The organism is Saccharopolyspora antibiotica (genome assembly GCF_047200635.1).
In the GTDB taxonomy this organism is placed as follows: domain Bacteria; phylum Actinomycetota; class Actinomycetes; order Mycobacteriales; family Pseudonocardiaceae; genus Saccharopolyspora_C.
In genome coordinates, this window is record NZ_JBJZOI010000013.1 from 1 (window position 1) to 56,387 (window position 56,387).

A 56,387-nucleotide genomic window follows, 5' to 3' on the forward strand; every position below is an offset into this window, starting at 1 on the left:
CCCCCCCCCCCCCCCCCCCCCCCCCCCCCCCCCCCTCTTCCCCCCCCCCCCCCCCCCCCCCCCCCCGCGCGCCTCCGCGTTCACCCCAGGTCCACCTCGAGCTCGAGCTGCCCGGGAGCCGCTGGCCGCCCGTGCGGGTGCCGCAGGCCCCGGACGAACCCCTCCTGGTTCTCGAAATCGATCAGCTTCTCCAACCGTCCACGCATCCCGGCGGGGACGTCGTTGTCGACGACGATGAGCTGGACGTTCTCGAAGCGCCCGGGCGCCCGTCGGCGGCCCTCCTCGAAGTAGTCGCTGATCTGCTCGTACATCCGCGTCGCCAGCTCCTCATCGGTGTCGTTGCGCCCCAGGTTCTTCTGCGGCGAATCGATGATCAGCAGCGGGGGCAGGAGGAATCGCGGATCTTCGAGCGCGTGCTTCAGCAGGGTCAGGCTGTACGCCACGGACACCGCGGCGCGCGACCCACCGCCGCGCTCGTCGAAGTCCTGCTCGTCGACCAGCGGCAGCAACGTCGTCCGGCTCAGCCGCGCGCGCTTGGTGGCCCAGGGCAGGTCGAACGCGTCCACGATCCCCCGGAACAGTTTGTCGAGGTGCTCGAAGACGTCCTCGGGCCTGGTCAGCTCGGCCTCGGCTCGGACCAGGTCCGCGTCGACCTCTTCTTGTTTCTCCCGCAGTTCCCCGATCTTCTCGCGCTGCGCCGCGAGGTGCCGGTGCGGTTCCCGGAGCCGTTGCAGTGCGGTGATCGCGCTGCGCAGCGACTGCCTCTCCTCGGCCGCCGCCGCGATGTCGTCGACGTGCGGGGCGACCGCGGTGTCGGCGGCCTCAGCCAGGGCCTGCCGAGCCGAACCGTGCTCCTCCGCTGCGACGCCGGCCGCGGCGCGGGTCCGCTCCAGTTCCCGATCGCACTCCGCGAGGCGGGCCGCGGCGTGCTTCCGGCGGTGCAGCAGCAGATCGCGCTCCTGATCGCGCGCCGCACCGGGAAGCCGCTCGGTGCACAGGCTGCACCGCCCTGGCGGCACTTCGCGCGAGCCGAGGTCAGCTCCGCACGCCGGGCACGGTGTGTAGAGCAGTGACAGCGCCTCGCCGGCCCGGGGCGGAGCGGGGTCGTGCTGGCCCAGCTCCGCCAGCGCGGCGTCGAGGTGATCGAGCTCGCCGGTCGCCTCGGCGACCTGCCGCAGCGCTCGATCAACGACGTCCTCCGCGCGCACGAGCTGTTGCCGGGCGTTGTCGAGCCGCCGCCGGAGGTGATCGGTGGACCGGGTCGCCGTCCTGGTCCGCTCTCGCAGGTCCTCGAGCCGTCGGTTTGATCGAGCCTCCTCCTCCCGCAAGCGCGCCAAGTCGTCCTCGATCGCGGTGGCGGTGGTCCGCAACGATTCGTCGAGGAAACCCTCGATCTTGGCGACTTCCCGCGCGCGACTTTTGATCACCGCTTTCAGCTGGTCGTTGCGGGCGCGCAGGCGTTCGGTCGTCTCGCTGGTCAGTCCCAGCAACAGCTTCGCCACCACGAGGCGAGCCACGTCCTCCGACGGCGGGCGGACCACGAACCGCTCGATGTCGTCCTGCCGGAGGTGCAGGTAGGGGAGCAGATCGTGCGCGAACGAGAGCTGCTTGCCGCGTGCCAGCCGGACGGAAGCGAAGACCTCGTCGAGGCCGAGGCGGGCGAGCAGCCAGTCCGAGAAGCCCTGCTCACCGCGGCGCGGCCGGACCGGCAACTCCGTGATCGGGTTCTTAAGCATGTCCAGGACCTCGACGGAGCCGGACCGCTTGCGTTTCCGGCGCAGGAAGACCTCCTCCTCGCCGATCCGCACCCCGGCCTCGACCGCGACCACGTGCTCGGCCACCGCGCCTCGAAACTTCACCTCGCGTCCGAGCGCGAAGTCGATGCAGTCGACCATCGAGGTCTTCCCGCGATCGATCGGGCCGACGATCGCGACCAGCCGCCCGGACAAGTCGTAGGGCTCCTGCCAACCCCGGTGGTCTTCGATCGCGAGCGAGTCGATCCGCAGCGCGGTGCCCATCCGATCCCTCCCGCCGAGTGCCCCGGTCCGCCTCGGGCACCTTCGCGCGGACACCTGCCCCGAGGGGAGCCACCGGCGTGGCGCTCACCCCGAAGCGCCAGCGAGATCACTCGAGAAGATCATCGTTCGGTGACGGCGCGTGGCGCCCCGGGAACCCCCGACTCCGCCGATCGGCCCGAAGAACCGGACGACGTCCGTCCGCCGGGCCTGGCACGTTCGGCAGCAGTGGCGCCCGAAGCGCGAGAAGGCGCGCCGATACCCGCCCTGGCCCCGGTGAGTCGGGTGTCAGCGGCGAGCGAGTCTCCGCAGGCGAGTGCAACCCGACGATCTGGACGAGGCGGTCTGCCGGGCGGCCCGCGAGCGAACCGCTGCCCAGGTGCGGGCCACCCGCCCGCACCTGGTGATCACCGATCCCGTAAGCTCGAAGCCGCTCGGCCCCCGTAGCCCAATCGGCAGAGGCGGCGGACTCAAAATCCGTACAGTGTCAGTTCGACTCTGACCGGGGGCACCACCGCTCACCAGCGGAAACAACCGAAGATCTGGATCATGGTTTGATCCGCTGGGTGCGGCCTTGGGTGCGAGTATGCTCAAGGCCACGACTGCTGCGCGCTCAGAGTCCCGCGAGCGCGGCCGGATCGAGGAGCGCGCTACTGGCTTCCGGGTGGTCGTGTACGCGGGCGTCGATCCGGTCACCGGCAAGCGGGTCTACCTACGCGAGACGATCAAGGGCACGAACGACGCCGCGCGCAAGCGCGCCGAGAAGGCCCTGACAAAGTTGCTCAACCAGGTCAACGAGCAGAACTCAGCGCCGTCGACCGTCGCGCTCACCGTCACCCAGAGATTTCGCCATACTATCCGAATCCCTAAAGATATCGACCTCAGTTTCACTCGGGCACGTTGCGTGATTTCACGTAAACCCAACTGGCATTCTAAGCCACACAGGCGCCCATGACGGCTTCATTGAAGAGACAACGAAGGCGTCCGAACTAGCATGAAACCTCGGATCGGCACGACAATTGCGCAGGGTGAATCGATCCGATGGGGCACTGGAATCGAAACAGTGTTCAATCTACTCGACGGGGGAAGACTCTCCCGCTCTATAGTGCCGGACATTTACTTTGATGCAGAAAACAACAAGCTCAAGAAGCAATAGATCGATGAAGATAACAAATCCGAACTTGCTGAGTCCGGATTGGTCTTGATTGCTCGTCGAATTCGAGGAAGCAGTGGTCAGCGACTCTGGATCCATAACAGTGGGGATGCTAGAAAATACCAGCAAGACCGAAAGCAGGATAACCATAGCGGCCAGCGCCCGTCTGCGGAGAAAATTTACAATACTAGGGTGAACCTCACGCATTGATCTCCACTTCTCCGAGCCATTTCGTCGAGCAATATATCGCCAAGCGACGAGCATCGCGAGAAGTGCAGAAAAGACGGCTCCAGCTTGCGCCGTTTCCAAATCGGTCGACGGCGACTCGCCTGGACTTTGAGCCCCGGCGAAGTATTCGGTTATGCCAACAATGGTCACGTTAACGGGAGCCATAAGCGCGGACCAAACCAAGATGGGCGAGCGGTTCTTGATGACATGGTCGAAGTACTTGGCTACTAAACCTGGCTCGCGCGTCTCTGGCTCCGGTGCTTCTTCTTGCTTGTGTCCGCCGCCAGTGGCTGATTCTGTCTGCGATACATAAATCGGCGTGGGGTTCACTCCATAGAAGTGAACCCCGCCGCTGATTGCGTTTGCCTGGACGGAGTTCGCAATACTAGATCCATCGATACTATTGCGAGCAAGAGAACTATCGCCGCTTCCGGTTCGCCTTTGGCATTTCTCTACCGCCGAATCACTATGCTCAGCATCCTCATCGGTGGCCACTTCATCCTCCCAGATCTACAACCGTTGTATCTCACCGCAGTCTACTGGGTATGCCAACACTGTGTAGGCACAGCTTTACTTTCAGTACGGCAGCCCGGTTAGATGCCTGCACAGCAGGGCTTCCCTTGCTCCGGGTGCGAGTCTGGGCGCGAACCTCGGCCCGCGATGCCCACAGAGCGACGTGACGCCACCGATCCGCGCCTGTTGCCGCAGGACAGCACCGGAGCGACACCGCTCGGCCGACTCAAATCCGTACAGTTCGACTCTGACCGGGGGCACCCTTTCCGGCCAGGCTCGCGCGGCTCTCACCAGGCAGTTCACGTGAGAAGCCGCGCGGGGCCGGTCTGCGGTTGTTCCCAGCTTCTACGGCTGTCTGCGGGTTGCTACGTACCATCCACGTACACGGTTCAACCGCCACCCCGAAGCGCTTCCTCGATCCTGCGGCGCTGTCCTCCTGCCCAGCGAGCACCTTCGCGTACACCTGGTGCAGCAGCCCACCGAGTGCCCGGCCCACTCGGCTACCTGAGTCGACGACTCGCCGCCACCGAGCCAGGTCGACACGCACGGGTGCCGCAGGTCGTACGGGCACGGAGCCGTGCTCCTCAGCTGTGAACACTTCACCGCCTTGCCTTGTCCCACACCCGCGCAGCGGTCGACTCGGCGAGATCCCCGCCGGTGAGGCTGCGGAACAACCGCCCGTTCGCCGTCGTGCCGATACAGAGCTGACTGCCAGGGAGCCCCCGTCGCGGGAGGGGTTGCCGGGCTGTTCTGGCCTGTATTCGGGGGCGGTGTGGGATTGACCCAGCAGGGCCTTGCGGAGGCCATGAACGTGTCGCTGGCGGCGGTGCAGGGATAGGAGTCCCGAAGACAGCCGCTGCTACGAGGCTTCCTGCACGTGCCGATGGCTGGCCTCGGCTCACCGTTCGGCTGCGCCGCTGGTGGTGCACGACTTCTTCGCGGGGGTGGTGCGGACTTCGGAGATCTTCCCTGGACCCGCGGGCTCGCTCCGCCCTCACCGGGCGATGACGACGGGGCAGGACGCGTGGTGCACGAGTTGCTGGCTGGTGGAGCCGAGGAGCAGGCCGGTGAAGCCTCCGCGTCCTCGGGCGCCCACCACGACCAGTTGCGCGTGTTCGGAGTGCTCGACGAGCGTGCTGGCCGGTTCGCCGACGGCCGCGGACCGCTGCACCTGCACCTCGGGGAAGCGTTCGCTCAGATCGGCGATGGCCTCGCTCAGCGACTCCTCCTCGGCTCGCGCGGTCGGTCGTCGGCCGTCGACCAGGTGTCGGGCCGGAGCCTCGTCGGTGACCGGGGTCGGGTCGGCGTGCACCGCCCGCAGCGGTACGCCTCGGTGCGCGGCCGACTCGAAGGCGAAGCGGAGCACGGCGGTGGAGTCGGCGGGGCCGTCGACGCCGACCACGACCGGTGCGTCGGGGCGGATCTCCTCCCGGCCGCGGATCACCGCCACGGGACATGCGGCGTGCGCGGAGACGGAGATGGTCACGGAACCCACCAGCAGGCCGGTGAAGCCGCCCAGCCCGCGGTGCCCCAGGCTGATCAACGAGGTGCGGCGGGACTCCTCGATCAGCACGGGGGCCGGTGCGGCGAACGATCGGAACTCGGTCTCGACCCGCACGCCCGGCGCCGCCTCCCGTGCGACGTCACCCGCTCGGCGGAGCCAGCGTTCGCCCTGCTCCCGGACCGCGTCGAAGAAGGACTGCGGCAGCACCACCCCCGGGGACCCCGCCGCGAGCACGATCGAGGCGTCGTCGCAGCAGCACAGGCGCAGCCGCGCCGAGCGGTGCACCGCCTCCGTCGCCGCCCAGCGGGCCGCGCGCAGGGCGGAGTCCGACCCGTCGATGCCCACCACGATCGTGCTGTTCGCCATCAGCGCACCCTCGTTTCAGCGGCAGCTCAGGACCGGTGACCGAAGCGCATCAGCGCATGGGGCTTCCCGGGCAGCTCCAGCTCCTCGGCGATGGCCGCGCGCACCTCGCCCAACCGGAGCGGTTGGGTCATCACCGATGCCGCCATCCCGCGCGAGGTCGCCTCCAGCCACACCAGTTGCAGCGCGCGGCCGATCCGCACGTGGTCTCCCGCGGCATCGCCTTCGCCGCAGAGGACCAGGACGGAGTCGTGCTCGATGCGCGAAGCCAGCAGGGCCTCGTCGGGCAGCTTGGTGCGGTCGGTCACCAGGCCGACCGCGGGGAGCCCGCGCCAGCCCAGGGCGCTCTCCGGGATGCCGGACTCCGGGTTCGGGCCGCCCACCGCGTCCTCGTACACGATCCAGTGCGCCAGCTCCCGCTGGTAGGCGGCATCGGCGTGCATCACCCGCGCCGCGTAGCTCAGCGAGCGCGCCACCGCCAGCGCTTCGGACGCTCCCGTGATCCAGCGGGTCTCGCCGGGAGCGAGCCCGGCCGCCGCCCGCAGCGAGGCGCGTTCGGCGTCCGTCAGTCGGCCCCCCGGGAAGGCCCCGCGGTGGCTGCGGCGGTGCGTGAGGGCGGCGAAGCGGCGCTCGGCCGCCTCGGACGGCTCCGTCCGGTGGGTCGCGGTGACCGTCGTGATGGCCCGTTCGCACCCCGGCTCGGCGACCTCGTCCACGCGCGGGACCAGGCCGAGGTGCTCCACCGCCAGCAGGAGGTTGGTCAGGGCCGCGCCGAGCGAGAGGTCCCGGTCGCGGCCCAGCGGATCGTGCTCGTCGAGCAGGTCGACCGGGTGCGGTCGCAGTTCGGCCACGTGCTCGCGCACCACGAACGTCCAGGGCCGCGCGTTGTGCACCGAAGGAGCCGCCGCGACCGCGCTGGCCAGCACCTCCCGCTCCGGGACGCTCCACACGTGCGGGTGAGCGCTGCGCCCCTCACTCACCCGGACCGCTCCCCGGCCCGGGCGGTGCGGCGGGCGCGCTCGACCCGGTGTCGCGCTGCGCTTCGCCTCCTCCGGTGAGCGCGTTGGCCGCGGCGCGGCGCAGCGTGGCGCGCATGATCAAGCGGATGAAGGGGCGGGCGGTCCACCAGTACCACCCGAAGGTCCGCAGCGACAGCGCGTCGTCGAGGGAGACGCGCACGTCGTAGCTGAGCAGGCTGCCCCGGCCGTAGGGGAGGGCGGACAACGACATCGCGATCCGCCCGTGCCGGGGCCGGTCGTAGCGCTCGAACTCGCCGGGCCCGAGCGCTTCGAGGCTCGGCACCGGGGTCCAGAACCTGCCCGCGGCACCCAGGACCAGCTCGTGCCCCGGGTCCTCGGCGAGCCGGACCCAGTTCCCCTCGGCGACGACGTCGTCGAAGGTCAACCGCGTCCGGGCCCGGGCCGGCACGTGCCGGCGCAACCGGGCGGGCCAGCCGCGCACCAGCATCGCGGCGTCGATCGCCGGTGAGCGCACGGTGAGCAGGTCCAGGTGCCGCAGCGCCGCGTAGGCGGCACTCGGGGAGCAGCGCACCGGGAGGTGCTCGGTGATCACGAAATCAGGGCTGTCGAGGAAGTCGTCGATCCCGGCCGCGGCCTTCCCCGGCGCGCCGGAACCCGCCATCGACCACCCGGCCCGCTCGTCCTCGCGGACGTCGTGCCCCTGTCCCTCCATGCCGCACCACCTGCGTTCCGTCCTGCCGAGTGCCGCGCCCAGGATGGACCGGCACCGGCGAGCGCGGCAGGGTCGTTGGGCTCTCCGGTCGTCTCCGCGCACCGGCCCCCGGCGCCCGAGGTGGACCGGCCGGGGTCGCGGACCAGCCGGTTCCGGTTTCCCCGGCCACGCTGGGAACACCGCGCTCGGCACCGGTCGCGGCGATCGGTGCTCGGCAGGGGGAGGGGATCGCATGAACGAGGTCCGAGGATCGGTGGTGGTCGGGATCGATGGCTCCCGGCCCGCCGAGCTCGCCGCCGGGTGGGCGGCCGTGGACGGACGCGGCCGGAACCTGCCGGTGCACCTCGTGTTCGCGCTGGGCGGGGTCAGCCCGGTGCTGCCCGGGACTTATCCCATGCAGTGCTACTACGAGGGGATCGACAGCAACGCGCGCGAGCGCCTGGACGCGGCGGGCGACGTGGTGCGGGCGGCGGCGCCGGACGTCCGGATCACGACGGCGGTCACCAACCAGCCGCCGGTCCCGGCCCTGGTGGACCTGTCGCGGCAGGCGCACCAGGTCGTGCTGGGGCACCGGGGGAGCGGCGGGTTTCCCGGGCTGCTCCTGGGCTCGGTGGCCACCGGGGTGTCGGCCCGCGCGCACAGCCCCGTGGTGGTCGTGCGCGGTGACCCGGACGCGACCGGCCCGGTGGTGGTGGCGGTCGACGGCAGCCCGGCCGGAGACGCGGCGCTCGACGCGGCGTCCGAGCGCGCCTCGCGCGCGGGACTGCCGCTGGTGGCCGCGCACGCGGTGCCGGAGCACCACCGAGCGCCCGCTGGGTTCTTGGAGGAGCACGTCGCGGCGTGGCGGCGGCGCCATCCCGAGGTGGATCTCCGCTGGGTCGAGGAGCGCGGTGATCCGAGGGAGCTGCTGCTGGCGCAGGCGCGACGGGCCAGCCTGGTCGTGGTGGGCAGCCGAGGTCGCGGCGGTTTCCGGGGCCTCCTGCTCGGGTCGACCAGCCAGGCCCTGCTGCACCACGCCGCCTGCCCGGTGCTGGTCGTGCGCGCGCGGGCCTGACCTGGCCCGCGCCGCGCGGGCGGCCCGGGCACCACCAGGGACTCTCGGCTCTACCGGGTCCGGCGAGCCGGTGCGTGTAATCGGGATTCGCGCGGGGAGCGCTCGCGGGAACCGAGGATCGGCGCGTGGAGGTTCGGTGGAGCGGACGGTGGTGGCCGGGATCGACGGCTCGGCTTCGGCTCTCCGGGCCGCTCGCTGGGCGGCGCTGGAAGCCCGTCGGCGGTCGGCGCGCTTGCACCTGCTGCACTGCGACGTGAAGTCGCTCGTGGTCGTGCCGGACTACCCGGTCGTGCCCCCGCGGCAGGCGTTCCTGGACAGCATCCGCGAGGAAGCCGAGGAATCCCTGCGGCAGGCGGCGGACCAGGTGCGCGAGGTCGCGCCGGACGTCGGCGTGGACACCGAGTTCCGCATGGGGTCCCCGGCGAGCGGGCTCGTCGAGCAGTCCCCGCGGGCGGAGCTGGTGGTGCTGGGCAGCCGGGGGCTCGGCGGGTTCACCGGGCTGTTGATCGGTTCGGTGGCGATCGCGGTGGCCGCGCACGCCCGGTGCCCGGTCGCGGTGGTGCGCGGGGAGCGCCGACCGGACGAGACCGATCCGGTCGTCGTCGGGGTCAGCGGGTCCCGGCACGACGCGGCCGCCCTCGGCTACGCCTTCGAGCTCGCGGCCGCCCGGGAGGTGCCGCTGCGCGCGGTGCACGCCTGGCACTCCCTGGCGCAGGACGAGGCTCGGCTGCGGCACCGGGTCGACGAGGGGTGGGCCGTGGCCCAGGCCGATGAGGAACGCCTCCTGACCGAGGCGCTGGCGGGTTGGTCCGAGGACCATCCCGATGTCGTGGTGCAGCGCTTCGCACCGCTGAACAAGCCCGCGCGGGCCCTGCTCGCGCACGCGGAGCAGGCGCAGCTCGTCGTGGTCGGTGCCCGGGGGCGAGGAGGTTTCACCGGGCTGGTGCTGGGCTCCACCAGTCAGCACCTGGTGCAGCACTCGCCGTGCCCGGTGGTGATCGCGCGGTGAGCGCGACGCCCCGCGCGGAGCGCGGGAACGGAGCGGGTGAGGAGGGGAACATGGCCGAGGTCGACCGGATCCTGGTCGGGGTCGACGGTTCACCAGGTTCGCGGGCCGCTCTCCAGTGGGCCCTGCGCTACGCCGAGCAGGCCGGAGGGGAGGTCGCGGCGCTGATCGCGTCCGGGATCCCCGCGCTGATCGACGTCGCGATGCCGATGCCCGGTGAGGGCGTGACCGAGCACGCGGCCGCCGTGCTGCGCCGGGCCGTGGACGAGGCGCTCGCCTCGGCGGGAAGCGGTGTCCACGTGCGCCGGATCGTCGTCGAGGACCACGCGGCCCGCGCCCTGCTCGACGAAGCCGTCAACGCCGACCTGCTGGTCGTCGGCCACCGCGGGCGCGGCGGGTTCGCCGGCGCGCTGCTGGGGTCCGTCGCGCAGCACTGCGTCCGCCACGCCTCGTGCCCGGTGGTGGTCGTGCGCGAGGCGCCGAGCTCGTGAGCCCCGCCGACCGGGCGCGCTGGTGCGCCGGATCCCGTCCGCGCGGAGGTCACGCGCCGCGAGCGCTGCGGACGAGTCGCCGGAACGGAGGAGGAGCGGTGACGGGAGCTGACGAGACACCGGCCGGGGGGCGGGAGCCCGCGGCGGTCGCCGAGAGCCACACCGCCGTGCTGCTGTTCACCGGGGACCGCGCGTACAAGGTCAAGAAACCGGTCGACTTCGGCTTCCTGGACTTCAGCACGGCCGAGGCCAGGGAGCGGGCGTGCCGCCGGGAGGTGGAGCTGAACCGCAGGCTGGCACCGGACGTCTACCTCGACGTGGCGCGGGTGCTGGACGGGCGCGGCCGCACCTGCGACTGGATCGTGGTGATGCGGCGGATGCCCGCGGAACGCCGGTTGTCCACCGTGGTCCGGAGGCGCGGTGCGCCGCTCGCGGAGCTCGAGCGGATCGCCCGGGCGCTGGCGTCGTTCCACAGCACCGCGCGGACGGGGGCGGACATCGCGGCGGCGGGACGGGCGCCCGCGCTGCGCGGGCGGTGGAGCGACAACCTCGCGGGCGTGGAGCCGTTCGTGGGGGAGCTCCTGGACCCCGCGGAGTTCGAGGAGATCGGCCGGTCGGCGCTGGAGTACGTCGACGGCCGCGTCCCGCTGCTGGAGGAGCGCGCCCGCCGCGGGCGCGTGGTGGACGGCCACGGCGATCTGGTCGCCGACGACATCTTCTGCCTGGACGACGGCCCGCGGTTGCTCGACTGCCTGGAGTTCGACGACGAGCTGCGGCACGTCGACGGGCTCGACGACGCGGCCTTCCTGGCGATGGATCTCGAACGCCTCGGGGCCGCGGACCTCGGGAGGCGGTTCCTGCGCTGGTACCGGGAGTTCTCCGGAGCGGAGGCGGCGGACTCGTTGGCCCACCACTACCTCGCCTACCGGGCCTTCGTCCGCGCGAAGGTCGCCTGCCTGCGGCACGCGCAGGGGGCGAGCGGGTCGGCGGAGGAGGCTCGGCTGCTGGCGGGCATGACCCGCGCGCACCTGCGCGCCGGGCAGGTGCGCCTGGTGCTGGTGGGCGGGCTGCCGGGCACCGGCAAGTCGACGGTGTCGGGTTCGCTCGCGGACCGGTTGGGGGCGGTGCTGCTCAGCACCGATCGGGTGCGCCGCGAGCTCGCGGCCGGGTTGGGCGAACCCGCGCACGCCGGGTACGGGCGCGGGCTGTACGCGGCGGAGCACGTGCGCGAGACCTACTCGGAACTGCTCGCGAGGGCGCGGACGCTGCTGGAGCACGGCGAGAGCGTCGTGCTCGACGCCAGCTGGAGCGATGCGGACGAACGGGCCCGGGCCAGGCGCATCGCCCAGCTGACCCGCTCCGCGCCGGTCGAACTGCGCTGCGCGGCCCCCGGGTACGTGACCGCCGGGCGGATCGCGGACCGGGCGGGCGACCTCTCGGACGCGACCCCGGACGTCGCCGCGCGGATGGCCGCCGACTTCGCGGAGTGGCCGGAGGCCGTGCCCGTCGACACCGCGGGCTCGCCGCAGGAGGCGATCGCCGCCGCGCGCCGAGCCCTCGCCGAACCGGGCTGAGCGTGGGCCCGCGAACACCGGAGCCGGAAGGGGGAGATCGCGATGCGAGGCGCGGAGATCGTGGTGGGAGTCGACGGCGAACCCGCTTCGCGGCGCGCGTTGCGCTGGGCGGTGCGCGAGGCGCGCCGCCGGGGGAGTCCGCTGCGCGTGGTCATGGTGTGGTCCTCCCACGCGGTGCTGGCCGGTCCGGGCCCGCTGCTGATGAACCCGGAGCTCGCCCCGCACCACGCGGAGCGGGAGCACCGGGAATCGCTGCGCGAGGTGCTGGCCGAGTGCACCTCGGGCGTCCCCCTGGACGTGCGCTCCGAGCTCGTGGAGGGGCGGCCGGCCGAGGTGCTGGCCGAGCGCTCCCGGAGCGCCGAGCTGCTGGTGCTCGGCGACCACGGAAAGGCGACGATGGCGGAGTCCGTGCTCGGCAGCGTGGCGCTGCACGCGATCCGCCGCGCCGAGTGCCCGGTCGTCGTCGTCCCGCACGGGGTCGCGGAGGACGCGCTGCGCGCGGACCGGGGCGGTCCGGGCCTCGACCCGGTGCTGGGCTGACGCCGCGCGCGGCGTTCAGCGCCGCTCCCGGCCCGGGGGTGCGACGGGGCGGACGTCGACGGCGGTCACCTTGTACTCCGGGCACCCGGTGGCGGCGTCCGCGTGCGACGAGGTCACGGCGTTGATCTCCGCACCGGGGAAGTGGAACGCGGCGAAGACCTCCCCCGGGCGGACGTCGCGGGTGGTGCGCGCGGTGAGCACCGCCGCGCCCCACCGGCTCGTCACGCGGGCTGCCTCGCCGTCGGAGAGGCCGAGGCGCGCGGCGTCGTCGGGGTGCACGTCGAGCGTTTCCCCGGGCAGCAGCCGCAGATCCGGCGTGCGGCGGGTCATCGAACCGGTGTTGTAGTGCTCCAGGCGGCGGCCCGTGACGAGCGTCAGCGGGTGCTCGGCGTCGGGCGCGTCTCCGGGCGGGCGGTACGGCACCGCGGCGAGCTCCGCGCGCCCGGAGGGCGTGGCGAACCCGTCGAGGAACAGCGCGGGCTCGTCGGGCTCGCCGGGGGCGCGGCACGGCCAGTGCAACGGGCCCTCGCGGTCGAGCCGTTCGTGCGAGACGCCCGCGAACAGGGGCGCGATCGAGGCGCACTCGGCCAGCGCGTCCGACGGAGCGGGGCACCCGAGGTCGGCGCCGAGCGCGTCCGCCAGCCGGTGCAGGATCCGGAAGTCGTCGGCCGCCTCCCCCGGCGGGTCCAGCGCGGCCCGGACGCGCTGGAAGCGGCGGTCGAAGTTCACGAAGGTGCCCTCCTTCTCCAGGAAGGAGGCCGCGGGCAGCACGACGTCGGCGTGCTGCGCCGTCCGCGACAGGAACAGGTCGTGGCAGACGACGAATTCGCACGAGCGCAGCGCCTCGCGAACGTGAGCGGTGTCCGGGTCGCTCTGCAGGATGTCCTCGCCGATGACGTGCAGCGCCCGAACGCGCCCGGAGATCGCCGCGTCGAACATCTCGGGGATGCGCAGGCCGGGTTCGGCGGGGACCGGGTGCCGCCAGGCCCGCGCGGTGCGGTGCCGCACGGCCGGGTCGGCGACGGCCTGGTAGCCGGGCAGCAGGTCGGGCAGCGCGCCCATGTCGGACGCGCCCTGGACGTTGTTCTGTCCCCGCAGCGGCAGGATCCCGCAGCACCCCGGCTCGCCGACCGAGCCGCGCAGGATCGCCAGGTTCGCGAGGGCGCGGACGCCGTCGGTGCCGTGGGCGTGCTCGGTCACCCCCAGCCCGTAGATGATCGCCGGGTTCCGGGAGCGGCCGAACAGCCGCGCGGCGGCCAGCAGGTCGCGCGCCGGGACCTCGGCGATCGCGCCGACGGTTTCGGGCGCGTAGTCGCGCAGCAGCGCGGCCAGCTCCGCCCGGCCCGAGGCGCGCTCGCGCAGGAACTCCTCGTCGACGAGGTCCTCGCCCAGCAGCACGTGCGCGAGCGCGTGGAACACCGCGACGTTCGACCCCGGCTTGCAGCGCACGTGGACGTCCGCGAGACCGGCGAGCTCGGTGCGCCGGGGGTCGACGACCACCAGGCGCGCCCCGCTCAGCACCCGCTGCTTGATGCGGGCGCCGACGACCGGGTGCGCCTCGGTGGGGTTGGCCCCGGCGAGCAGGACGCAGTCGGCCCGGTCGAGGTCGTCGAGCGAGTTCGTGCCACCGGCGAGGCCGAACGCGGCGGTGAGCCCGGTCGCGGAGGGCGCGTGGCACAGCCGCGAGCAGTTGTCGACGCTGTTGGTCCCCAGCGCGGTGCGGGCGAACTTCTGCGCGAGGTAGTTCTCCTCGTTCGTGGCGCGCGCGGAGGAGATCAGGGCGAACGCCTCGGGACCGTGCCGCTCGCGGATCCGGGCGTACCGCTGGGAGATGAGGGCCAGCGCCTCCGCCCACGTCGCTCGTTCGAGCTGGCCGCGTCGGCGGACCAGCGGTCGCGTGAGCCGGTCGGCGGCGTCGGTGAAGCCGTGCGCGAAGCGCCCCTTGACGCAGGCGTGCCCGCGGTTCACCGGGGCCGCGCGGTGCGGCGTGATGGCGGCGATCCCCTCGTCGCGGACGTGCACGTCGAGGGCGCACCCCACCCCGCAGTAGCCGCACGTGGTCGTGGTGGTGCGGGAGATCGGCCGGAGGTCGAGCAGGCCGGGTTCGGACAGCGCCCCGGTCGGGCAGGTGTCCGCGCAACCACCGCAGGCCACGCACGGGGATTCCGCCCACGGTCCGCCGTCCCCGGCGGAGACCGCGGTGTCGAACCCGCGACCCGCGAGCTCCAGGGCGAAGGTGCCCTGGACCTCCGCGCACATCGCCACGCACCGCCCGCAGGCGATGCACAGATCGCGGTCGAGCTTCACGTAGGGATGCGAGTGGTCGAGCCCCCGATCGTGGGCGGCGGCGGGAAAGCTCGTTCCGGTGAGGCCGAAGTGCAGGCACGCCCGGACGAGTTCGCTGCGCTCGGGCGGCACCTCCAGCGCGCGCGGGGGCAGCTCGGAGAGGATCAGCTCCAGCGCGGCCCGGGCCGCGTCGCGGGACTCGGGCGCGCGGGTGTCGATGCGCATCCCCTCGGAGACCGGGGTGGTGCACGCGGCCACGACCCCGCCCGCCGCGCGCACCAGGCACACGCGGCACGAGCCCTGCGGGGTGAGCCGTTCGTCGTGGCACAGCGCGGGAATCTCGACGCCGGCGGCGCGCACCGCCGCCAGCGCGGTCGAACCGTCCGGCACTTCGACGGCCGCCGCACCGTCGACCCGCACCCGCGTCATCCGGACCGGCCCCCCAGCTCCTCGCGGTAGGTCCGCAGCAGGCTGCGCACCGCACCGGGGACGCCGCGGCCGAAGCCGCACAAGCTGGCCCGCGCCATCACGTCCAGCACGCGCCGCTGCGCGTCCACGTCGCCCGCGGCGGTCAGCTCGCTGCCCTGCCGGGTCCCGATCCGGCAGGGTGCGCAGGCTCCGCAGCTCTCCGAGGCGGCGAACGACCACACGTGCTGGAGCAGGTCCCGGGCTCGCACCGCGTCGTCGATCGCCACGAGACTGCCGTGGCCCAGCGCGACCCCCGCGTCGGCGAGGGCGTGCGCGGTGAGCGGCACGTCCAGCTCGTGCGGCGCGAGGAAGCCCCCCAGCGGCCCTCCCACTTGCACGGCCCGCAGCCGGTGACCGTCGCGCAGGCCCCCGCCGATGCCGTCGACGAGGTGGCGCAGCGGCGCGCCGAACTCGACCTCGCACACGCCGGGCGCGCGGAAGCGCTCGCTGAAGCAGACCAGCTTCGTGCCCGGTTCCCGCTCGGTGCCCAGGCGCGCGTAGGCCGAGGCCCCGTGCCGCAGGATCCAGGGCACCGCGGCCAGCGTCTCCACGTTGTTGACGGCGGTCGGCTGGTGCCGCACGCCGCGCTCGGTCGGGTAGGGCGGGCGGGGCAGCACCCCGCCGCGCAACCCCTGCAGCGCCCGCAGCAGCGCCGTCTCCTCACCGGCGACGTAGGACCCCGCGCCCCGGACGATCTCGACGTCGAAGTCCACCGCGGAGCCGTGCACGCGGAGGCCGAGGTGGCCGGCGGCGCGGGCTTCGGCGACCGCGTCCCGCAGGATCCGGGTGGCCTCCGGGTACTCCGAGCGCACGAAGGCGAAACCGCGCCGGGCCCCGACCGCCAGCCCGGCGAGCGCGAGTCCTTCGAGCACGCGGTGCGGATCGCCCTCCATGAGCAGCCGGTCGCAGAACGATCCCGGATCGCCCTCGTCGCCGTTCGCGACGACGTACCTCGGCGGCCGCCCGCGCCGGGCCGCCCGCCACTTCGCCGCCACCGGGAACTCCGCGCCACCCCTCCCGCGCAGGCCGGCGGCGCCGACCTCGCCGAGCACCGCGTCGGAGCCGTCGACGACGGCCTCCGGCCAGACCTGCCACGCCGGTTCGCCGCCGACCAGACCGGACAGCACCACCGGCTCGCACTCGCTGCGGAAGGGCAGGGCGGGCGCCGGATCGCGGGTGTCCGAGCCGAGTCCTTCGTAGACCCCGGGGCCCGCGAGGGGAGTGGCGCCGTCGAGGACGGCGGGGGCCGCGTAGCAGAAGCCCAGGCAGTGCGCGCACGCCGACGACGTCGCTCCCGCGCGCTGCCGTCCGGCGTCCGCGAGCGCGGACTCCGCCCGGGCGACCGGCCTGCCCCCGGTGGACACGAAGCACGAGGTGCCGGTGCACACCTGCACGTGCCGCGACCGGACCTCGCCGTGGAGATCCGCGTAGAACGACGTCGACCCGGTCGCGGCCGCCACCGGCCACCGGAGCTCGACGGCGATCTCCTGCCGCTCCCGCCGCCCGAGGGTCCCGCGACGGTCGTGCAGGGCGCGGATCCGGTCGAGCGCGCCGATCCCCGCGGCGCCGAAGCGCCGCTGCCAGGACACGAACGCGCCTGGTGTCATCCGGTCGACCCCCGTTCGATCATCCGAGCGTCCGCGCACCACCGGTGGTTCGTGGCGAACGCTCAACCCGCTTCGAAGCTCCAGTGCCGCAGCACGACGATCGCGGTCCCCGCCGCGGCCGCCACCAGCATCGCCCCCGCGTCTCCGATGATCAGGCACAGCGCGGCGAGCAGGAACAGCACCGCCGCCAGCCACATCCGGGCCGGCCACCGGTGCAGCAGGTTCCAGACCGGGCGCGGCCGGGTCAGCTTCCGGGCGAAGTCGGGGTCGTCCTCCGAGAGGTGCCGACCGATCTCGTCCAAGCGACGGCGTTCGTCCCTGCCCATCATCACGTGCTCCAGCGGCATGGCGTCGAACCGATCCTGCTTGCAGTGTCCCCAGCGGTCCGGTGGCCTGCCAGTGACCAAAGGCGCGTGCTGGTGCCGGGCGCGCCGCTCGTCGGAACACCGGCCGCGAACCGGGGCGGTGGCGGGCGCTCCGGCCGCGGAGGCACCGACGCGGGATCTCGGTGGATCGCGTCGCGGCGGGGCGGGCGCTCCCGCGACGAGCGGTGGCCGCACCGGGGGAGCGGACGGCGCGGCCGCCGCCGCGCTCCCGCCCCCTCCCGGACACCGGCGCACGGGGCGTTCCTAGCCGCGCACGATCGCGACCGGGCAGGGCGCGTCGCGCAGCACGCCCGCCGCGGTCGAGCCGAGCAGCAGGCCGGCGAAGCCTCCGGCGCCGCGGTGGCCGACCACGAGCAGCCGCGCCCGCGAGGCCAGGTGCAGCAGCACCGCGAGCGGGTGCCCGCAGCGCACCTCCTTGCGCACCGCGACTCCCGGGTACCGGCCTTCCACTCCCGCGAGGGCCTCGTCGAGCTCTCGCCGGGCGCGGTCCAGCTCGGCCTGGATCTCGAAGTCCAGCGGTGGCACCACCGGGAACCGCTCCACCGTCGCGAGGTCGCGGGCGCGCGCAGCGACCAGTTCGCTGCCGCGCGCCCGCGCCTCGGCGAAGGCGAACTCCAGCGCCCGCCGCCCGCGCTCCGATCCGTCGACCCCGACCACGACATCCCCGACCGGACGCGGCTCGCGCACCACGACGGCCGGGCAGGCGGCGTGGGTGGCGACGCGCGTGGCGACCGAACCCACGCTCGCCCACCGGCTCGCCGTCCGCCCGTGGGCGCCCAGCACGACGAGCCCCGCCCCGGCCGAGAGGCGGACGAGCTCGGCGATCGGATTGCCGTGCGCGACCAGCACCTCCGCGGGTGCCTCCGGGTGCAGCTGGCGGCACCGGTGGGCGACGTGGTCGAGCATCGCGCGCTCGTGCGCGTCGTCGGCCCCGTTCTCGGCGACCCCGACGAGCTGGAGCCCGGCCCCGTGCAACGCCGCGTCCTCGGCCGCCCACGAGGCCGCCTGCCGCGCGCGCTCCGAACCGTCCACGGCGGCGATCACCAGGTTCCGGGCCCCCATCGCGGTCGTCGCTCACCGCTCCCGGCGGGCCACCGGAATCTCCTTGCTGGAGCCGGATTCCCGCTGCGGGATGCGAATGGTGAGGATGCCCGATTCGTAGTCGGCCTCGATGTGCTCCGGATCGGCGCTGACCGGCATGGTCAGGCTGCGGACGAAGGAGCCGTACTGGAACTCGGTGTGCCGGTCGTCGCGCTCCTCGCGGGTGCGCTCGGCGCTGATCTTGAGCATCGTGCCCTCGACCGTGATGTGGATGTCCCGTTCGGGGTCCATCCCGGGGAGTTCGCAGCGCACGACGAGCTGGTCGCCCTCGTGGAAGGTCTCGACCTTGACCGGGTGGCGATCTCCGAACGGCCACTGGCCCTCGATCCAGTCGAGCAGGTCCGGGACGGGCGTTCCGCGAGTCGGCATGAGGTGCGTCATGGGTTTCCTCCGTCATCGAGTGCGGCTCTTCCCGCGCGCGGGCAGCGCTCCCCGCCGCCCCGGAGGGGGCGGTGCACCATCCCGCGGCTATGAACAGGCTGGCCGGGAACCCGGGTTCGCGTGGAGGGGCGAACGTCCTCCGATGCGCGCGGCGGGCCTCGGTTCGCGGTCCGGAACGCCTACCGGGCGGGGCTCCCGACCGGGCCGCGGCGGCGCGCGGGGGCGGCGAGCACCCGCAGCGAGTTCAGGATCACCGCCACGTCGATCACCTCCTGCAGCACCGCGCCCGGGGCGGGGGCCAGCGCTCCCGCCACGGCGGCCACCATCGCCAGCAGCGACAGGAACATGCCGGTGATGGCGGACTGCGCGGCGATGCGCCGGGCGCGCACCGCCACGTCCGCGCAGTCCGCCAGGGCCGCCAGCCGATCCGCGGTGAGCACGACGTCGGCGGCCTCGGAGGAGGCCGTGGCGCCGCGCGCGCCCATCGCCACGCCGACGTCGGCGGCGGCCAAGGCGGGAGCGTCGTTGATCCCGTCGCCGACCATCGCGGTGGTCGCGAGGCGGCTCTCGGCGCGGACGGCGGCAACCTTGCCGGTCGGGGTCCGCGAGGCGAGCACGTCGTCGAGCCCGACGGTCTCCGCGACGGAGCGGGCGACGTCCGGGCGGTCCCCGGTGAGCATGACGACCCGCCGCACCCCGGCGGCGCGGAGCCGCCGCACCGCCTGCGGCGCGTCGTCGCGCGGCCGGTCGCGCAGGACGAGGGCGCCGCTGAGGCTTCCCTCCCGGGAGACCCACGCGACGCCGGAGGCGTCCCGCTCGGCGGTGCTCTCCACCTCGGCGACCCAGTCCGGCCGGTGTTCCGGCAGCGCCAGCCCGCCGACCTCGATCCGCGCACCGCCCACGACGCCGCTGATCCCCCGGCCGGGTTGTTCCGCCGCGCGCTCCGGAGCGAGCAGGCGGAGCCCCCTGCGGCGCGCCTCGCCCAGGATCGGCTCGGCCACCAGGTGCGAGGAAGCCTGCTCCAAGGAGGCCGCCAGGCGCAGCACCTCGTCCTCCGAATCGGCCGGGGACGCCACGACCCGTGCCACGCGAGGCCTGCCCTCGGTCAGCGTGCCCGTCTTGTCCAGCAGCACCGTGCGGGCGCGGGCGAGGTGTTCGAGCGCGTCGCCGTCCCGCACGATCGCCCCGACCCGCGAGGCGCGCGAGAGCCCCGCGACCAGGGCGATCGGAACGGCCAGCAGCAGCGGGCACGGGGTCGCCACCACCAGCACCGCGACCGCGGCGACGGGCGACCCCTGGAGCTGCCAGGCCAGCGCCGCCAGCAGCAGCGCGAGCGGGAGGAACCAGGAGGCGTAGTGGTCCGCGGCCCGCACCGCGGGTGCCCGCTCGGCACCGGCTTCGCGGGCCAGGCGCGCGATCCCGGCGTAGGTGCTCTCGTCCGCGCGGGCGGACGCCGTCATCGCGAAGGCGTCGCCCGCGTTGACCGTCCCGCTGCGCACCGGCTCTCCCGCCGGGCGTTCGACCTGCCAGGACTCGCCGGTCACGAGGGATTCGTCCAGCACTGCGGTGGCGCCGTCGACGACCCCGTCCACCGGCACCAGCTCCCCGGTCGCCACGAGCAGCGGATCCCCCGGGGCGACCTCGTCGACCGGTACCCGCTCGGTTCCCGAGGGACCCCGGCGGCGGGCGAACCGGGGGGCCGCGCTGGCGAGCGCGCGGAGGTCGTGGGAGGCGCGGCGGCGCGCGAGCGCTTCCAGCGCGCGCCCGGAGGCGAGCATCAGGGTGATCAGCGCTCCGGCGAAGTGCTCACCGGTCACCCACGCACCCGCCAGCGACAGGACGGCGATGAGGTCCACCCCGGTGCGCCCGCGCCGCAGCGCGGCGATCGTCCACCCGAGCGACGGGAGCACCCCGGCCAGCGTGGTGACCTGCCACAGCGCACCGGCCGCGGCCGGAGCGCCCGACCACCAGCTGATCGCTCCCGCGCCGAGCAGCGCGGCGGCCAGCAGCAGCAACCCCGCCTCGTACCGCTCCCGCACCGCGGTGGCGGCCCGCCGCAACCAGGCCCGCCCGCCGCCGCTCATGCCGGACCGCCCTCGACGGGGCGCGCGGCGGTGGCGCGGCCACGAGCCCGGTACAGCTCGTCGATCCCCCACACCACCACCGGGAAGGGCAGCATCGAGGCGAACACCCACCACGGCGGCGGTTCCGTGCCGAAGACCGCGCGCAGCGCCGGGACGAACACGATGGCCGCGGTGACCGCGATCTCGAAGGCGATTCCCAGCAGCAGCAACCGGTTGCTGCTGACACCGACCTCGCGCAGCGGCGCTCGGTCGGTGCGCGCCGCGAACGCGGTGCCGAGCTGGCAGGCCACGATCGCGCAGAAGCTCGCCGTCGTCGCCTGCGCGGCGATGCTGGGGGGCAGCGGTACCCAGGGTTGCCACCCCGCGCTGAGCAGGACCGCGAAGAACGCCACCAGGACCAGCACGCCGGACGGGACGCCCAGGACGACCCAGGCCCGCAGCAGCAGCCGCCGGTTCACCACGTGCTCGCGGCGCGGGCGCGGGGGCCGGGACATCAGGCCGGGCTCGGCCGGTTCGCGCCCGAGCGCGAGCGCGGGCAGCGTCTCGGTGCCCAGGTCGATGGCCAGGATCTGCAGCACCGTCAGGGGCAGCGGCACCGCGCCGCCGGAGAGCGCGAACAGCAGGAACGGCAGCACCTCGGGGACCGCGTGCGCGAAGATGTAGAGGATGAACTTGCGCACGTTGTCGTAGGTCCGCCGCCCCTCCCGGATGCCCGCCACGATCGTGGCGAAGTTGTCGTCGGTGAGCACCACGGTCGCGGCCTCCCGGGCGACGTCGGTACCGCTGGCACCCATCGCCACGCCCAGATCGGCGCGGCGCAGCGCCGGGGCGTCGTTGACCCCGTCCCCGGTCATCGCCACGACGTGCCCGTGGTGGTGCAGGGCATCGGCGATGCGCAGCTTCGACTCGGGGGTGCTCCGGCTGAAGACGATCTCCGCGCCGGTGGACAGCAGCTCGTCGAGCGCGGGTTCGGGCATCGCTTCCAGCTCGGGCCCGTCAACGATCCGGTCCGCCCGGATCCCCACGCCGCGCGCCACCGCGGCGGCGGTGCGGCCGTTGTCCCCGGTGACCACGTGCACGAGGACACCGGCCTGGTGGCAGCGCCGCACCGCTTCGGGGACCTCGGGGCGCGGCGGGTCCAGCAGCCCGACCAGGCCGAGCAGCTCCAACTGGTCCTCGGCGTCGGCGCGCCGCGCCGGAGCGGTGACGCGGCGCCGCCCGACCGCGAGCACGCGCAGCCCGTCCCCCGCCATCTCGGCGAGCGTCCGCTCCACGGAGGCGCGTTCCGCCGGCCCCAGCGGGTGCGCGACACCCCGCCCGTCGACGAAGCGCACCGAGCGCCGCACCAGTTCCTCCGGCGCGCCCTTGGTGTGGGCGACGCTCCCCGAGTCCTCCCGGTCCACGGTGGTCATCCGGCGCAGGTGCGGATCGAAGCCGTACAGCCGGAGCCGTTCCGCGTCGCGCTGCCGGGCGGGCAGGTGGACCCCTCCCTCGGCCGCGAACTCCAGCAGCGCCAGCTCCATCGGGTCGCCGCCCTCGGCGTCGGGGTCCGCTGTCGAGCAGCGCGCGAGCGCCCGGAGGAGGTCGGGCGGGGGCGGGCCCGACCCATCACCGGCTCGGGAGCTGAGCACGCGCATCCGGTTGCGGGTGAGCGTGCCGGTCTTGTCGGTGCAGATCACCGTGGTCGAGCCGAGGGTCTCCACCGCGGACAACCGCTCCACGAGCGCCCCGGCGCGCGCCATGTCCCGCACGCCCGCCGCCAGGGCCAGGGTGATCGTCGGCAGCAGGCCCTCCGGCACGTTGGCCACCAGGAGGCCGATGGCGAACAGGAACGCCTGCGTCCAGGAGAGCCCGGCGAGCACCCCCAGCGGGAGGAAGGCCGCCGCCGCACCCACCGACACCGCGGCGATCAGCCAGGCCACGGCGCGGACCTGGCGCTCCAGGGGGCTCTCCGCCAGGCGGACCCGGCCCGACAGCGCGGCGATGCGCCCGAGCTCGGTGGTCCTGCCGGTGGAGTGCACCACCGCCTCCGCCGTTCCACCCGTGCACGTGGTGCCGCTGAAGACCAGCACCGCCGAGTCGAGCGGGCGCTCGGCGGTGTCGGGCAGGTCCGCCGCCCGTTCGACCGGCGAGGATTCGCCGGTCAGCATCGAGGCGTCGATGTGCACCCCGCCCGAGAGCAGGCGGGCGTCCGCGGGAACCCTGTCGCCCTCGGCCAGGACCACCACGTCGCCCGGCACGAGCTCGGACGCGGGCACCGCGCGCACCGACCCCTCGCGGCGCACGGCGGTGCGCAGCGGCACGTACTCGCCGAGGGCCTCCACGGCGTGCTCCGCGCGCTCCTCCTGCCAGAACGCGAGTCCCGCGTTGAGCAGCACCACGGCGACGATCGCCACCGCCAGCTCCACCGTCCCCGAGATCCACGCGAGCCCGGCCGCGGCCCACAGCAGCAGGGCCAGCGGGTGCGCCAGCTGGCGAAGCAGCGCCGTCGGCCACGTCCGAGCCGAGTGCCGGGGCAGCTGGTTCGGGCCGTGCACCTCCCACCGGCGTCGGGCCTCCCGCTCGGAGAGCCCGCTGCGGGCGGTCCGCAGGTCCCGGAGCAGCAGTTCGGTGGCTTCGCGGGGGTCGAGGTCCCCGGCCGGGGTCACCGGACGACGGCGACCGGGCAGCGCGCGTGGTGCAGCACTCCCGAGGCGACCGAGCCCAGGAACAGCCCGCTGAAGCCGCCGCTGCCGCGGTGCCCGACCACCAGCAGCGGGGAGGTCGCCGCGGCGTCGACGAGAGCCGGTACGGGATGCGCGAGCACGGCGACCGCGCGCGCGGGGAGCCCGGGGTACCGGTGGGTCCACTCCGAGAGCTGCCGGTGCGCGTGCTGCTCGATCCGCAGCTGCGCCTCCTCGCGCTCCGCCGGGAGCAGCGGCGGTGCGAGCAACCCCGCCTCGTGCCAGGCCTGCACGGCCAGCAGCTCGCAGCCGCGCGCCGCCGCCTCCTCGAAGGCGAAGCGCAGCGCGTTGTCGATGCCGGGGGACTCGTCCAGGCCGACGACGACCGGTCCTCCGGTGTGCTCGACGTCGCCGCGCACCACCACCACGGAGCCGGTCGCCCGGGTGGCGACCTCGGCGCTCACGGAACCCAGCAGGGCGTCGGCGAACCCGCCGAGCCCGCGGGAGCCCAGCACGAGCAGGCGGGCGACCTCCTCGGCGCGCAGCAGCCCCTCGATCGGATGCCCGGCGCGGACCTCCTCGCCGACCTCGACGTCCGGGACGACCTCGCGGCAGGCGGCCGCCGCCTCGTGCACGGCCTTCGCCGCGAAGTCCGACCTCGCCGGGTCGTCGTTGACCAGCAGCACGTGCAGCGGTGCGCGGTGGTGCCGGGCTTCCTCGGCCGCCCACAGCGCCGCCTCGGTGGCGCGGCCGGAGCCGTCGACGCCTGCCACGATCGCGTTCTCGGGTTGGGACACGGCGGGTACCCCCATTCCTCGCGCCGCGGTGAACTCATCGGCGGCGGCCCCGGCAGGGGCGTTCGCGCGCGACCCGGTCAGGATGGCGCACCCGCGCATCCGGCGCAGGGACCGAAAGTCCTTCGCGGGCAGCGGAATCCGCGGATGGCCCGCTCGGTTTCCGCTGCGCCGCGCGGAAACCGCCGCCCGCGCGCCGGGAGCCGCGATTTCGGGACCTTCGGCCGGTGAATCCGGGAGCTCGGGGGGAGAGCCTCGGATCAGATTCCTTGCCGCTGTGGGAGGAGGGCGGATGCCAGTGTGTCCGGCCGCGCTCGGGCTGCCCGCGGAGCGGGTGGAGGCGGTGCTGCGCGCCGCGGGGGCGGCCCCGTCGCTGCACAACAGCCAGCCCTGGTCGTTCCGGCTGTGGCGGCACCTGATCGAGGTGCACGCGGATGTCGGCAGGAGGCTTCCGGCGGCCGATCCGGAGGACCGGGAGCTGCGGCTGGGCTGCGGAGCGGCGCTGCTGAACCTGCGGCTGGCGCTGGACCACCACCGGGTGCACCCGGTGGTCACGGTCCCGCCCGACGGGGACGATCGGACGACGCTGCTGGCCGAGGTCCGCGCGGGTCAGCGCGGCTCGCCCTCCGCCGAGTCCGAACGGCTCTACGGGATGATCGAGCGTCGGCACACCGCCCGCGCCCCGTTCCGCGAACGACCCGTGCCCGCTGAGCTGCGCCACGAGATGATCCAGGCCGTGCAGCGGGAGGGCTGCTGGTTGCACGTGGTGGGGCGGGGCGAGCTGGGGCACCTGGAAGGGCTCGTCCACCGCGCGCACCGCGTGCAGATGGCCGACGGCCGGTTCCGGGAGGAACTGGCCCGCTGGACGGGCAGGGACGTCGGCGATCCCGAGGGCGTTCCGGCCGCCGCCGCCGGCCCCGCCCCCGAGCCGCAGGACCAGTGGGTGCTGCGGGACTTCTCCGCGGGCCGCGCCCCGCGCCGGGAGCCGGGGCTCGCCTTCGAGGCGCAGCCGCTGCTGGCCGTGGTGTCCTCGCAGGACTCCGGCCCGCGCGCGGAGGTGCGCGCCGGCGAGGCGCTCCAGCGGATGCTGCTCACCGCGACCGCGGGCGGCTTGGTCGCTTCGCTGATGTCCCAGGTGATCGAGGTGGCCGAGACCAGGCAGGAGCTGGCGACCCTGCTCGGCGGCGGGTGGAACCCGCACGCGGTCGTGCGCATCGGGTTCGGCGCGCCGGGGCCGCCGGCACCGCGCCGACCGGTCGGGGACGTGGTGGAGGCGGGGACCTCCGCATCGTCCCCATGAGCGGCCGGGTCGCCCACCGGGCGGAGGCGCGCCGCGAGCTCGCGGCGGTCGCGAATCGGCGACGACGGCCCCGTCGGTGCGGGGAGTGGTGATGATGGGGTCGACCGACTCATCGGATGCCGGGGCGCACGTCCTCCTGGCGGACGGCCAGGTGGTCGAGCTCCGGGCGCTGACGGGGGACGACGCGGCGGAGCTGCGCCGGTTGCACGCCGAACTGCCCGCCGGGGACCTCCGCTCCCGGTTCCTGGGCGTCCCCTCCGCGGAGAACGTCGCCCGGTTGCTGGGACACCTGCTGGCGCCCGGGGACGGCGACGTGGTCGCGCTGGGCGTCTTCCGCCGGGAGAGGTTGATCGGCGTCGGGCACTTCGAGGTCCTGGCGGACCCGGCGCTGGCCGAGGTCGCGTTCGTCGTCGAGCACGACGTGCACGCCAAGGGCGTCGCGACGCTGCTGCTGGAGCACCTCGCGTTCGCGGCGGCGCGGCGCGGCGTGCGCGGCTTCACCGCCGAGGTGCTCACCACGAACACCGCGATGCTGCGGGTGTTCCTGGACAGCGGGCTGCACTGCCTGCGCACCGCCGACGGGTCCGTGACGCACGTCGTCGTCGAGCTGGACGACGACGCCTCCTACTCGGAGCGCCGCGCGGCGCGCGACCGCGCCGCTTCGGCGGAGAGCCTGCGGCACCTGCTCGCCCCGCGGTCGGTCGCGGTGGTGGGGGCCAGCGCCTCCCGAGGCAAGGTGGGCAACGCGGTGCTGCGCAACCTCCTCGCCGGCGGGTACCGGGGTGCGGTCTACCCGATCAACCCGTCCGCGGCCGAGATCGAGGGCGTGGCGGCCTTCCCGGACGTCTCGGCGCTCCCGGAGGCCCCCGAGCTGGCCGTGCTGTGCGTACCGGCCAGCGCGGTCCCGGAGGTCGCGGAGCGGTGCGGCCGGCGCGGCGTGCGCGCACTGGTCGTCGTGAGCTCCGGGCTCGGCGGCGCGCCCGCCCGGGAGCTCGTCTCGGCGGTGCGCCGGTGGGGGATGCGGCTGCTGGGCCCGAACTGCTTCGGAGCGATCAACTCGGACCCGGACGTGCGCTTGGACGCCACGTTCGGCGCGGACGGGATCCCGCCGGGAGACGTCGGGATCGTCACGCAGTCCGGCGGGGTCGGGATCGTGCTGCTGAGCCGGTTGCGCCAGCTGGGGCTCGGGGTCTCGACGCTCGTGTCGGCGGGGGACAAGTACGACGTCAGCGGGAACGACCTGCTCCAGTGGTGGGACGCCGACGAGCGCACCGGGATCGGCGTCGTCTACCTGGAGTCGTTCGGCAACCCCCGCAAGTTCTCCTGGTCCGCGCGCCACCTCGGGCGGGCGAAACCGCTGGTGCTGCTGCGCGGTGGGGCGAGCCCGGTCGCGCGGCGCGCCGCGGCCGCGCACAGCTCCTCCACCGCCGCCCCCGAAGCCCTCCGGGAAGCGCTGCTGCGGCAGGCCGGGATCATCGGGGCGGACGACGTGGACGAGGTGCTGGCGGTGCTGGCGGTCCGGGACGCCCAGGGGATCCCGCGCGGGGGCCGGGTCGCGGTCGTCACGAACGCCGGGGGACTGGGAGTGCTCACCGCCGAGGCCTGCGCCCGGGCCGGTTTGGACTTCGCCGAGCTGCACCCGGCCACCCGCGCCGAACTGGCGGGGCTGCTGCCCCGGTACGGCTCGGTGGTCAATCCCGTCGACACCACCGCCGTCGTCGACGCCTCCGCGTTCGCGCGCTGCGCCGCGCTGGTCCGGGCCGATCCGAACGTTGACGCCGTGCTGGTACCGCTGATCGAGACGGCCCTCGGCGAGCCGGTAGAGGCGCTGGCCGACGCGCTCGCGAACTCCGGGGCGGGTGACCGGACCCCGGTCGTCGTGGTCCGGCCCGGCCGGTCGGCGCCGGTCGAGTTCCTGCGCCGCTCCGAGGAGCGGCTGCCGAGCCTGGCCAGCCCCGCCTCGGCCGCGGCGGCGCTCGCCGGGCTGGCGGGCTACCAGCGCTGGCGGGAGCGCTCCGCGGTCCCGGCCGAGGTGCCCCCGGACGTCGACGTGGCGGCGGCGCGTCGCCGGGTGGTCGCCCTGTCGGCCTTCCGGCGGGGCGGGGGATGGCTGTCGTTCGAGCAGACCCGGGCCTGCCTGGAGGCCGTCGGGGTGCGGCTCTCGCGCCGGACGACGTGCGAGACCGAGCGGGAAGCGCTCGCCGCGTTGGGCGCGGCGACGGGACCGGTGGTCGTGACGGCCCTGACCGGGGAGCCGGACCACGAGGACCCCGAGGCCCGCAGCCGCGGTGACGTCGCGGACGCGGACCAGTTGCGCGCCGCGTGGCGGGCGCTGCGGAACACCGCGGGCGCGGAGTTCCGCGGGGTCTCCCTGCGCGACCAGGTCGCCGCGGACCTGTCCCTGTCCGTCACCGCCGGGCACGACGAGTCGTTCGGCCCCGTGCTCGGCGTCGGGCTCGGGGGCGCCGCCGGGCGGCTCGCCCCGACGCGCGGTCATCGGCTGGTGCCGCTCAGCGCCCAGGACGCGGCGGACCTGGCGGCCGGACCCGCCGCGACCGCGGTGCTCGGCACCGGGCCCGGAGCGGCGCCGGACCGGGACGCGCTGGTGGAGCTGCTGGTGCGGATCGCCCGGTTCGCCGAGGCGGTGCCCGAGCTGGTGGAGCTGGAACTGGATCCGGTGCTGCTCCGGAGGGGGACGCCGATCCTGCCGGAGGCCCGGATGCGGATCGGCGGGGCAGTGGTGGAGGACCCCCTCCTGCGACGGCTGGCGTTGTAGCTCCCGCTCCCGGGGCCCTCGATGGCGCGGCGGCGTCCGCAGCGTCAGCCGTGCTCCTCGGCGAAGTCGCTCAGGAGTTCGCGCGCGGTCCGGTCCGGCGCGGGTGGTGGCGGTCGCAGGTCCGGTGGCCAGCCCACGCGCACGGCCAGTTGCGGATGCTCCAGCCCGGTCGCGATCTCGTCGCGGATGGTGGCGCGGGTGCTGTCGATCTCGAAGCCCTCGCTCAGCGGGCTGGTGGCCAGGCCCTCGCGAACGGCGGTGCACAGCACCGCGCTCGTGGCCTCACCCGCCATCAGGTGCGCCCGGTCGTCGTCGGCCGCCGTGCTCACCAGCAGGATGTTCCCGGCGTTGCGCGCGGTGCCGACCTCCTCGTGCGCGACCGCGGCCCGGCCGAAATCCCGCAGCACCAGGTCGCCGTACCGCGTTCCCGGCTCGGGTGCGCTCTCCCGGTGGACACCGGTCGTTCCCGCCGCCGAGCGCAGTCCTGTCCACGCCGCGAGCTCGTCCCGGTACCTCGCGGAGAAGCCGTGCAGGAACGCCGCTTTGGCGAACGAGCGCGTCAGGGCGTACCGGTCGTCGCCTTCGAGGACCACCACCGCCACTCCCGCCCGCTGGTCCGCGCGGGTGAGCAGGTCGAGCAGGGCGGCGGGCACCGGTTCCGCGGCGTACTGGCGCCGGTCCGTGCGTCGCACCCAGGCCGCGCGCAGCAGCGAGATCGCCTCCGGGGAGGGGTCGCCCCGCTCACCCGGCTCGACGACGGCGAGCGCGGCCGCGTCGGGCACCAGCCGGACGCGGACCCGCCTGCCGAGCGCGGCCAGCGCCAGGACGGCGTGGTGCAGCGCCGCACCGCAGCTGATGATCACCTCGCGCCCCGCCGGATCGGCTGCCGGGAGCCGGGGGCCGGTCGCGAGCAGGCGCAATGCGCCGCCGCCCACCTCCCAGCGCCAGGGGCGCGCGTTGTACAGCGACGGCGCGCGGGCGGAGAACGCGGCCGCGAGCCGCAGCGCCTCGGAATCGTCGTCGCCCATCGCCCCTCCCGTCCCTCGGGCGCCCGTGCCCCGACGTCACGCGCGGCGGTGCCCCGCGCGGTGCTCCTCCCCGCGCACCACCGCGACCGGGCAGTGCGCGTGCAGGATCACCCCGGCCGCCACCGAGCCGAGCAGGAGACCGGCGAAACCGCCTCGTCCGCGGTGGCCGACGACGAGCAGCTGCGCCTCGCGGGTCCGATCTGCCAGCCCGAAGACCGGATGCCCCCACTGGGAGACCCGGCTGACCGGGACCTCCGGGTAGCGCTCGGCCCAGCCCGCGAGCTGCTCGGCGAGGCTGCGCTCGGACTCGGACCTGGCCAGGTCGAGTTCGTCGCGCAGCGGTGGCGCGATCGCCAACTCCGGCCCCGGCACGTCCCAGAACTGGACGGCGACGAGTTCGCCGCGGCGGGCGGCGGCCGCCTCGAACGCGAACTGCAGGGCCCGCACGCTCTGCTCGGAACCGTCGACGCCGACGAGCACCGGGCCGCGCGCGCGGGGCTCGCGCACGACGACGACCGGGCAGCGGGCGTGGGTCGCGACCTTGGTGCTGACCGACCCGAGCCGCATCCCCGCGGGGGAGCCGCCGCCCCGGCCCCCGACCACGATCAGCCTGGTGCGCTCCGACATCTCGATCAGGGCCGATGCGGGCCGCCCCCGGGTGACCATCTCCGTGATCTCGGTCGCCGGGTGCTCGGCGCGCACGCGGTCCGTCACGGTGCGCAGCACCGTCCACACCTCCTCGTCGCGCGAGGGGAAGTCGTTGATGGCGAAGGCGTGCACCCGGGGCACCCCCAGGAGGTCGGCCTCCGCCGCGGCCCAGTCCAGCGCCGCGCAGGAGTGCTCGGACCCGTCCACGCCGACGACGATCCCGCCCTCGTCCCACGTCATGCCGCCCCGCTTTCGCGCTCCTGCCGGAGGCGCCTCGACCCCTGCGCGGTGCGGACGCCCGCTTCCGGAGTTCCCCGGCGGCGTCCCGGCCGAACCTCCCCGCCGCGAGGAGCGGGGGAGGTCCGGAGCCGATCAGGCGGACCGCTTCCCGCGCACCACCAGGACCGGGCAGGGGGCGTGGTGCAGGAGAGCTTGGCTGGTGGAGCCGAGCAGCAGCCCGCTGAACCCCCCGCGCCCCCGGGCGCCCACGACGACGAGCCGGGCCCCGTCGGAGTGGGCGAGCAGTTCGCCCGCGGCCGATCCGCGTTCGATGAAGCGGTCCACCACCACGTCCGGGTACCGCTCGCCCCAGCCCGCGAGCAGCTCCGCCATCAGCAGCTGCTCGCGGTGGCGCACCTCCTCCTCGCCCAGGCCGACCCGCAGCCACTTCGCGTCGACGCCGACGACGTCCCAGGCGTGCACGACGTGCAGCGGTGCGTCCCAGGCCGCGGCGGCCTCGAACGCGTGCGCCAGGAGGAGTTCCGTCTCCCGCGAGCCGTCCAGGCCCACGACCACGGGCCCGTCGACCAGCCCCTGCCCGCGGTCGCTTCTGCCGCGCACCACGGCCGTCGTGGTGTGGCTGTGCGCGGCGACGGTCACCGCCACCGAACCGGCCAGCAGGCCGGTGAAACCCCCCAGGCCGCGGTCACCGACCACCACGAGCCCGGCGCGGCGCGATTCGTCGATCATCACCGACGGCGGGGTGCCGGGGCAGGACTCGGTCTCGACGGGCACGCCGGGGCTCTCCGCGCCGGCGGACTCGGCGGCCTCCGCCAGCCACTTCTCCACCTCGACGCGCACCGCCGCGTGGTGCTCGCGCGGCCACGGCACCCCGGGGATCTCCGGGAGCACCGGCAGCGCGAACACGTCGGCGTAGACGATCCGCAGCGAGGTGCCCCGCCGGGCGGCTTCCCGGGCCGCCCACCGCACGGCACCGCGCGCGGTCCCCGAGCCGTCGATGCCCACCACCACCGGCCCCCGGTCGTGTTCGCTCATCTCGTCCCCCCGTTCCGGATCGGCGCCCCGCGACGCGGGGCAGGCCGAGCGCACCAGTGCCGGGCGGGAACCGCGCCGACCCGGTCACGTCCGACCGTGCGCGATCCCGGCGCCGACCGCATCTCCGCGAAGCTCGGGTGCGGGCGGGCGCCGCACCGCTCGTGCCGGTGCCCCGGCCGAGCTCACGCGGGACGCACGACCAGCAAGGGGCACGGCGCGCAGTGGGCGAGCGCCCGGCTGGTCGAGCCCAGCAGCATCCCGGTCAGACCGGACTGGCCGCGGCTGCCGATGACGAGCAGCTCCGCGCGCGCCGCGTGGGCGAGCAGCGCCCGGACCGGGCGGTCGTGCTCGACCGAGCGGCGCAGCTCCACCTCGTGGAAGCGCTCGGCTGCTCCCGCGAGTCGTTCGGCGAGCAGCCGGTGGGCGTCCCGCTCCCGGTCGGCGGCCGGGGTGTCCGGGGACAGGTCGTTCCAGTCCTCGGCGGCGACCTCGCGCCAGGTGTGCACCGCCAGCAGCGGGACCCCGCGCAGTCCGGCCTCGTGCAAGGCCCAGTCGAGCGCGGGATCGGCGACCCCGGCGGCATCCACGCCGACGACGATCCCGCCGCCGCGCCCGGATCCGCGCCCGCGCACGACGGCCACCGGGCAGGAGGCGAGCGCGATCGCCGCCTCCGCCGTCGAGCCGAAGGCGAGTCGTGCCCCCGACTCGTCGAGCCCGCTGGCCCCGACGACGAGCAGGTGCGCCGCCGCGGACTCGGCGACGAGCTCCTCGGCGGCACCGCCGCGCCGGAGCTCGCCGCGGACCTCGGCGTTCGGGGCGAAGTCGTGCGCGACCCGCTCGGCGGCGCCCAGCACGTCGCGCGCGCGGCGGCGCACCCCCTCGTCCGCGTCCGGGTCGGCGTCGCCGGGCACCACCGCGAGCAGCAGCACCGGGTGCCCCCGCAGCTCGGCCTCCCGCGCCGCCCACTCCACGGCCCCCAGCGCGGGGGCGGAGCCGTCGACGCCGACCACGATTCCTGATCTCCGCTGTCCGGCCACGATCGAGCACCTCCCGGCATCGGGCCCCGCAGCGAAGGTAAGGCCCGGGTGCTCGGGACGCGACGCGGTCCAGCTCACCCGGCGGAGGGGCGGTCGGCCGCGGCGGGCCGCACGCCGTCGCGGCGCACCCGGACGCGGGCGTCCTCCCCGCGCTCCCAGGAGAACGTGGCGACGTCACCCGGAGCCAGCGCCACCGCGCGCTCCCCGCAGGCGCAGGTGAAGGGCGCGTCGGCGGGGCCGCCGCGACCGACCCGCACCACCGCCGTGCGGCCCGTGACCTCGACCGAGACCGGATGCCCCTGGTAGCGCAGCTCCAGTTCCAGCTCGCCCAGCTCCGGCGGCCAGCACGGGTTGAGGCGCAACGCCCCCTGCCGGGCCTCGACCCCGGCGAAGCAGCGCTGCAGCAGGTCGATGGTCCCGGCCATGGCGGCGAGGTGGATGCCTTCGCGGGTGCTGCCGCCCTGGGTGTCGTGCACGTCGGCTTCCAGCGCGCGGTGGAAGTGCTCCCACGCCCGCTGCCGGTCGGACCGGGCCAGGACCCAGGCGTGCACCACGGCGCTGAGGGTGGAGCCGTGGCTGGTGCGCCGCAGGTAGTGCTCGATCGTCTCCGGGATCCGCTGGGCGGGGAAGGGATAGCCCAGCCCGTCGAGGACGTCGCGCAGCTCCTCGGCGGACAGCAGGTAGAACAGCATGAGCACGTCGGCCTGCTTGGAGACCTGGTAGCGGTTCGGGTCGTCCCCCTCGGCCTCCAGGATGCGGTCCAGCCGCTGGATGTCGCCGTAGCGCTCCCGGTAGCCGCGCCAGTCGAGTTCGGCCAGCTCGGAATAGCCCTCGAACTGGCTCGGGATGCCGTCGTGGAAGGGCACGAACAGCTTGCGGGACAACCGCATCCAGCGATCGACCTCGGCTTCGCGCAGCTCCAGCTCCGCCGCCAGCTCGCGCCTGCGCTCCGGGGCGAGGACGGCGAGCACCTCCACCGCCGTCCGGCACAGCCAGGCCAGCATGACGTTGGTGTAGGCGTTGTTGTCGATCCCGGGGACGGCCGCTCCCGGGTAGGCGGTGTGGTACTCGTCCGGGCCGACGACTCCTTCGACGACGTAGCGGTCCCGGCCGGGGTCGTAGCGGGCGAGACCGGCCAGGAACCGCGTCGTGTCCAGGATCAGCTCCGCGCCGAAGTCGTGGAGGAACGCCGTGTCCGCGGTCGACTGGTAGTAGTGCCAGGTGTTGTACGCGATCGCGATGCCGATGTGCCGTTGCAGGTGGGTGTTGTCGGGCAGCCAGCGCCGGGATCGCGGGTTGAGGTGCAGCCGCTGGCTCTCCTCCCTGCCGTTGCTCCCGCTCTGCCACGGGAACATCGCGCCGGTCCGCCCGGCGCGGCGCGCCGCGCGGCGGGCCTGGTGCAGCCGCCGGTAGCGGTACAGCAGCAGCGCCCGGGCCTCGCTGGCGGCGCGCAGCGTCAGCACCGGCAGCACGAACAGCTCGTCCCAGAACACGTGGCCGCGGTAGGCCTCGCCGTGCAGGCCGCGCGCGGGGACGCCGACGTCCAGGTCGGCGCTGTTCGGCGAGATCGTCTGGATGAGGTGGAACAGGTGCAGGCGCACGGTGCGGCGGATCTCGTCGGAGCCGCGCACCCCGCAGCGGAAGGTCCGCCACGAGGTGCGCCAGGCCGCCCGGTGGCTCTTCAGCAGCGACTCGAAATCGCCCGCCTCGGCGGCCAGTTCCGCGGACTCCGCGGCCGGTTCCGAGACCGCGTGGTCGAGGGAGGTGTGCAGCGCCACCACCTTCTCGACCACGACGCGCTCGCCGGGCCGCGCGACGACGGCGAACTCGTGCGCGATGCGGTCGGGCCCGGCCGAGGTCGTTCGCGGGGGTTCCAGCCGCCGCCGATCGATCCGGACGCGGGTGCGCGCCGCTTCGGCGACCTCGATGCGCGACCAGGCGGTGCGGGCGCGCAGGCAGAGGGTCTCGGGCGAGTGCTCGTGCGCGTCGAAGTCGCTCAGGTGCGGGCCCTCCAGCTCGGCGTACCGGGCGACCCCGGCGTTGCGCACCCGGCCGTCGAGCCCGCTGCGGAAGGTGATCGTGCTGGTGTGGTCCTCGGGCACCAGCGCGGTCTCCAGCGCCGCCAGGTGGGGCATTCCCATGTGGACGATCCGGCGCTGCACCAGGGTGGTGGTGCGCCCGGCCCGGTCGCGGAACCGGCATCGCCTGCTCAGCACCGCGCGTTCGAGGTCCAGCTCGACCTCGTGCTCCAGCAGCGCGCACCGGCTCAGGTCGAACCACTCGCCGTCGTCGAAGCGGAACGTCAGCGGCAGCCAGTTCGGCAGGTTCACCAGCGACTCGGTGGTGATCTCCTGCCCCGCGATCCGCGCCGTCCGGCGGTCGTAGCACCCGGCCGCGTAGGTACCGGGGTAGTGCACCCCGTCCTCCACCGCCTCCGGCGCCGCCCCCCGGGTGGCGAAGTAGCCGTTGCCCAGCACGCACAACGCCTCTCGCCGGCCCTCGTCGGCGGGGTCGAAGCCGCTGAACGTCCACGTGCGGTCATCGGACATCGCGAGCCGCCCCGCTCACCCGCTCCCGGGCGATCGCCCGTCGTCCGGCGGCACCACCGCGACCGGGCACCTGGCTCGGTGCAGCACTCCGCGCGAGACCGACCCCAGCAGCGCCTCGGAGAGCCCGCCGGAACCACGACGCCCCACGACCAGCAGGCGGGCGCCCGCGGCCGCCTCCGCCAGGGCGGAGATCGGGTCCATCGAACTGGTGAGGCGGCGCAGGACGACGTCGGGGTGCCTCGGGGCGAACCCGGCCACCGCTTCGGCCAGCGCCCGCTCCGCGCGTGCGACCAGCTCCGCGCGGTCCGGGTGGTCGAACGGCCCGGGGATGAACGCGGAGTCCGGTGCGGCCTGCACCGCGACCACGTCGCAGCGCAGCGCTTCCGCGGCCTCGCACGCGAATTCCAGGGCCCGGTCCCCGTCGGCGGAACCGTCCACCCCGGCCACGACGGTCTCGCGCCGCACCTCGTCGGCCGCCCCGCGCACCACCACCGCCGGGCACGGGGAGCGCGTCGCCACCCCCAGCGCCACCGAGCCGAGCACGGCGTCGTGCAGGGCGCGGTGACCGCGCGAGCCGAGCACCAGCAGCGGAGCCCGCCCCGCCGCCTCCAGGAGCCGGGCGACCGTTCGCCCGGTGAGCACCTCCACCCGCACCCGGGGCGCGCCGTAGTGGAGCTGGGAGCGGGTCGCGAGATCGGTGAGCCACCCGGGGCAGGTCCCGTTCGGCATCGGCTCGGCGTCGACGTGGACCAGCAGCAGTTCATCGCCGCAGAGCTCCGCGTTCGCGCAAGCCCACTCGACGGCGCGCTCGGACTCGGGCGTGCCGTCCACCGCGACCGCGCACCCGCGTCCGCCGACCGGCATCGCGCACCCCCTCTCCCCGGATCCAGGCTGGCAAAGGCATCCGCGCGCGGCATCTCGGCGCCTCGCGCGCCTCCCGCCGGGTGGCGGGCCGCGCGGTCGCTCACACTGGCCGGGTGCTGGCCCTCGTCATCGCGTTGGCGCTGGTTTTCGACCTGACCAACGGGTTCCACGATTCGTCGAACGCGGTGGCGGCGCCGGTGGCGACCAGGTCGCTGCGCCCGGGTCCGGCGGTGCTGCTGGTCGGCTGCGCGCAGCTCGCCGGGGCGCTGCTGGTCGGGATGGCCGTCGCGGACACGGTGGGCGGGGTGGTCAGCCTGCCCCGCGAGCTCGTGCTCGGATCGGTCGGCGCCGCGCTCACCTCGGCGATCCTGTGGAACCTGGTGACGTGGTGGTGGGGCCTGCCGTCCAGCTCCTCGCACGCCCTGGTCGGAGCGCTGGTGGGGGCCTGCACGATGACCGCCGGAGCGTCCGCCGTGCACTGGGGCGGTTGGCACGGCGGGAACGTGTCCGGTGTGCTCGGCGTGCTGCTGGGCCTCGCGGTGTCGCCGCTGGCCGGGGCGGTGGTGAGCGGGGCGTGCGCCCGGGCGGCGCGGGTGGGCCTGCGCAGGGCGCGGCGCCGGGTGGATCGACTCGTCCGGATCGGGGAGTGGGGCACGGCGGCGGCGCTCGGGTTCGCGCACGGCGGCAACGACGCGCAGAAGACGATGGGGGTGGTGACGCTGCTGCTCGTCTCGGCGGGCGTGCTGCCCGAGTTCCGCGTGCCGCTGTGGGTGAAGCTCGCCGCCGCGCTGGCGTTGATCACGGGCACCGCGATCGGCGGCGGACGCATCGTGCGCACCCTCGGCCGCGGGATCTACCGGATGCGTCCGCTGGACGGGCTGGTCAGCCAGGGCAGCTCCGCCGGTGTCATCCTCGCCGCCGCGTCGGTGGGAGCACCCGTGAGCACGACGCACGTCGTGGCCGCCGGGGTGGTGGGCGTCGGGGCCGAGCACCGGCGCCGTCGCGTGCGGTGGGCCGTCGTCCGGGAGATGGCCTCGGCCTGGCTGGTGACCATGCCGGTGACCGCGGTGGCCGCGGCCCTGCTGGCGCCCCTGTGGGCGTGGTTCGCGTGAGGCTCCCGAGGGCGTGGTTCCTGCCGCCGCAGCACGACGTGCTCGCCATGCTGCTGGACCAGGCCGACACCTCCCGGGACGCGGTCGAGCTGCTGGGCCGGTGGGTTCGCCGGGAGCTCGCCGCCCTGGAACCCGATCCCGGCACCACCGAGATCGTCCAGGCGATCGGCGCCGCCAGCCGGGCGTGCCGGCTCGCCGTGTCGATGCTCCCGCACCCCGGTGCGGCGGAGGTGGCCGAGGAGGCCGGCCGGTTGCTGGAGCCCGCCGAGCACGGCTACCGCTCGGCGATCATCGCCCTGGACGCCGAGGCCGACCTGCGCGCGGAGATCCGGCGGCGGGAGCTGTACCGGCGCGCCGAGCACGCCACGACCGCGATGGCGCGGGTGCTGCACCGCATCTGGTACGCCGTCAGCAAGACCGGCTGACCGCGCGCCCGTCGAGCGGCGGTGACTCGATCAACGGCGCCAGGGCGGTGGGGCCACTGCGGCCGGATCGCCACCCCGACGTCGCGCGGCGGCGAGCGCGGCCACCCGCATGGGCGGGCGCGGGACTCACGCCCGCTGGGGCAGGCGGAGGTGGTGCGGCAGGTGGTGCTCCACGTGCGTGTCCGGCCCCGGGAAGAACAGGCTCACGCGCCCGCTCTCCAGCCAGTGCACCGCGTAGGGCGGTTCGCCGTCCGGTCCGCGCACTTCGACGACCTGCCCCTTGCGGCGGTGGTCGTCCAGGTGGACTCCCTCGACGACCAGCCAGTCACCGACCTCGGCCCTCATGTCCCCTCACCCCGCGCGCACCGCCGTTTTCCACTCCCAGCACAGGATCGCAGCGGGATCGGCGCGGGGAAGTGCCGAAGGGCCCGGTCGGCGGCACCGGTTCGGGCGGGGCGCGTGGTGAGCGGCCCGCGCCCTAGCTCCGGAACGTCGCCGAGCGGCCGGTGGCCTCCTCGACGTCCGCGATGGACGCGTCCAGCAACTGGTGGGCCAGGTCGGACAACGCCCGTGCGGTCGCCAGCTCAGCGCCGATCTCGGGGATGTCGGTGTCCCTCGGGTTGCGCTTGGCCAGCCCCCGGCCCGCGATCCCGCCTCGGGTCTGCAGGCGGGCCTCCGCCGACGTGTGGTCGCTGTGCTCGTCGATGTTCACCAGAACCGTCCACCGCTCCGTGCGCATGATTCCTCCCCTGCTCGCGAACGACGCCAGGGTGGTGCCGACCTCGCGCGGGCTCCCAGAGTCCTAAGCCCCCCGTCGCGGGAGGTGGCCATTCGAGGCTTTCGCCCCTGCCACCCGGTGCGGTCCGACGCGACGCTGGACCCGGCCCGGCCGGGAGTTCCCGTCCGGGGGATCTCGGGTCCGGCCGACCTCGACGACGTGGGAGCGATGATGGCGGTACGGTCGATGCCGACTGCGAACGAGGTGCGGACGGCGCTCGCGAGCGCCTCCCGCGCACCATCGGTGCACAACACCCAGCCGTGGCGCTGGCGAGTCGCGCGGCATTCCGTCCACCTGTACCTGGATCCCGATCGCGCGCTGGGCGCGCTCGACCCCACCGGTCGGGAATCCGTGATCAGCTGCGGCGCGGCGCTGCACCACGCCCGGATCGCCTTCGGCGCCGAGGGCTGGCGCACGACCGTGCACCGGGTTCCCAACCCCGGCACCCCCGATCACGTGGCGGCCATCGAGTTCGGCCGGATGGACGGGCCGGACCCGGAGGCCGTCGAGCTGGTCGCGGCCGCGCAGCGGCGCCGCACCGATCGCCGGCCGTTCCTGCCCGATCCCGTTCCCGGCGAACTGGTGGAGGGGTTCGCAGCGGCCGCGGTGGCCGAGGGCTGCGCGTTCGAGCCGATCACCGACGACCGGCACCGGCGGGACCTCATGCTCGCGATCGAAGAGGCGGGGGATCGGCAGCGGAGGTCCCCGGACTACCGCGCGGAGCTGGCCGAGTGGGCCGGCAGGCACGTTCCCGGGGCCGAGGGCGTTCCCGCCGGGTCGATCCCGCAGCGGCACGACCGCGGCATGCCGGAGCGGGACTTCAGCCTGGCCGCGGAAGGCGAGCTCGCGGTGCCCGTCCTGGACGACGGTGCGCTGCTGGCGGTCCTCTCGACCGCGGGGGACGACGGCGGCAGCTGGCTGGTGGCGGGCGAGGCGCTGAGCGCGGTGCTGCTGCTGGCCACCCGCGCCGGGCTGGCGACCTGTCCGCTCAGCCAGATCGCCGAGGTCGGCCTGTCGCGCGAGCACGTGCGCGACCACGTCCTCGCTTCCCCGAGGTATCCGCAGCTGGCGCTGCGCCTGGGGTGGCCGGTCACGGCGGAGCTCCCCGGGCCGCCGACGCCGCGCCGGCCGATCGACGAGTGCGTCGCGCCGCTGGACGACTCCTGGAGCTGACGGGCGCCCGCGCCCGCACCGCCGGGGTCGGGGCGCCGCTCAGATCCGGGCGCGCGCGGCCTCCAGTACCAGGGCGCGCTCCGCTCTGGCCACGGCCCGCCGCACTCCGCCGAGGGCGTCCGGGTTCACCGAGATCGAGGTGATCCCCCACCGCACCAGTCGTTCGGCGTACTCGGGATCGTGCGAGGGCGCCTGCCCGCACAGCGAACTCGGGACACCTGCCCGCCGCGCCGCCCCGATGATGCCGCGCACGGCGTCGAGCACGGCGGGATCGCCTTCGTCGAACAGCGGCGCGCAGAGCTCCGAATCCCGGTCGGTGCCGAGGACCAGCTGGGTCAGGTCGTTGCTGCCGATCGACACCCCGTCGACGCCCAGCCGCACGTACTCCGGGAGCCAGTGCACCACCGACGGGACCTCCGCCATGATCCACCGCCGCAACCCGCGATCGGTGCCGAGCGGGCTGCCGTCCACCTCGCGCAAGCAGGCTTCCAGCTCCCACCGGGTGCGCACGAACGGGATCATCAGGTGCAGGTTGCGGAAGCGCTCCCGGACGCGGGCCACGGCGGCGAGCTCGGCGCGCAGCAGGACGGGGGAGCGCACGTAGCGGAAGCAACCTCGGAAACCGATCATCGGGTTGTTCTCCGACGGTTCGTGGACGTCCCCGCCCCGCAGGTCGCGGAACTCGTTGCTGCGGAAGTCGGCGGTGCGGTAGAGCACCGGGCGCGGGTGGAAGGGCTCGGCGATCGCGCGCAGCGACTCCTCCAGGCGGGCGACGACCGGCTCGGCGCCCCGCTCCGCGATCGCGGCGGCGGGGTGCGTCCCCCCGAGCGCGTCGGTGAGCAGGAACTCGGCCCGCAGGAGCCCGACCCCGTCCACCGGCAGCGCCGCGACGCGCTCGGCCTCCTCGGGCAGCGCCAGGTTGACCATGATGCGCGTGGCCAGGGGTTCGACGGCGGTCGCGGCCTCGGTGGTGGTGGCGCTCGCGGCGGGCGCGGCCCCGCCGGAGGGCTCCGGCGCCGCTCCCTCCCGCACCGTTCCGCCGCCGCCGTCGACCGTCACCACCGCCCCGTCCCGCAGCGCGGCGGTGGCGTCGCCGGTGCCGACCACGCACGGTGTGCCCAGCTCGCGGGAGACGATGGCGGCGTGGCAGGTGATCCCCCCGGTGTCGGTGACCACGGCGGACGCTCGCCGCAGGATCGGCAGCCAGTCCGGCGCGGTGGTGGGGGCGACCAGCACGTCGCCGGGCCGCAGACGCGCGGCTTCCCCGGGTGAGCGCACGATCCGCGCGGGGCCGTCCGCGACGCCCGGTGCCGCGCCGTGCCCGCTGACCAGGATCCGGCCCGGCTCCCGCCGGGACAGCGCGGTGATCGGCCTGGTCTGCAGCAGGTGGATCGTCCCCGCCTCGATGGCCCACTCGACGTCCTGCGGGCAGCCGAAGTGCTCCTCCACGCGGACCAGGAGTTCCGACAGCGCCCGGAGTTCGCCGTCGTCGAGCGCGCGGCGCCGGGATTCCTCCGGCGGCACCGGGACCTCGCGGTCCCCGCCCGGGCCGTGCACGAGCTTGCGCTCCTTGGCGCCCACGTCGGCGCGCACGACGCGGAGCCCGTCCTTGGCGACTTCGTAGTGATCGGGCCGCACGCGGCCGCCGACGATCGCACCGCCGAGGCCGTAGGCCGCTTCCACCACCATCGTCGAGCGCTCCCCGGAGGCGGGGTCGGCGGTGAAGGCGATGCCGGCGCGGTCGGGGGCGACCATCCGCTGCACGACGACCGCCATCGCGGGCTCCTCGTCGATGCCGTGCGCGGCCCGGTAGACCAGCGATCGGGGGGTGTACAGCGACGCCCAGCAGTCCACGACGCGCGCGAGGAGGTCCTCGGTCCCGGCCACGTCGGTGTAGCTCTCGTTCATCCCGGCGAAGGAGGTGAGCGGGGAGTCCTCGGCGGTGGCCGAGGAGCGCACCGCGACCCGGGCGGTGTCGCCGAGCGCCCGGTAGGCGTCCTCGACGGCCGAGCGGATCTCGGCGGACACGCCGCCGCGGTGCACCAGCTCGGCCAGCCGCTGGTGGCAGCGCTGGAGCTGCTCGGGGTCGTCGGCGGCGGCCAGGGCCTCGCGGACCGCCTCGCCGACCGCCACCGGATCGACGCAGGCCCGGAAGGCGTCGGCGACCAGCACGAATCCCGGCGGCACCGGGAAACCGGCCCGCACCAGTTCGCCGAGCTGCGCCCCCTTGCCCCCGGCCACCGCGGAGTCGGCGGACCGAAGCTCGTCGAATCGTCGAACCCACGCCATGACCCACCTCTCCCCGGCAGCCCAGTCCGGCACCCGTCCCCACCAGCGGTGGTGCCCGCGCCCGGGGTGCGCGAAACGCACGCCCGGCCCGGACGGTCCGCCGCCGTCCCCGCTTCGGTGCCGCCCCGCGCCGGGGGCGGGACGCGACGAGCGCGGGGACGACGCGGCCGACGATCGACCGGCCGTCCGGCACCGCGGCCCGCCGGGCGTCATCACCCGCGGAACGTCGAGCGCCCTCCCGGGCCCCCGCGAGCGGGCGGCGGAGTTGCCGAGGAGCTGAGCGCCCGCGCCGCCGCCGCGAGGACCACGAGCTCCAGCACCAGGCTCGCCAAGCCCGCCGGATCCCAGGAGTCCTCGCGGAAGCCGGGCAGGCCGGTGGTGCGGCTCAGCACGAACCCGAGGAACATTCCCGCGCTCACGGCGCCGCCGAGCAGCCACGCCCACGTCGCGGGCCGGAGCAGCACCGCGAACGCCACGACCAGCAGCAGCACCGCGCCCACGACGAACAGCACGCCCAGGTAGGTGGCGTCCTCGAAGCTGTCCGGCGCGAGCACGAGGTGGATCACCGCGAGGAGCCCGCAGGCGACGGCGGCGGTGTAGCAGGTGGCGCGCATGGGTTCCTCCGCTCCGGTGCGGGCGAACCGGAGACCTGTCCGGCCGCGGGCAATCCGCCGTCCCGTTGCTCCGTCAGCGGCGCCCCGGCCCGGTCGGGCTCCGGGACGCCCCGCGCTCGCCATCGTGGCGGCGCGAGCGGCCGCCGGCCATTGCCGTTGGTCCCGGATCGCGGCACGCGGCGGCGCACCACCCGGCACGGACGAAAGCCCGTTCCGGGGCCCCGCCGCCGGTGCGACCGTGGTCCCGTCCCCGGCGGAGGAGGTCACATGAGCAGCGCGCGTCCCGGCCCGATCGTCGTGGGGTTCAGCGGAACGCCCGGTTCCAGGCAGGCGATCCGGTGGGCGTGCCGCGAGGCGTCCGCGCGGAGGCGGGAGCTGCACGTGGTGCGCGCCTTCTCGATACCGCTGGAGGAGCTCACCCGGATCCACCTCCCCGCCGAGTCCGTCGACTTCGGACCGCTGCGCGCGGACGTGGAGCACGAGGTGGACGGGGTGGTGGCGGAGTGCGCGCGGGAGTGGCCGGAGTTGACCGTCACGGGCGAGACCCGGCTCGGGCATCCCGCGATGGTGCTGCGGGAGGCCGCCGAGAAGGGCGACCTGCTCGTGCTCGGAAGCGCGCAGCACGGACGGCTGCACCACGCCCTGCTCGGATCCACCTCCGACGAGCTGCTCCGGGGCTCCGCGGTGCCCGTCGCCTTCGTCCGGGGGACCGAGCGGGAGGAGCGTCGCCGGGTCGTGGTCGGCGTCGACGGCTCCCGGATCAGCGCCCGGGCCGTGGGCTTCGCCTTCGACCACGCGGCGCGGCACGGCGCCGAACTCCTCGCCGCTCTGGCCTGGGACGAGTTGCCCAGGGACGCGATCGCCCCGGCCGGCGGCTGGAGGCTCGACTGGACCGACGTCACCCGCAGCTGCGAGCGGCAGCTCGCCGAGTCGATCGCCGGGTGGCAGGAGCAGTACCCCGACGTCCCGGTGCGGCACGAGGTCACGACGACGGAGCTCCCGGCCGAGCTGCTGCTGCGCCACGCGCGGGAAGCGGACCTCGTGGTCGTGGGGCGGCACGGCCGTTTCCTGGTGCACGCCGCGATGGTGGGTTCCACCGGTCGCGCGGTCGCCCACCAGGCGCCGTGCCCGGTCGTCGTCGTGCCCTGACCCGCGCGGCGAACGCCGGGGCCGACTCGCGGGCGGTTCACCCCCCGGGCACCAGCACGGCCGCTCCGCGCACGCGGTCGTCGGCCAGGTCCCGCAGCGCCGCGTCGGCGCGGTCCAGCCGGTACGGCGTGGTCGTCACCCGCAGGCGGTGGCGGTCGGCGAAGCGCAGGAAGTCCATCCCGTCGCCCCTGGTGTTCGAGGTGACGCTGCACAACGTGCGTTCCTGGAACAGGTGCCGCTGGTAGTCGAGCTCCGGGATCGCCGTCAGGTGGATCCCGGCGACCGCCAGCGTCCCACCGCGCTGCAAGGCGGCCAGCGCCACCGGAACCAGCTCGCCGGCCGGGGCGAACAGCACCGCCGAGTCCAGCGGTTCCGGTGGCTCCTCGTCCGCGCCACCGGCGGAGGCAGCCCCCAGGTCGAGCGCGAGCGCTCGGGCACTCGCGGACCGGGTGAGCACGTGCACGCGCGCGCCGCTGGCCACCGCGACCTGGATGGTCAGGTGCGCGCTCGCCCCGAACCCGTACAGGCCCAGCACTCCGCCGACGGGAACCCGCGCCCGGCGCCACGCCCGGTAGCCGATCACCCCGGCGCACAGCAGGGGAGCCAGCTCCGCGTCCGCGTACCCGGCGGGCAACCGGTAGGCGAAGGCGGCGGGCACCGCGGTGAACTCGGCGTAGCCGCCGTCCGCGTCCCAGCCGGTGAAGCGCGAGCTCGGGCAGAGGTTCTCCCGCCCGCGCAGGCAGAACCCGCACCGCCCGCAGGTGCCGCGCAACCACGGGATGCCGACCCGCTCGCCCAGGTCGAATCCGGTGGCGACCGGATCGCAGGCGACGACCTCCCCGACGACCTCGTGCCCTGGCACGACGGCCCGGCGGTGGGCGGGCAGGTCGCCCTCGGCGACGTGCAGGTCGGTGCGGCACACCCCGCAGGCCAGCACCCGCACCAGCAGGTCCCCGGACTCCTGGGCCGGGACGGGGCGCAGCACCCAGCGCAACGGCTCCCCCGCGAGCGGGCCGGGTTCCCGCACGATCCAGGCGTTCATGGTGTCGGCGATGGATGCCATCCCGTTCCTCCCGGGGCGCCCGCGCCCGTCCCCGCCGAGGGGAGGGGCCGGGGCCCACCAGCCACGACCGGATTCCTGCGGTGGCAACGTCGCACGTGCCGGACCCGGGCACCAGGGAACATGGGCCCCGCTCCCGCGCGGACCCCGGTCACGGTGCCCCGGCCACCGCCCGGACGAAGTCGGACGCGGTCACCACGCCCCGTATCGCACCGGCGTCCCAGACGAACGCCGCGTCGCTGCCCGACTCGACCAGGCGGGCGGCGGCGACCGCGCCGGTGTCGTCGACCCCGACGCCAGGTGCGGGCCTGCGGCACAGCTCCGCCACCGGGACCCGCTCGCCAGGTCTCCTGGCCGCGATGCCGAACAGCAGGTCCGCCGCCGTGACCAGACCGAGCGGGTCCTCCGGCAGGACCGCCAGGTGGTGCACGCCGCGGCGGTACATCTCCCGCAGCGCGTCCACGGCGTCCAGCTCCCCCCGCACGGTGATGACGGGACCGCTCGCGAGCTCCCGCGCGCGAGGCAGGTCCTGATTCGCGGAACGATCTGTGCTCATACCTCCCCCGTGGCCCGGAGCGCGCGCCCCCTCGTTCGCGCGGCCCGTCGTTTCCCGGAGCGCGGGCGGTGGGCACCCCGAAGCATCGGACGACGCGGCGGCCGGCGCCAGGGGCGATCGGCCCGAGCGGACGGGGGCGCGATGGTGTCGGTCCGCATCGACCCGCGCGAGCACGACGCGGTGCTGTTCGACCTCGACGGCGTGCTGACCGACACCGCCTCGGTGCACTGCGCCGCGTGGAAGCGGTTGTTCGACCAGTACCTGTCGAGCCGGGCGGAACGCCTCGCACCGTTCACCGGGGAGGACTACCTGCGCCACGTCGACGGCAGGCCCCGGGGCGACGGCGTGCGCGGTTTCCTGGGGGCCAGGGGGATCGAGCTCCCGGCCGGTTCCCCGTCCGATCCCCCGGGGCGCGGCACGGTGGTGGGGCTGGGAAAGCTCAAGGACCGGTACTTCCGCGACGCGGTCGCGGCCCGCGGGGTGCGCGTGCTGGACGGCGCGGTGGAACTGGTCACGTCGCTGCGCGCGCGGCACGTGCGGACGGCGGTCGTCTCGGCCAGCCGCAACTGCTCACTGGTGCTGGACGGCGCGGGGCTCGCCGGCCTGTTCGACGCCGCGGTCGACGGAGTCGTGGCGGCGGAGCTGGGCCTGCGCGGCAAACCGGATCCGGCGACCTACCTGGAGGCGGACCGCAGGCTCGGGTGCGCTCCCCGGCGCTCCGCGGTCGTCGAGGACGCCGCCGCGGGGGTCCGAGCCGGTCGCGCCGGTGGTTTCGGCCTGGTCATCGGGGTCGCCACCGCCGCGGCCCCCGGACTCCTGGCGGAATCCGGCGCGGACGTGGTGGTGCGGTCGCTGCGGGAGATCGCGGTGGTCGGCGCACCCTCCTGAGCGCCGCGGGCGCCGCCTTCACCGCACCACGGCCACCGGGCACCTCGCGTGGTGCAGCACCCCGACGGCCACCGAACCCGCCAGCAGGCCGCCGAACCCACCGCTGCCGCGATGGCCCACCACCAGCAGCGCCGCTCCGCTCGCCGCGTCCACGAGAGCCGGCACCGGGTGACCGCGCACCGCGTGAGCGCTCACCTCCACGGCGGGATACCTGTCCCGCCACACCACCAGGTTCGCGGCGACGGAGAGCTCGGCCCGGGCGAGCACGCCGTGCTCCGGAGCGAGCCCTCCTCGCGCGTGCCGGGCCCGCACGGCGACCAGCTCGGCGCCCCGCGCGGCGGCGGCGTCGAACGCGAAGCGCAGCACGGCTTCCTCGGCCGCGTCGTCGACGCCGACGACCACGGGCCCGCCGACGTACTCGCGCCCGCGCACCACGACCACGGTTCCCACCGCGAGCTTGGCCACCTCGGAGCTGACCGATCCCAGCATCGCCTCGGCGAAACCACCCATCCCGTGCGATCCCAGCACCAGCAGCGCGGCGGTCTCCTCGCGGCGGAGCAGCGACTGGACCGGGTGCCCGACGAGGACTTCCTCACCCACCTCGACGTCGTCCGCCCCCGCCCGGCACCGCTCGGCGAGGCGGTGCACGATCTCCCCGCCCTGCTCGGATCGAGCCGGATCGCCGGTGACGAGCACCAGGTGCAGCCGGGCGCGCCGCCGCCGGGCTTCTTCCGCCGCCCACGCCGCCGCCCGCGCCGAGGGCTCCGAACCGTCGACACCCACCACCACCGCGCCTTCCGGTCGCGCCATGCTCCCTCCCCGGTGCTGGATCGTGCTGGCGGCGTCGCGTCACCGCCGCGGTCACTGGCCGCCCTTCTGGATGTAGGAGCGGATGAACGTTTCCGCGTTCTCCTCCAGGATGTCGTCGATCTCGTCGAGCACGGCCTCCGTGTCGTCGTCCAGGCGTTCCCTGCGGTCCGCGCCGGCGGGCGCGGGGGTGGGCGCGGCCTCGTCGGATTCGGAACGCACCCCGTGGTGCCGTTCGTGCTTGTCCCGGCGCATTGGTTCCTCCCTCGCCGCTGAGTGCGGTGCCTCCGCGACGACATCGTGGTGCGAGCGCGCGAGGTGCGAGTAGGGCCGAGCGTCCCCACCAGCGCGCCGAAGCGCGTCACCGCGCCTGGGCCTGCCCCGGTTTCCACCGGGCCTTTCGCCCGTCCCGCCCCGCTCGCGCCGGGGGGAGACTTCCCCAGTGGTGCGCCGCGGGCGATCGCGGCGCTGGACGGACCGGGCGGGAGCGCTGATGGCGGGGCGGCGGGCGCCGACTGCGGAGGAGATGTGCGAGGCGCTGGCACTGGCCGGCCGGGCCCCATCGGTGCACAACAGCCAGCCGTGGAGGTGGCGCCTCCACCCGCGCTCCGCTCACCTCCTGCTGGACCTCGAACGCACCCTGGGCGCGCTCGATCCCACCGGGCGCGAGGCGATCGTGAGCTGCGGCGCGGTGCTGCACCACGCGTGCGTCGTCTTCCGCGCCGACGGCTGGACGATCCTCGTGCACCGGCTGCCGAACCCCGCGATGCTGACCCACCTGGCCACGATCGAGTTCGCGGGTTCCGGGCCGCGCGATCCCGGGGCGGGCGGGCTGGCCGCCGCCGTTCCCCGGCGCCGCACGGACCGCAGGCCGTTCTCGTCCGCCCCGGTTCCTCGGGCCGTGGTGGAGCGACTCGTCTCGGCCGCCGAGGACCGGGAGGCCGAACTGGTGCCGGTGCTCGACGCCGCCAGGCGGCGGGACCTGATGCTCGCGATCGACGAAGCCGGCGACGAGCAGCGGCGCTCCTCCCGGTACCGGGAGGAGCTCGCGGCCTGGACCGGGCGGCGTTCGTCCCGCGGCGACGGCATCCCCGCCGGCGCGCTCCCGCGACGGCGCACGCCGGGGATGCCGGCACGCGACTTCGCCGCGGCGGGCGAGCTGGTCGTCCCGGACCTCGACGACGGGGCGACGCTGGCCGTCCTCTCCACCGGCGGGGACAGCTTCGAGAGCTGGCTGGCCGCGGGTGAGGCGCTCAGCTCCGTGCTGCTCGCCGCGGCGGGCGAGGGCCTGGCCGCGTGCCCGCTGAGCCAGATCGCCGAGGTCGGCGGCGCCCGCTCGTACGTGCGGGATCGGATCCTCGGTGGCGAGGCCCACCCGCAGCTCGCGTTGCGCCTCGGCTGGCCCGCCAGCACCGCGAACCTCGGTCCGCCGACGCCGCGGCGACCGATCGGCGACTTCGTCCACGTCTCCCGCGATGCCGGGGCGTGAGGGCTGCCGGTGACCTCCCGCGCGCCACCGGCCCCGGGCTCGCCGCCGCCCGCGCCGGGCGGGGCCCGGGACCAGAGCGCGCCCCGGCCGCCGGGCCCCCGGTGGTGCGCCGGAATCGTGCTGGTAGCACGCGCGTCACGTGGTGGTCACCGGTGTCGGGATGGTCACCCTCCCTGGTCATCTCAGCGGGCGGGGGCGGCCGGTAAGCTGAATTTCCCCGGTGCGCTTCGCGCCGGACCGTGTCAGCACTACCCCAGGAGGACCCGGTGACCACGCCGGCTGCCGAGGACCCAAGCGAGGCCAAGCCCGTCGAACGCCGCGTGCTCGTGGCGGAGGACGAGGCGCTGATCAGGCTCGACCTGGTTGAGATGCTCAAGGAAGAGGGATACCAGGTCGTCGGTGAGGCCGGGGACGGGCAGGAGGCCGTGCGGCTGGCCGAGGAGCTGCGGCCCGACCTGGTGATCCTGGACATCAAGATGCCGAAGATGGACGGCATCGAGGCCGCTTCGAACATCGCCGGTGAGCGCATCGCGCCCGTCGTGATCCTCACCGCGTTCAGCCAGCGGGACCTGGTGGAGCGCGCGCGGGACGCGGGGGCGATGGCCTACCTGGTCAAGCCGTTCGCCAAGCGCGACCTGGTGCCCGCGGTGGAACTCGCGGTCTCCCGGTTCACCGAGGTGCAGGCGCTGGAGGCCGAGGTCGCCGACCTCAGCGAGCGGCTCGAAGCGCGCAAGACCATCGAGCGCGCCAAGGGTCTGCTGATGAGCAAGCACAACCTGTCCGAGCCCGAGTCGTTCCGCTGGTTGCAGCGGACCGCGATGGACCGCCGGACCACGATGAAGGCCGTGGCCCAGGCGGTCCTGGAGAACCTGGAGTGATCAGCCCGTCGGCTGATCGCGGATGACGCAGGTCAGGCGCGCCGTGCAGGTGCGCCTGCCCTGCGCGTCGTGGATCACGATCTCGTAGGTCGCGGTGCTCCGGCCCCGGTGCAGCGGGACCGCGGTGCCGGTGACGATCCCCTCCGTGGCGGAGCGGTGGTGGGTGCAGGACAGCTCCAGCCCCACCGCGATCCGGCCCTCGCCCGCGTGCAGCGCCGAGGCGATCGAGCCGACCGACTCCGCCAGCACCGCGTTGGCACCCCCGTGCAGCAGGCCGTAGGGCTGCTTGTTGCCCTCGACCGGCATCGTCGCGACCACACGTTCCGGTGACCATTCGACGTATTCGATGCCCATCCGGTGCTGCAACTGGTCCGGGTCCGGGTTGAGGACCTTGGCCATCGCACCGCTCGCGGGCTGCTCGTTCTCGGTCGCCGTCACGGTCCACCCCTCCTCGTGCCTCGCCGCACGCCTCGTCGGTGGGTCAGCCTAGACTCCCGCGACGTGATGGCTTCCGAAGACCGACGTCTGCTGCTGATCGACGGCCATTCCATGGCCTACCGAGCGTTCTACGCCCTGCCCAAGGAGAACTTCCAGACGGGCACGGGGCAGCACACCAACGCGGTCTACGGCTTCACCTCGATGCTGATCAACCTGCTCCGCGACGAGCGGCCCACCCACTTCGCGGTCGCCTTCGACGTCTCCCGCAAGACCTTCCGCAGCGAGCGGTTCAGCGAGTACAAGGCCAACCGCGGCGCCACGCCCGACGAGTTCAAGGGTCAGGTGAGCCTGATCCAGGACGTGCTCGCCGCGCTGTCGGTCCCGGTGCTGAGCAGGGACGGCTTCGAGGCCGACGACGTCATCGCCACGCTGACCACGCAGGCCACCGCGGAGGGCTTCTCGGTCGCCATCTGCACCGGCGACCGCGACGCGCTGCAGCTGGTGACCGACCGGGTGACCGTGCTCTACCCGACGAAGGGCGTCTCGGAGCTCACCCGCTTCACCCCGCAGGCGGTCGAGGACAAGTACGGCCTCTCGCCCGAGCAGTACCCGGACTTCGCGGCGCTGCGCGGGGACCCCTCGGACAACCTGCCGAAGATCCCGGGCGTGGGGGAGAAGACGGTCACCAAGTGGATCCAGCAGTTCGGCTCGCTGGCCGGGCTGATCGACCGCGCGGACGAGGTCAAGGGCAAGGCGGGCGAGGCGCTGCGGGCCAACCTGGCCTCGGTGCAGCTCAACCGCGAGCTCACCCAGCTGGAGCACGAGGTCCCGCTCGACACCACCCCGGACGACCTGGTGCTGGCGCAGTGGGACCGGGACGCGGTGCACCGGTTGTTCGACGACCTGGAGTTCCGGGTGCTGCGCGAGCGCCTGTTCGCGACCTTGTCCTCGGCCGAGCCGGAGGTGGAGGAGGGCTTCGAGGTCACCGGCGGCGCCCTCGGCACCGGTGAGCTCGCCGGGTGGCTCGACGAGCACGCCCGCGACGGGCGCCGGGTCGGGCTCGCCTTCAGCGGGAGCTGGACCACCGGGGCGGGTGACCTGAGCGCGATCGCGCTGGTCGACGCCGACGGCGCCGGAGCGTTCGTCGAGGTCACCGAGCTGAACCCGGACGACGAGAAGGCGCTGGGGGAGTGGCTGGCGGATCCGGCGCTGCCCAAGGCCGCGCACGACGTGAAGGGGCCGCTGCACGCGCTGCGCGGCCGGGGCTGGACGCTCGGCGGGCTCACCAGCGACACCGCGCTCGCCGCCTACCTGGTGCGGCCGGGCCAGCGCTCCTTCGACCTGCCCGACCTGGTGGTGCGCTACCTGCAGCGGGAGCTGCGCGCCGAGGAGGACGGCGGCGACGGGCAGCTGTCCCTGCTGGCGGACGAGGAGCAGGACAAGGCCGACGCGGCGAACGCGGAGCTGGTCCGGGCCCGCGCGGTCGGCGAGCTGGCCGCCGCGCTGGACACCGAGCTGGACCGCATCGACAGCCGCCGCCTGCTCACCGAGCTGGAGCTGCCGCTGCTCGCGGTGATCGACGAGCTGGAGGCCGCGGGCATCGCCGTCGACGCCGACCTGCTCGACGAGCTCGGCGCGCACTTCTCCGACCGGGTCAAGAACGCCGCGCAGGAGGCCTACGCGGTGATCGGCAAGGAGATCAACCTCGGCTCGCCGAAGCAGCTGCAGGTGGTGCTGTTCGACGAGCTCGGGATGCCCAAGACCAAGCGCACGAAGACCGGGTACACCACGGACGCCGACGCGCTGCAGGGCCTCTACGAGAAGACCCAGCACCCGTTCCTGCAGCACTTGCTGGAGCACCGGGACGCCACCCGGCTCCGGAGCACCGTCGAGGGGCTGGTGAAGGCCATCGCCGACGACGGGCGGATCCACACCACGCTGAACCAGACCATCGCGGCCACCGGCCGGTTGTCCTCGACCGACCCGAACCTGCAGAACATCCCGATCCGCACCGAGGAAGGCCGGCGGATCCGCGAGGTGTTCGTGGTCGGCTCCGGCTACTCGGAGCTGCTCACGGCCGACTACAGCCAGATCGAGATGCGGATCATGGCGCACCTCTCGGGGGACGAGGGGCTCATCGAGGCGTTCCGCTCCGGGGAGGACCTGCACAACTTCGTGGCCTCGCAGGCGTTCGGCGTGCCGATCGGCGAGGTCGGTCAGGAGCTGCGCCGTCGGGTCAAGGCGATGTCCTACGGCCTGGCCTACGGGCTGTCGGCGTTCGGGCTGGCCCAGCAGCTGCGGATCTCGGCCGAGGAGGCGAAGGCGCAGATGGACGCCTACTTCGCCCGCTTCGGCCGGGTGCGCGACTACCTGCACGAGGTGGTCTCGAAGGCGCGGGAGGACGGCTACACCTCGACGATCCTCGGTCGCCGCCGCTACCTCCCGGACCTGCTCAGCGACAACCGGCAGCGCCGGGAGATGGCCGAGCGGATGGCGCTCAACGCCCCCATCCAGGGCAGCGCGGCCGACATCATCAAGGTCGCGATGCTCGGGGTGCACGAGGCGCTGCGAGCCGCCGGGCTGCGCTCCCGGATGCTGCTGCAGGTGCACGACGAATTGATCATCGAGCTGGCCGGGGACGAGCGCGCCGAGGTGGAGCGGATCGTGCGCGAGCAGATGGGCGCCGCCTACCCGCTGGACGTCCCGCTGGAGGTCTCGGTCGGCGCGGGCCGTTCCTGGGATTCGGCCGCACACTAGAGCGCACGGCACGCACCGCCAGTTCCGGCACGTTCCGGAGACACCCTCTCCGAGCTGCGGAGATTGCGGCTCGATCACGAAATGATCATTCTGCGGCGGCGCGTCCGTCCCGGCCAGTGAGATGACCGGAACGTGAACAGGACGGGCCCCTGTTGGACCTTTCGGGTGATAGCCGGGATAGCCTGCCTACTTCGCGGAAACAGCGGATGCCGACAGCCGACGCGCGGTGCGCACGGCGGACCCGGGGCGGAGGCCCCGGAGGAGGAACATGATCAACATCGACAGAGTGGACCACTTGGTGCTCACCGTGGCCGATGTCGATCGGGCGGCTGAGTTCTACGAGCGCGTCCTGGGGATGCGGACGGTCACCTTCCCCGGTGACCGGCGGGCCGTCAGCTTCGGGCTGCAGACCATCAAGCTGCACGCCGCGAGCGAGCTGGTGGAGCCCACCGCCACGCATCCGGTGCCGGGCTCGGCGAACCTGTGCTTCGTCACCGAGCAGCCCATCAGCGAGGTGCAGGAGCACTTGCGAGCCCACGAGGTCCGCATCGAGGAGGGCCCGGTGGGACGCACCGGCACCTCCGGCCCGATCACCTCGCTCTACCTGCGCGATCCCGACGGCAACCTGATCGAGGTCGCCCGGTACGACGACGAGCTGCCCGCGACCAACGGGGAGTGACCGCGGGGAGGCGATCCCTCCGGCGCGGAACGCGATCGGGGCCGTCGAGCGGCGCGCTCGACGGCCCCGTGCGGTGTCAGCGGCCGATCACAGCGCCAGCTCCGGCTTGAGCCTGCCGGGCGTCCACACCCGCTGCCGCCAGGCGGCGATGCTGCTCAGCAGCAGCCCGGCGACCAGGTACGCCAGCAGCACCAGCGCCGAGGTGCCCGCCGCCTCCAGGCCCGGCCCGCCGTAGAGCAGGTGTCGCAGCGCGGTGACCACGTAGCTCAGCGGCAGCACCTGGTGCAGCGGGTGCAGCGGCGCGGGAATGGTCTGCCACGGGAAGGTGCCGCCCGCGGTGACCAGCTGCAGCACCAGCACGACCAGCGCGATGAACTTCCCGCGCGGTCCGAACGCCGCGTTGAGCGCGTGCACCACGGCGGTGAAGGCGAACGAGGTCAGCACCAGGAAACCGAGCGTCAGCCACGGGTGCGCGGGCTGGACGCCCACCCCGAGCACGACGACGAGGTGCAGCAGCACCGCCTGCGCGAAGCCCACGACCGCCGCGGGCAGCCAGCCCCCGAGCGCGATCTTCCACGGTGCCACCCCCGCGGCCAGCGCCCGCTGCGAGAGCGGCCGCACCAGCAGGAACAGCACGAACCCGCCGATCCACAGCGCCAGGCCCATGAAGAACGGGGCGAGCCCCGCGCCGTAGGTGTCCGCCTTCGCCTGCGCCCGGGTGTCCACGGCGACCGGATCGCCGATGGTGCGGGCGGTGTCCTCCCGGGTGGCGTCGTCGAGGTTCGGGATGTCCCGGGCGCCCTCGCCGAGCTCGCCCGCCAGCGTGTGCGAACCGTCGAGGAGCTCTCCCGACCCGGCTGCCAGCTGCCGCGACCCGGCGGCGAGCTGGTCGGCGCCCTCGGTCAGCCGCTCGGTGCCGGTGACGGCCTGCTGCTCGCCCTGGTGCAGCTGTCCGGCCCCGGATTCGAGCTGCCCCGCGCCGTCCGCGAGGGCACCCGCGCCGTCGTCCAGCTGCCCGATCGCGCCGGTCAGCGCCGGGGTGGAGTCGGCGAGCGCCCGGTTGCCGTCGGCCACCTGGCGGGCACCGTCCGCGAGCGCGTCGAGCTGCCCGAGCTGCGCCTGCACCTTGTCGTTGGTGTCGTTGATCGGCTGGTTCAGCTCGTCGAGCCGGCTCAGCACGCGCTGCACCGTCTCCTCGTCCGCCCCGGCCGCGCGCAGCTGCTCGGCGATCCGGGTCTTGGTCCGATCCAGGTCGTCGACGAAGCCCTGCGAGACGTCGCCGAGCTTGCCCGCGGTCTCGGCGAGCTCCTCGTTGCCCCGGGCGACCTGCTCGGCCCCGTCGGCCAGCTTCGCGGACTGCTCGGGCAGCGGTGCGGTGCGCTCCCGCAACTGCCCGAGCCCGCCGTGCAGCTCCTCGGCACCGGAGCTGAGCTGCCCGGCGCCCTCGGCCAAGGTGCCCGAACCGTCCAGCAGCCGGCGCTGCCCGTCGAGCAGCTGGTGCGCCCCCGAGGACAGCTGCGCGGTGCCCTGCTCGGCGGTGCCGAGGCCGTCGTGCAGCTGACCGGCCCCGTCGGCCAGCCGCCCGGCCCCGTCGGCGGCCTCCAGCGTCTTGTCGTGCACGGTGCCGAAGCCGAGCAGCAGCTGGTCGGCGGCCTCCGTGCCGGCGTCGGCGGCCACGGCCTCGCGGACCTCGCCCGCCACCTTGTCGGCGATCGTCGAGATGAGGTAGTTGTTCGCGTCGTTGGTGATCATCCGCAGCTGCGCCTGCCGCGGTTCGAACTCGCCCGGCGACATCAGCGCGGCGGAGAAGTCCCGCGGCACGACCAGCGCGAAGGTGTAGCGGCCGTCGGCGACGCCCCGCTCGGCCTCGGCGGCACCGGTGCGGTCCCAGTCGAAGGCGCCGGAACTCACCAGCTCGTCGTAGACCTGGTCCCCGGCCGCCAGCCTGCTGCCGTCCTCGCGGGTCGCGCCCGCGTCGTCCACGACCACGGCGGCGGGCACCGAGCCCAGCCGGTTGTAGGGATCCCAGTTGGCGTACAGGTACATCGCGCCGTACAGCAGCGGCACCAGGGTGATGGCGACCAGCGCGAGCCGCGGCAGCCTGCCTGAGGTGAGCCTGCGCAGCTCGGTGAGGGCGAGCCGGAACGTGGTCATCGGGCACCTCCTGCGGTGCTGTTGTCCGCGCCGAGCTCGGCGCGGGGGACGTCGAGCCGGTCGGCGGAGTGCGGGGAGCAGAGCACGAGCACCGCGCGCTCCCGGCGGCTCTCGCGCCGCGCGAGCTCGTACCAGACGTGCGGGTCGCCGCCGTGGCGGTCGGGGGTGTCGAGCACCAGCGCGGCGACCCGGCGGTCCGCGCATGCCAGGTCGACCAGCAGCCGCAGCCGTTCGGGAGCCGGCAGGTTCTCCACCCGGGTGGCGGCGTGCCCGTCCAGGTCGCGGGCGGCGAGCCAGGAGCGGACCGCGCGCCGGCCGGAACGGCGGCCCGCGAGGCTCAGGCCCTCGGCGACCGCGGCGGCCACCGGCACGCTCGGTTCGGGTTCGGTGATCTCGGGGGCGTCGACGAGCGACACCCGGTGCCGCAGCGCTCGCGCGTCCTCGGCGCCGTCGACCAGCACCCGGCCTCGGCTCGGCTTGAGCCTGCCGGACAGGGCGAGCGCGAGCGCCGTGTGCCCGGTTCCGGGATCGCCCGCCACGACCAGCAGCTCGCCGCCGCTCACCGCCAGCGAGGTGGGCCGGAGCAAGGTGCTGTGCGCCCCGGTGACCTCGACCTGCTCAGCGCGGATCTCCACGCGCGTCCTCTCGATTCGGCGTGGGGGTCAGCGCAGCGCCGTTGCCGGGCGCACCTCCCACGTGGTCCACAGCGGCCGGTAGCCCTGGCGGGGCCAGAACACCGACGACAGCGGGTTGGGCGGGTTGTAGTAGAGGTAGCTGCCGACGACTCCGGCGCGGGCGAACTCCGCGTGCGCCTCGGCCATCAGCCGCTGCCCCACGCCGCCACCGCGGGCCCGCTCGTGCACCGACACGCAGTTCACGTAGGCCCACCGCCCGGATCGGAGCCGGTGGCCGCCGGCGTGGCGGTCGGGGTCGATCCATCCGCATTCGGCGAGCGCGACCGGTGCTCCGTCCTGCTCGGCCAGCCACACCGGATCCCCCTCGGGGACGTCGCTGGTGGCGAGCCGGAGGCGGGCCGCCGCTCGGGTGAGCTGGGCCGTTCCCGGACGGGGCACCGACGCGCCGACCAGGGCGGCGTAGGCGTGCTCGGCGAGGGCGAGCTCGACGACGGCGTCCAGGTCGGCCGGACCGGCGCGGCGCACCTTTACGGTACCAGATAGTTTCGTATTAGGCGCGGGGGTGGGGTCCGTGGGGCGGATGGCCAGGCAGGACAGCGGGACGAATCCGTGGTCGAGCAGCGCCCTGGTCGCCTCCGCGTCCCGGCTCGGCCAGGTCAGCACGCAGGAGGAGTCCTCGTCCGGGGCATCGCGCTCGGCCAGCCAGCGCCGCCACTCCCGCAGCAGCGCGTCCAAGCCCTCCCGGGGCCGATCGCCGAGCAGCGGGAACAGCTCGTAGGTGTCGCTCGCCTGCCACAGCGACTGCGCCGAACCCGGTGGGTTCCTGGCGTGCGCGACGAGCCCGGCCACCGCCGCCCCGCCCTCCGGGTGAGCCAGCAGCGGATCGCCGCTGGGCAGCAGGTAGCGGTCCGGCAACCACGGATCCAGCGCGGCGAAGCGCGCGCACTGCCGGTCCACCAGGTCCTGCGCGTCGCCCACGATCGCCCCACTCCTCCGCCGGCCGGTCGCCGGGATCATCTCGCGGGAACGGGCACCGCCGCAGTCATTCCGGAACGCAGCAGAAGATCGATGTCCCGGGGAACAGCCTGCCGCGCAGCCGGCTCCACTGCCCCCAGGTGTGGTCGGC

General features: G+C 74.6%; 49 protein-coding genes and 1 tRNA gene (1 of these 50 running past the window's edge). 18 read left to right on the plus strand and 32 right to left on the minus strand.

Going from position 1 to position 56,387, the window contains the following annotated elements; all coding sequences use genetic code 11:
* Positions 1-80: 80 nt before the first annotated feature.
* Complete coding sequence (locus ACL03H_RS12525) at positions 81-2,018, minus strand: hypothetical protein (protein WP_412811361.1); 1,938 nt, start codon at positions 2,016-2,018, stop codon at positions 81-83.
* A gap of 434 nt (positions 2,019-2,452) precedes the next feature.
* On the opposite strand from ACL03H_RS12525, the gene ACL03H_RS12530 reads away from it, so the two are divergent.
* Together ACL03H_RS12530 and ACL03H_RS12535 are read left to right on the plus strand one after the other, a co-directional pair.
* Positions 2,453-2,529: transfer RNA gene (locus ACL03H_RS12530), tRNA-Leu, on the plus strand.
* 72 nt (positions 2,530-2,601) lie between these two features.
* Positions 2,602-2,970 (plus strand): hypothetical protein, encoded by a 369-nt coding sequence (locus tag ACL03H_RS12535; RefSeq protein WP_412811362.1) that lies wholly within the window; start codon positions 2,602-2,604, stop codon positions 2,968-2,970.
* A 117-nt stretch (positions 2,971-3,087) separates the two neighbouring features.
* On the opposite strand, the gene ACL03H_RS12540 is transcribed toward ACL03H_RS12535, so the two are convergent.
* The 4 genes from ACL03H_RS12540 to ACL03H_RS12555 all read right to left on the minus strand — a co-directional run bounded on the left by ACL03H_RS12540 (position 3,088) and on the right by ACL03H_RS12555 (position 7,468).
* Positions 3,088-3,891, minus strand: coding sequence for a hypothetical protein (locus ACL03H_RS12540; protein ID WP_412811363.1), 804 nt, complete (start codon positions 3,889-3,891; stop codon positions 3,088-3,090).
* Between the two features lie 1,012 nt (positions 3,892-4,903).
* A complete protein-coding gene (locus ACL03H_RS12545) occupies positions 4,904-5,779 on the minus strand; it encodes a universal stress protein (protein WP_412811364.1) in 876 nt (291 codons plus the stop codon).
* Positions 5,780-5,805: 26 nt separating this feature from the next.
* Positions 5,806-6,756, minus strand: a complete 951-nt coding sequence (locus tag ACL03H_RS12550) for a nitroreductase family protein (protein WP_412811365.1) — start codon at positions 6,754-6,756, stop codon at positions 5,806-5,808.
* Complete coding sequence (locus tag ACL03H_RS12555; protein ID WP_412811366.1) at positions 6,749-7,468, minus strand: hypothetical protein; 720 nt, start codon at positions 7,466-7,468, stop codon at positions 6,749-6,751. The genes ACL03H_RS12550 and ACL03H_RS12555 overlap by 8 nt, the downstream gene beginning before the upstream one ends.
* A 232-nt stretch (positions 7,469-7,700) precedes the next feature.
* Here ACL03H_RS12555 and ACL03H_RS12560 point away from each other — a divergent pair, with 232 nt between their 5' ends.
* From ACL03H_RS12560 to ACL03H_RS12580, 5 genes are all read left to right on the plus strand, one after another.
* Entirely contained in the window at positions 7,701-8,522 is an 822-nt protein-coding gene (locus tag ACL03H_RS12560) for a universal stress protein (protein WP_412811367.1), read from the plus strand.
* A gap of 136 nt (positions 8,523-8,658) precedes the next feature.
* Positions 8,659-9,531 (plus strand): universal stress protein, encoded by an 873-nt coding sequence (locus ACL03H_RS12565; RefSeq protein ID WP_412811368.1) that lies wholly within the window; start codon positions 8,659-8,661, stop codon positions 9,529-9,531.
* A gap of 50 nt (positions 9,532-9,581) precedes the next feature.
* Entirely contained in the window at positions 9,582-10,019 is a 438-nt protein-coding gene (locus ACL03H_RS12570) for a universal stress protein (protein WP_412811369.1), read from the plus strand.
* 98 nt (positions 10,020-10,117) lie between these two features.
* On the plus strand, positions 10,118-11,593 hold the full coding sequence (locus ACL03H_RS12575; protein WP_412811370.1) for a bifunctional aminoglycoside phosphotransferase/ATP-binding protein: 1,476 nt from the start codon (positions 10,118-10,120) through the stop codon (positions 11,591-11,593).
* 42 nt (positions 11,594-11,635) lie between these two features.
* Positions 11,636-12,133: a universal stress protein gene (locus ACL03H_RS12580; RefSeq protein WP_412811371.1), complete on the plus strand. Its 498-nt coding sequence runs from the start codon at positions 11,636-11,638 to the stop codon at positions 12,131-12,133.
* A gap of 15 nt (positions 12,134-12,148) precedes the next feature.
* Here ACL03H_RS12580 and fdhF read toward each other — a convergent pair whose 3' ends face one another.
* The 8 genes from fdhF to ACL03H_RS12620 all read right to left on the minus strand — a co-directional run bounded on the left by fdhF (position 12,149) and on the right by ACL03H_RS12620 (position 23,906).
* Positions 12,149-14,848 carry a formate dehydrogenase subunit alpha gene (fdhF, locus tag ACL03H_RS12585; protein ID WP_412811372.1) on the minus strand — a complete coding sequence of 900 codons (2,700 nt, stop codon included), beginning with the start codon at positions 14,846-14,848 and terminating at the stop codon, positions 12,149-12,151.
* Entirely contained in the window at positions 14,845-16,494 is a 1,650-nt protein-coding gene (locus ACL03H_RS12590; protein WP_412811373.1) for an NADH-ubiquinone oxidoreductase-F iron-sulfur binding region domain-containing protein, read from the minus strand. Before ACL03H_RS12590 ends, fdhF begins: the two co-directional genes overlap by 4 nt.
* Before the next feature lie 62 nt (positions 16,495-16,556).
* A complete protein-coding gene (locus ACL03H_RS12595; RefSeq protein WP_412811374.1) occupies positions 16,557-16,841 on the minus strand; it encodes a DUF3040 domain-containing protein in 285 nt (94 codons plus the stop codon).
* 282 nt (positions 16,842-17,123) lie between these two features.
* Complete coding sequence (locus tag ACL03H_RS12600; RefSeq protein ID WP_412811375.1) at positions 17,124-17,942, minus strand: universal stress protein; 819 nt, start codon at positions 17,940-17,942, stop codon at positions 17,124-17,126.
* Positions 17,943-17,954: 12 nt separating this feature from the next.
* Positions 17,955-18,362 carry an Hsp20/alpha crystallin family protein gene (locus tag ACL03H_RS12605; protein WP_412811376.1) on the minus strand — a complete coding sequence of 136 codons (408 nt, stop codon included), beginning with the start codon at positions 18,360-18,362 and terminating at the stop codon, positions 17,955-17,957.
* Positions 18,363-18,541: 179 nt separating this feature from the next.
* Positions 18,542-20,446, minus strand: a complete 1,905-nt coding sequence (locus ACL03H_RS12610) for a heavy metal translocating P-type ATPase (protein WP_412811377.1) — start codon at positions 20,444-20,446, stop codon at positions 18,542-18,544.
* A complete protein-coding gene (locus ACL03H_RS12615) occupies positions 20,443-23,094 on the minus strand; it encodes a cation-translocating P-type ATPase (protein WP_412811378.1) in 2,652 nt (883 codons plus the stop codon). Before ACL03H_RS12615 ends, ACL03H_RS12610 begins: the two co-directional genes overlap by 4 nt.
* A complete protein-coding gene (locus ACL03H_RS12620; RefSeq protein WP_412811379.1) occupies positions 23,091-23,906 on the minus strand; it encodes a universal stress protein in 816 nt (271 codons plus the stop codon). Before ACL03H_RS12620 ends, ACL03H_RS12615 begins: the two co-directional genes overlap by 4 nt.
* A gap of 289 nt (positions 23,907-24,195) precedes the next feature.
* Between ACL03H_RS12620 and ACL03H_RS12625 the strand changes: the two genes are divergently transcribed.
* Together ACL03H_RS12625 and ACL03H_RS12630 are read left to right on the plus strand one after the other, a co-directional pair.
* Positions 24,196-25,203 carry an Acg family FMN-binding oxidoreductase gene (locus ACL03H_RS12625; protein ID WP_412811380.1) on the plus strand — a complete coding sequence of 336 codons (1,008 nt, stop codon included), beginning with the start codon at positions 24,196-24,198 and terminating at the stop codon, positions 25,201-25,203.
* Positions 25,204-25,294: 91 nt separating this feature from the next.
* Positions 25,295-27,979 (plus strand): bifunctional acetate--CoA ligase family protein/GNAT family N-acetyltransferase, encoded by a 2,685-nt coding sequence (locus tag ACL03H_RS12630; protein WP_412811381.1) that lies wholly within the window; start codon positions 25,295-25,297, stop codon positions 27,977-27,979.
* Positions 27,980-28,023: 44 nt separating this feature from the next.
* Here ACL03H_RS12630 and ACL03H_RS12635 read toward each other — a convergent pair whose 3' ends face one another.
* The 6 genes from ACL03H_RS12635 to ACL03H_RS12660 form a co-directional block, all read right to left on the minus strand.
* The gene (locus ACL03H_RS12635) at positions 28,024-29,007 is read right to left on the minus strand and encodes an Acg family FMN-binding oxidoreductase (protein ID WP_412811382.1); all 984 of its coding nucleotides are present in this window, start codon (positions 29,005-29,007) and stop codon (positions 28,024-28,026) included.
* A 36-nt stretch (positions 29,008-29,043) separates the two neighbouring features.
* On the minus strand, positions 29,044-29,895 hold the full coding sequence (locus ACL03H_RS12640) for a universal stress protein (RefSeq protein ID WP_412811383.1): 852 nt from the start codon (positions 29,893-29,895) through the stop codon (positions 29,044-29,046).
* Positions 29,896-30,027: 132 nt separating this feature from the next.
* Entirely contained in the window at positions 30,028-30,930 is a 903-nt protein-coding gene (locus tag ACL03H_RS12645) for a universal stress protein (protein ID WP_412811384.1), read from the minus strand.
* A gap of 182 nt (positions 30,931-31,112) precedes the next feature.
* Entirely contained in the window at positions 31,113-31,967 is an 855-nt protein-coding gene (locus ACL03H_RS12650; protein WP_412811385.1) for a universal stress protein, read from the minus strand.
* Between the two features lie 74 nt (positions 31,968-32,041).
* Positions 32,042-34,516 carry a glycoside hydrolase family 65 protein gene (locus ACL03H_RS12655; RefSeq protein WP_412811386.1) on the minus strand — a complete coding sequence of 825 codons (2,475 nt, stop codon included), beginning with the start codon at positions 34,514-34,516 and terminating at the stop codon, positions 32,042-32,044.
* 15 nt (positions 34,517-34,531) lie between these two features.
* On the minus strand, positions 34,532-35,380 hold the full coding sequence (locus ACL03H_RS12660) for a universal stress protein (protein WP_412811387.1): 849 nt from the start codon (positions 35,378-35,380) through the stop codon (positions 34,532-34,534).
* Between the two features lie 113 nt (positions 35,381-35,493).
* On the opposite strand from ACL03H_RS12660, the gene ACL03H_RS12665 reads away from it, so the two are divergent.
* Positions 35,494-36,492 carry an inorganic phosphate transporter gene (locus ACL03H_RS12665; RefSeq protein ID WP_412811388.1) on the plus strand — a complete coding sequence of 333 codons (999 nt, stop codon included), beginning with the start codon at positions 35,494-35,496 and terminating at the stop codon, positions 36,490-36,492.
* Positions 36,489-36,917, plus strand: a complete 429-nt coding sequence (locus tag ACL03H_RS12670; protein WP_412811389.1) for a hypothetical protein — start codon at positions 36,489-36,491, stop codon at positions 36,915-36,917. The genes ACL03H_RS12665 and ACL03H_RS12670 overlap by 4 nt, the downstream gene beginning before the upstream one ends.
* 126 nt (positions 36,918-37,043) lie before the next feature.
* Here the strand turns inward: ACL03H_RS12670 and ACL03H_RS12675 are convergent, their stop codons facing one another.
* The gene (locus ACL03H_RS12675) at positions 37,044-37,262 is read right to left on the minus strand and encodes a DUF1918 domain-containing protein (protein WP_412811390.1); all 219 of its coding nucleotides are present in this window, start codon (positions 37,260-37,262) and stop codon (positions 37,044-37,046) included.
* A 133-nt stretch (positions 37,263-37,395) separates the two neighbouring features.
* Positions 37,396-37,656 carry a DUF1876 domain-containing protein gene (locus ACL03H_RS12680; RefSeq protein ID WP_412811391.1) on the minus strand — a complete coding sequence of 87 codons (261 nt, stop codon included), beginning with the start codon at positions 37,654-37,656 and terminating at the stop codon, positions 37,396-37,398.
* A 225-nt stretch (positions 37,657-37,881) separates the two neighbouring features.
* On the opposite strand from ACL03H_RS12680, the gene ACL03H_RS12685 reads away from it, so the two are divergent.
* Complete coding sequence (locus tag ACL03H_RS12685) at positions 37,882-38,868, plus strand: Acg family FMN-binding oxidoreductase (protein ID WP_412811392.1); 987 nt, start codon at positions 37,882-37,884, stop codon at positions 38,866-38,868.
* Between the two features lie 39 nt (positions 38,869-38,907).
* Here the strand turns inward: ACL03H_RS12685 and ppsA are convergent, their stop codons facing one another.
* Positions 38,908-41,157: a phosphoenolpyruvate synthase gene (gene ppsA / locus ACL03H_RS12690; RefSeq protein ID WP_412811393.1), complete on the minus strand. Its 2,250-nt coding sequence runs from the start codon at positions 41,155-41,157 to the stop codon at positions 38,908-38,910.
* Positions 41,158-41,369: 212 nt separating this feature from the next.
* Positions 41,370-41,771 (minus strand): hypothetical protein, encoded by a 402-nt coding sequence (locus tag ACL03H_RS12695; protein ID WP_412811394.1) that lies wholly within the window; start codon positions 41,769-41,771, stop codon positions 41,370-41,372.
* Between the two features lie 267 nt (positions 41,772-42,038).
* Here ACL03H_RS12695 and ACL03H_RS12700 point away from each other — a divergent pair, with 267 nt between their 5' ends.
* A complete protein-coding gene (locus ACL03H_RS12700; protein WP_412811395.1) occupies positions 42,039-42,920 on the plus strand; it encodes a universal stress protein in 882 nt (293 codons plus the stop codon).
* Positions 42,921-42,957: 37 nt separating this feature from the next.
* Here the strand turns inward: ACL03H_RS12700 and ACL03H_RS12705 are convergent, their stop codons facing one another.
* Together ACL03H_RS12705 and ACL03H_RS12710 are read right to left on the minus strand one after the other, a co-directional pair.
* The gene (locus ACL03H_RS12705; RefSeq protein WP_412811499.1) at positions 42,958-43,962 is read right to left on the minus strand and encodes a zinc-dependent alcohol dehydrogenase family protein; all 1,005 of its coding nucleotides are present in this window, start codon (positions 43,960-43,962) and stop codon (positions 42,958-42,960) included.
* Positions 43,963-44,131: 169 nt separating this feature from the next.
* Complete coding sequence (locus tag ACL03H_RS12710; protein WP_412811396.1) at positions 44,132-44,536, minus strand: CBS domain-containing protein; 405 nt, start codon at positions 44,534-44,536, stop codon at positions 44,132-44,134.
* Between the two features lie 141 nt (positions 44,537-44,677).
* Here ACL03H_RS12710 and ACL03H_RS12715 point away from each other — a divergent pair, with 141 nt between their 5' ends.
* Entirely contained in the window at positions 44,678-45,424 is a 747-nt protein-coding gene (locus ACL03H_RS12715; protein ID WP_412811397.1) for an HAD family hydrolase, read from the plus strand.
* An 18-nt stretch (positions 45,425-45,442) separates the two neighbouring features.
* On the opposite strand, the gene ACL03H_RS12720 is transcribed toward ACL03H_RS12715, so the two are convergent.
* Positions 45,443-46,234: a universal stress protein gene (locus tag ACL03H_RS12720; protein ID WP_412811398.1), complete on the minus strand. Its 792-nt coding sequence runs from the start codon at positions 46,232-46,234 to the stop codon at positions 45,443-45,445.
* 51 nt (positions 46,235-46,285) lie between these two features.
* Entirely contained in the window at positions 46,286-46,486 is a 201-nt protein-coding gene (locus ACL03H_RS12725) for a ubiquitin-like protein Pup (protein ID WP_412811399.1), read from the minus strand.
* 238 nt (positions 46,487-46,724) lie between these two features.
* On the opposite strand from ACL03H_RS12725, the gene ACL03H_RS12730 reads away from it, so the two are divergent.
* A complete protein-coding gene (locus tag ACL03H_RS12730) occupies positions 46,725-47,720 on the plus strand; it encodes an Acg family FMN-binding oxidoreductase (RefSeq protein ID WP_412811400.1) in 996 nt (331 codons plus the stop codon).
* Positions 47,721-47,986: 266 nt separating this feature from the next.
* Positions 47,987-48,598: an ANTAR domain-containing response regulator gene (locus ACL03H_RS12735; RefSeq protein ID WP_224962936.1), complete on the plus strand. Its 612-nt coding sequence runs from the start codon at positions 47,987-47,989 to the stop codon at positions 48,596-48,598.
* Here the strand turns inward: ACL03H_RS12735 and ACL03H_RS12740 are convergent, their stop codons facing one another.
* Positions 48,599-48,997, minus strand: coding sequence for a PaaI family thioesterase (locus ACL03H_RS12740; RefSeq protein ID WP_412811500.1), 399 nt, complete (start codon positions 48,995-48,997; stop codon positions 48,599-48,601).
* Positions 48,998-49,102: 105 nt separating this feature from the next.
* Here ACL03H_RS12740 and polA point away from each other — a divergent pair, with 105 nt between their 5' ends.
* Entirely contained in the window at positions 49,103-51,793 is a 2,691-nt protein-coding gene (gene polA, locus ACL03H_RS12745; protein ID WP_412811401.1) for a DNA polymerase I, read from the plus strand.
* Between the two features lie 268 nt (positions 51,794-52,061).
* Entirely contained in the window at positions 52,062-52,472 is a 411-nt protein-coding gene (locus tag ACL03H_RS12750; RefSeq protein WP_412811402.1) for a VOC family protein, read from the plus strand.
* Positions 52,473-52,559: 87 nt separating this feature from the next.
* On the opposite strand, the gene ACL03H_RS12755 is transcribed toward ACL03H_RS12750, so the two are convergent.
* From ACL03H_RS12755 to ACL03H_RS12770, 4 genes are all read right to left on the minus strand, one after another.
* A complete protein-coding gene (locus ACL03H_RS12755) occupies positions 52,560-54,626 on the minus strand; it encodes a YhgE/Pip family protein (protein WP_412811403.1) in 2,067 nt (688 codons plus the stop codon).
* On the minus strand, positions 54,623-55,261 hold the full coding sequence (locus ACL03H_RS12760; RefSeq protein WP_412811404.1) for an ATP-binding cassette domain-containing protein: 639 nt from the start codon (positions 55,259-55,261) through the stop codon (positions 54,623-54,625). Before ACL03H_RS12760 ends, ACL03H_RS12755 begins: the two co-directional genes overlap by 4 nt.
* A 27-nt stretch (positions 55,262-55,288) precedes the next feature.
* Entirely contained in the window at positions 55,289-56,239 is a 951-nt protein-coding gene (locus ACL03H_RS12765) for a GNAT family N-acetyltransferase (protein ID WP_412811405.1), read from the minus strand.
* Between the two features lie 64 nt (positions 56,240-56,303).
* A protein-coding gene (locus tag ACL03H_RS12770; protein WP_412811406.1) for a class I SAM-dependent methyltransferase crosses the window boundary here: on the minus strand, positions 56,304-56,387 show its 3' end. The gene runs 813 nt beyond the window's last position; 84 of the gene's 897 nt are visible here — the last part of the coding sequence; its start codon lies off the right edge, out of view — the gene reads right to left on this strand; its stop codon occupies positions 56,304-56,306.

What these genes read in the sequence shown, in the direction of transcription:
- ACL03H_RS12525 (WP_412811361.1), bottom strand. Translation starts at nt 2,018, where the DNA reads ATGGGCACCGCGCTGCGGATCGACTCGCTCGCGATCGAAGACCACCGG.
- ACL03H_RS12535 (WP_412811362.1), top strand. Translation starts at nt 2,602, where the DNA reads ATGCTCAAGGCCACGACTGCTGCGCGCTCAGAGTCCCGCGAGCGCGGC.
- ACL03H_RS12545 (WP_412811364.1), bottom strand. Translation starts at nt 5,779, where the DNA reads ATGGCGAACAGCACGATCGTGGTGGGCATCGACGGGTCGGACTCCGCC.
- ACL03H_RS12555 (WP_412811366.1), bottom strand. Translation starts at nt 7,468, where the DNA reads ATGGAGGGACAGGGGCACGACGTCCGCGAGGACGAGCGGGCCGGGTGG.
- ACL03H_RS12560 (WP_412811367.1), top strand. Translation starts at nt 7,701, where the DNA reads ATGAACGAGGTCCGAGGATCGGTGGTGGTCGGGATCGATGGCTCCCGG.
- ACL03H_RS12570 (WP_412811369.1), top strand. Translation starts at nt 9,582, where the DNA reads ATGGCCGAGGTCGACCGGATCCTGGTCGGGGTCGACGGTTCACCAGGT.
- ACL03H_RS12580 (WP_412811371.1), top strand. Translation starts at nt 11,636, where the DNA reads ATGCGAGGCGCGGAGATCGTGGTGGGAGTCGACGGCGAACCCGCTTCG.
- fdhF (WP_412811372.1), bottom strand. Translation starts at nt 14,848, where the DNA reads ATGACGCGGGTGCGGGTCGACGGTGCGGCGGCCGTCGAAGTGCCGGAC.
- ACL03H_RS12590 (WP_412811373.1), bottom strand. Translation starts at nt 16,494, where the DNA reads ATGACACCAGGCGCGTTCGTGTCCTGGCAGCGGCGCTTCGGCGCCGCG.
- ACL03H_RS12595 (WP_412811374.1), bottom strand. Translation starts at nt 16,841, where the DNA reads ATGCCGCTGGAGCACGTGATGATGGGCAGGGACGAACGCCGTCGCTTG.
- ACL03H_RS12600 (WP_412811375.1), bottom strand. Translation starts at nt 17,942, where the DNA reads ATGGGGGCCCGGAACCTGGTGATCGCCGCCGTGGACGGTTCGGAGCGC.
- ACL03H_RS12605 (WP_412811376.1), bottom strand. Translation starts at nt 18,362, where the DNA reads ATGACGCACCTCATGCCGACTCGCGGAACGCCCGTCCCGGACCTGCTC.
- ACL03H_RS12610 (WP_412811377.1), bottom strand. Translation starts at nt 20,446, where the DNA reads ATGAGCGGCGGCGGGCGGGCCTGGTTGCGGCGGGCCGCCACCGCGGTG.
- ACL03H_RS12625 (WP_412811380.1), top strand. Translation starts at nt 24,196, where the DNA reads ATGCCAGTGTGTCCGGCCGCGCTCGGGCTGCCCGCGGAGCGGGTGGAG.
- ACL03H_RS12630 (WP_412811381.1), top strand. Translation starts at nt 25,295, where the DNA reads ATGATGGGGTCGACCGACTCATCGGATGCCGGGGCGCACGTCCTCCTG.
- ACL03H_RS12635 (WP_412811382.1), bottom strand. Translation starts at nt 29,007, where the DNA reads ATGGGCGACGACGATTCCGAGGCGCTGCGGCTCGCGGCCGCGTTCTCC.
- ACL03H_RS12640 (WP_412811383.1), bottom strand. Translation starts at nt 29,895, where the DNA reads ATGACGTGGGACGAGGGCGGGATCGTCGTCGGCGTGGACGGGTCCGAG.
- ACL03H_RS12645 (WP_412811384.1), bottom strand. Translation starts at nt 30,930, where the DNA reads ATGAGCGAACACGACCGGGGGCCGGTGGTGGTGGGCATCGACGGCTCG.
- ACL03H_RS12655 (WP_412811386.1), bottom strand. Translation starts at nt 34,516, where the DNA reads ATGTCCGATGACCGCACGTGGACGTTCAGCGGCTTCGACCCCGCCGAC.
- ACL03H_RS12660 (WP_412811387.1), bottom strand. Translation starts at nt 35,380, where the DNA reads ATGCCGGTCGGCGGACGCGGGTGCGCGGTCGCGGTGGACGGCACGCCC.
- ACL03H_RS12675 (WP_412811390.1), bottom strand. Translation starts at nt 37,262, where the DNA reads ATGAGGGCCGAGGTCGGTGACTGGCTGGTCGTCGAGGGAGTCCACCTG.
- ACL03H_RS12680 (WP_412811391.1), bottom strand. Translation starts at nt 37,656, where the DNA reads ATGCGCACGGAGCGGTGGACGGTTCTGGTGAACATCGACGAGCACAGC.
- ACL03H_RS12685 (WP_412811392.1), top strand. Translation starts at nt 37,882, where the DNA reads ATGCCGACTGCGAACGAGGTGCGGACGGCGCTCGCGAGCGCCTCCCGC.
- ppsA (WP_412811393.1), bottom strand. Translation starts at nt 41,157, where the DNA reads ATGGCGTGGGTTCGACGATTCGACGAGCTTCGGTCCGCCGACTCCGCG.
- ACL03H_RS12695 (WP_412811394.1), bottom strand. Translation starts at nt 41,771, where the DNA reads ATGCGCGCCACCTGCTACACCGCCGCCGTCGCCTGCGGGCTCCTCGCG.
- ACL03H_RS12700 (WP_412811395.1), top strand. Translation starts at nt 42,039, where the DNA reads ATGAGCAGCGCGCGTCCCGGCCCGATCGTCGTGGGGTTCAGCGGAACG.
- ACL03H_RS12705 (WP_412811499.1), bottom strand. Translation starts at nt 43,962, where the DNA reads ATGAACGCCTGGATCGTGCGGGAACCCGGCCCGCTCGCGGGGGAGCCG.
- ACL03H_RS12710 (WP_412811396.1), bottom strand. Translation starts at nt 44,536, where the DNA reads ATGAGCACAGATCGTTCCGCGAATCAGGACCTGCCTCGCGCGCGGGAG.
- ACL03H_RS12715 (WP_412811397.1), top strand. Translation starts at nt 44,678, where the DNA reads ATGGTGTCGGTCCGCATCGACCCGCGCGAGCACGACGCGGTGCTGTTC.
- ACL03H_RS12720 (WP_412811398.1), bottom strand. Translation starts at nt 46,234, where the DNA reads ATGGCGCGACCGGAAGGCGCGGTGGTGGTGGGTGTCGACGGTTCGGAG.
- ACL03H_RS12725 (WP_412811399.1), bottom strand. Translation starts at nt 46,486, where the DNA reads ATGCGCCGGGACAAGCACGAACGGCACCACGGGGTGCGTTCCGAATCC.
- ACL03H_RS12730 (WP_412811400.1), top strand. Translation starts at nt 46,725, where the DNA reads ATGGCGGGGCGGCGGGCGCCGACTGCGGAGGAGATGTGCGAGGCGCTG.
- ACL03H_RS12740 (WP_412811500.1), bottom strand. Translation starts at nt 48,997, where the DNA reads ATGGCCAAGGTCCTCAACCCGGACCCGGACCAGTTGCAGCACCGGATG.
- polA (WP_412811401.1), top strand. Translation starts at nt 49,103, where the DNA reads ATGGCTTCCGAAGACCGACGTCTGCTGCTGATCGACGGCCATTCCATG.
- ACL03H_RS12750 (WP_412811402.1), top strand. Translation starts at nt 52,062, where the DNA reads ATGATCAACATCGACAGAGTGGACCACTTGGTGCTCACCGTGGCCGAT.
- ACL03H_RS12755 (WP_412811403.1), bottom strand. Translation starts at nt 54,626, where the DNA reads ATGACCACGTTCCGGCTCGCCCTCACCGAGCTGCGCAGGCTCACCTCA.